The following is a 57,671-nucleotide window of genomic DNA, read 5'->3' as shown; positions in this document are numbered from 1 at the left end:
GATGGGGGCCACCCGAACCAGTGCGATGATCGCCCTGATCCTTGCTGGGGCTGCGTTCCTGTCTCTGTCCATGGGGTTCACGGGTCTGCCGCGGGGCCTGGCTGATCTGATCGCAGGGTGGGAGCTGACTCGGTTTGAGCTTTTGATGGTTCTGCTGGTCTTTTACATCATTCTGGGCTGTTTTCTTGACGGCATTTCCTCGGTTGTTTTGACCATGGCCGTGGTGGAACCGATGATCCGGGATGCAGGTATCGACCTCATTTGGTTCGGTATCTTTATCGTGGTTGTCGTTGAAATGGCGCAGATCACGCCGCCGATAGGCTTCAACCTGTTTGTGATGCAAGGCATGACGAACCATGAGATGAGCTATATCGCCCGCGCGGCAATTCCGATGTTTCTGATCATGGTGGTGATGGTCTTCGTCTTGATCTGGTTCCCGGAACTGGCCACATGGCTGCCGGAAAACCTTAGGCAAAGCCCGGGCGGGTAGGGGGCATTGAACCCACTTCATCTGGCGGCGCGTAACGGTCCTTATGTTCTTGTCGCAGGGCTGGCCGCCGGATTGCTGCTGCCCGCGCTGGCCGAGCCGATGCAGGCGGTCTTGCCGCCGCTTGTCGCACTGCTGCTGTTTCTGACGGTCCTTAGAATTGAGCCTTCTTTGTTGTTGGGGTCATTGGTCGATTTGCGCCAGGTGGCAAGTACAGTGATCGCGTTCCAGCTGGTTTTGCCGCTACTAGTTGTGACTATTGGCATAATCGGTCGGTGGACCGGCACGCCAGTCTTTCTGTCGCTGCTGGTCATGGCCGCGGCTCCGTCCATCTCGGGAAGTGCCAATATGTGCCTGATGATGGGACATCCGGCAGAACACGCCATGCGCCTGATGGTGATCGGGACCGCCGTATTGCCGTTGACCGTGTTTCCCATCTTCGTTCTGATACCCGAGTTGGGAGACTTTCAATCCGTTCTGATCGCCGTCTTGCGCCTGTTTTTGACAATTGCGGGGGCGACTGTTGCCGCCGTGTTGTTGCGCCTCGCGTTTCTGAGAAACCCGTCACATACTACCCTCAAAAATCTTGAAGGGTTGGCAACGATCACCCTCGCTGTCTTTGTGATCGGCTTGATGCCGTCCGTGACCGCGACTGCGCTTGTTGATCCCGGGCTTGCGGCCTTTTGGGTGGGGTTCGCATGCCTGGCCAATTTCGGCGCGCAACTGGTGATGTATTTTCTGACACGCAACCGAGTGGCTGCCGAAAAAGCCACCGCATTGTCCATTGTCGCCGGAAACCGGAATGTCGCGATTTTCCTGATTGCGTTACCACCCGAGGTGACATCGCCACTTTTGGTGTTCATCGGGGCCTATCAGATCCCGATGTACCTGACCCCCATTGTAATGCGCCGTTTTTACCAAGCTTCGGCCAAGTTGGGGTAAAACGGGCGCGGCAACATTCGCCGCGCCCCCTATTGTACTAGAAATGCACAGAACGGGCAGTACCGGGAACTTCCATCGGTGGTGCAAATTTGGTCAGGTCGATGCCTTCGACCGCAACCTTATATTCCTCCAGCGTCGGCGTACGACCCAGAATGGCTGACAGAACAACAACCGGGGTTGAACCCAGAAGGGATTCACCCTTCTTTGTCTCACTGTCCGCTACAACACGGCCTTGGAACAGACGGGTGGACGTGGCCAGAACGGTGTCGCCTTTGGCAGCTTTTTCCTGGTTGCCCATGCAAAGGTTACAGCCCGGGCGCTCAAGATAGAGGATATTCTCGTACTCGGTCCGTGCGGTTTGCTTGGGGAAGAGGTCATCGAATTCAAAGCCCGAATACTTCTGCAGAATTGCCCAATCACCTTCTTCTTTCAGCTCATCAACGATGTTGTAGGTCGGTGCGGCAACAACAAGCGGGGCTTTGAACTCGACTTTGCCATACTCGTCTTCGAGATTGCGCAACATCTGGGCCACGATCTTGATATCGCCCTTATGCACCATGCAGGAGCCCACAAAGCCCAGATCAACCTTCTTTTCAGCAGCGTAGTACGAGATCGGGCGGATCGTGTCGTGGGTATAGCGCTTAGACACGTCGGCATTGTTCACATCGGGGTCGGCGATCATCGGTTCGACGATCTGATCCAGATCCACAACGACTTCGGCAAAGTACTTGGCGTTGTCATCAGGGCGCAGGGCCAGTTTTTCACCCGAGCGAATTTCGGCGATACGTTTGTCGGCGATGTCGATCAGGCCCTGCAGCATTTGAACATCGTTGTCCATGCCTTTCTCGATCATGATCTTGATCCGCGACTTGGCGATTTCCAGCGATTCAATCAGCGTATCGTCGTTCGAGATACAGATCGACGCCTTGGCCTTCATCTCGGCCGTCCAGTCGGTGAAGGTAAAGGCCTGATCCGCCAGCAGCGTACCGATATGCACTTCGATGATGCGACCCTGGAATACATTGTCGCCGTGTTGCGCCAGCATCTGCGCCTGCGTCGCGTGCACCACGTCGCGGAAATCCATGTGCGGTGCCATTTCGCCCTTGAACGTCACCTTGACGGATTCCGGGATAGGCATTGTCGCCTCACCCGTGGCCAGCGCCAGCGCAACCGTGCCCGAGTCCGCACCAAAGGCTACGCCTTTGGACATCCGCGTGTGGCTGTCGCCGCCGATGATGATGGCCCAGTCATCCACCGTGATGTCGTTGAGCACCTTATGAATGACGTCTGTCATCGCGTGGTACACGCCTTTGGGATCACGCGCGGTGATCAGACCGAACTTGTGCATGAACGCCATCAGGCGCGGGGTGTTGGCCTGCGCCTTGAGGTCCCAGACCGAGGCAGTATGACAGCCAGATTGATAGGCACCATCGACACTGGGCGACAGGACGGTGGCGGCCATAGCCTCAAGCTCCTGACTGGTCATCAGACCGGTGGTGTCCTGAGAGCCCACGATATTGACTTTGGCGCGCACGTCTGAGCCGGCATGTAACACTTTGCCCGGGGTCGCTCCGCGCGCATTTGCATTAAAGATCTTTTCGACAGCCGTCAGCCCCTGACCTTCATGGCTGACTTCCTTCGCCGGGGCGAAGGCCGATTTCAGTTCGATGCCCAGCGTCTCACACGCAAATGTCTGCAGTTTCTTGCCAAAGACGATGGCATAAGAGCCGCCAGCTTTCATGAACTCCATCTTTTGCGGGGTGAATGAGCCGGCCATGTCGACCAATTCTTCACTGCCATCCGCGCTATAGAGCTTTTTCTTTTTCGTGTTGATGGTCAGCACGGTGCCGGTCTCAACCGAATAGCGCTGTTCCAAGATCGGGTTGCCAACGTTGTTGATGATAGCCTTACCATCCTCGTCCACTTTCTTGACCCAATTCTTCAGGTCGACACCGATACCGCCGGTCACGCCCACGGTTGTCAGAAAGATGGGCGAAATGCCGTTTGTGCCGGCCACGACAGGTGCAAAATTGACGAAAGGCACGTACGGGCTGGCTTGCTTGCCGGTCCAAAGCGCCACGTTGTTGACCCCCGACATCCGCGACGAACCAACGCCCATAGTGCCTTTTTCCGCAACCAGCATCACGCGCCTGTCGGGGTGCTGCAACTTCAACGCTTCAATCTCTTTTTGTGCGGCCTCGGAAATCAGGCATTTGCCATGCAGCTCGCGGTCGGAACGCGAATGCGCCTGATTGCCTGGCGACAGAAGGTCAGTGGAGATGTCACCCTCGGCTGCAATATATGTGACAACTTGGATTTCTTCGTCCACGTCGGGCAGCTTGGTAAAAAATTCGGCTTTGGAGTAGCTCTCAAGGAGATCCGCAGCGATCTTGTTGCCCGCCTCATAGGCAGCTTTCAGGCGGTCTGTGTCAGCCTCGTACAGGAATACCTGAGTTTTCAGAACCTCACCCGCCTGAACCGCTGTGTCCTGCTTGTCGCCCAATGCAACATCCAAAAGCACGTCAACCGACGGTCCGCCCTTCATGTGGGACAGAAGTTCGAACGCGAATTCCGGCGAGATTTCCTCAACAGTTACCTCGCCGACGATGATGGACTTCAGGAACGTTGCCTTCGCACCCGCAGCACTGGTTGTTCCGGGCAACGTGTTGTAAATCAGGTGGTGCAGCGAATCTGCGCGATGCGGATGACCAGTATCCTTGATTTGTTCGATGATTTCCTCGACCAGCGCACCATCGTCGATGGGTTTCGGGCTAAGTCCTTGTTCTTTGCGCGTTTCAATTTCATCCAAGTAGTCTGAATACTGGCTCATGGCTGTTTCCGCTTTGTGTGAATCTGCTGCTGTTGAGAGGCGTCGGGCAACCCGCTCGATCGCATTTGTATGCACCGGTATACAATTGCCGCCCAGGTTTCAAGGTACCGCTTTGGAAATTTACCGGTTTTGTTTAATCACTGTACCCAGTTCAATTTCTGAATGCCGGGCGAAACCTTCTTCAATACGATTATACCGAGATCCGGCAGTAGAATTCTTGAAAACCTCGAACCCAGTCTCACCGGCATGGAGGCCTGCTGATCAAGCCACTACCGGGCGTGGAAAGTCCTGAAGCTAGGCGATGAAGTCCGACCGATACCCCCAATGTAGGTGAGGACCTGCGTCAGCCATGCATTCGGACGCTGCGCGTCCGGCGAGCGGATGAGGACAACCCATACAGGTTTTGAACCAACGCAGCCGAAGGCCAAGTGCCGGGAGAACATCCGTAAACCAAACTTCCGTTTTGCCCTTACGACGCGCTATTTCAGGCTGAGCACACTTTGGATGCCGGTCGGCGTCCTAAAGTTATTGCTTGGAATCGTTCCGCTCGTCGATCCGGTTCGTTAAGATGATGTCCGAGGCAACAAGCAGGAAAAACCGATGCGCAACGCAATTTTCTTTCACCTGGCAGTATTTGTTCTGGGGATTTTTATGACCACTGAGGCTGCAAAAGCGGCCTCACTTGGACGATACGAGGTTTTTGGTGTCGAAGAGGGTGACATGCTGAAAATGCGTGCTGGGCCGGGAACAGGGTATATCGTTATCGTTGGGCTTCCAAATGGAACCGCCCTGCGAGTTCACAGTTGCGAACAAACTGGTGGCACTCGTTGGTGCCGTGTGTCGCTTGATCGCGCGCGTCAGCTCAAGGGATATGTGTCCTGGGCCTATTTGCGAAAATTATGATGTGACAATTCCGGGGGCCACCGTTCGTGCAGCGCCGAGAAAGGTCGATAAAATCCATCTTTGCTGTTGGGCTATTCGGCGACTGTTCTTCTTGGTCGCCGAAAGCAATACAGTTTCTAGATTAGTCGCGACCCTGCCGAAAAAACCAGCCTCCAGGGGATTATTGAGTATGACGCACGTAAACCTGTCTCCCAGAAAGGATCTTCTCTGATCAGACTTTCTGCGTCTTCTATTAAGTCCACATCGACCAGCCAAAGCCCATCGCGCCCTTGTCTTTCGGGATCTGACAACGGACCGGCCGCTTCAATCTTACTTGCGTGACGTTCAAGGAAACTTAGATGCTGCGCCATATGGTTTTTACGGATGTCAGGGTCGGCCTGCGGTGCATCTTCGAAGAGAATGATGAAATTCATAAGCTGTTCTCCTATTTGGAACACCATCATCTATGCACAGCATTTTCGCCGATTGAATTGGATAATCTGCCAGTCTAGTCTGCAGAAATGCAGAGCACAAACTGGGATGATCTCAGATATTTCCTGGCCCTGTTTCGCGGCGGCAAGCTAAAAGCCGCCGCACAGGCGACCGGGGTGAACGAAACAACAGTGGCACGCAGGGTCAAGGCGCTTGAATCTGATCTTGGCCTATCCCTGTTTCTAAGCAGCGCTGCGGGACGATATGAACCCACCGATGCTGCCTTGGACATTCTCAGCTACGTTGAAACCATGGAGTCCGCGAACCGGGCGCTGCAATTACGTGCAGACAGGACGGCAGATCACGTGTCAGGAGTCGTTCGGATCACCTCTGTGCCGATCATCATCAATCGCGTTCTCGTACCCCAAATTGACGTGATTGCCGGGTTGCACCCTCAATTGACGATCGAGCTGTTTCCAAGCTCGGACAATCTGGACCTTTCTAGGCGTGAGGCTGATCTGGCCCTGCGGTTTGCCCGCCCATACGAAGGTGGCTTTCGCATTAAAGCCCAGAAACTGGGTGAGCTGCAATTTGGCGTATATGTAGATCGAAAGATCTCAGCAGATGACGCGGAAAATCTCGGCTGGATCACCTATGATGATGCCAACGCCAGCTTGCCGCAGGCCAAATGGCTTGAGAAAACGATCTCTGCTTCAAGCACGCGGCGTGCCAATATCCGGGTGGCGGACGTCGAAACCGCACTGGAAGCGACGGCAAACGGTCTAGGGAAAACACTGCTGCCATCGTTAATCGCAGATGGCGACAAAAGGCTCCGCGCCCTCTTACTTGATGATCAGACAAATCCGGTCGCCCGCGATGTATGGCTGTTGTCACATGTCGACCAAACTGGGCGAGCGTCTATTTTGGCCGCAAAAAAGTGGTTGGTAGACATCAAATGGTCCGGTCTGGATTGAAAGCTCCGGAACCTTTCTACCATCCGCTTTGCGGCTAGTTCCAAGGTGGCATTGGATCGCGTCTCGGCTTTGGTGAAAGCTTTGGAATGCGACGCCGCGTACCTTATAGCCCCGAGCACCTTCATAAAGCTGCCAATGCGTTAGGGTTCGACTAATGCTCAGGTTCAGCGAACTTTGGATCACTGTCCTGAAAACAACAAAGGCGCCCTTGGGCGCCTTGTTTTATTGGTCGGAGTGAGAGGATTCGAACCTCCGACCCCTGCCTCCCGAAGACAGTGCTCTACCAGGCTGAGCTACACTCCGACCGTGGCGCGTGATCTATACTTGCATTTTTGGATGTGCAAGTGGGTTTCCGTGTCGTTTGTTCGAATTGCCTTCGTCGTTCCCGGGCATCGGATCAGGTCAGAACACCAGTTTGATACAGTCGGATTTTGGTGCCACCGTGGTCCACAATTGGCCCGGGGGGCAACAGCGGCAGGCGGGTGGATCGGGCCAGGCCTGCGTTGCTGGTCACGATACCGATACGCCAGCCCTTGAACTTGGTTTGCAGTACCTTGCCCAAGCTGCCGTAAACGGATCGCAGGCGTTTTTCATCCCCGATCCGGGCACCATAGGGTGGGTTGACAATAACAAGACCTGCGGCATCCGACGGGGGTTTTATGTCGCTGACCGAGCGCGCCTGAAAAATGGTGAAATCGGCAACGCCGGCCCGGTCAGCGTTTTTGGTCGAGGCCTCAATCGCTCCGCTATTGCGGTCTGAGCCATGAAAAACGACGTCCGGTTTGGCCAAAGGTTGTTGCTGGCGCATCGAGGACCAGGCGTTGGGGTCAAAACTTGGCAGATTTTCAAAGGCAAAGCTGCGAGAACGGCCAGGGCGCAGCCCCAGCGCGATTTCGGCGGCTTCAATAACAAAGGTACCTGAGCCGCACATCGGGTCCAGAACTGGCTCGGACCCATCAAATCCACACTCCCGGAGGAACATTGCCGCCATCGTTTCACGCATCGGGGCTTTGGCGACAGCCGGTTTGTGGCCGCGTTTGTGCAAAGGCTCGCCGGAACTGTCGATCGAAAATGTGCACAGGTCCTTTTCGATGCGCAGCAGGACGCGCACGGCCGCATTGGGCGAAACCGGTGCGCCCAGAGTTTCCGTAATTGCCACTTCGATACGTTGCCGGGCGGCCCCTGCATGGTAGATTCGGGATTTTCGACTTGTCGCTTCGACTTTGACGGGCACATCGGGGCGCAAAAATTCGGCCCAGGGAAATTTTCGGGCCCGTTTATCCAGTTGTGCCAAATGAACTGCGGGAAACCCGCCCAATCGCACCAAAACCTTGTTCGCACCGCGCAGACACAGGTTCGCGCGCCAGACCTCAGGCCAGCTTCCGCGACAGGTGACGCCGCCGGGTACCGGCTTTGTATCTGCGAATCCCTGCTCGACCGCTTCGGCATGCAGCGGGGCTTCAAGGCCGGGCGTTGCCACCAGAAAAATCTCAAAATCGTTGTTTGGTTCCATCCCGGGTGCTTACACCGGAAGTGTTGCGGGTGCGATATGCAATTTCAACAGGTTCAAAAGGCAGCCCTTCAAGTTAATTTGACAAAATATCGGCAATTTAGGCAGCAACGGGTTTGCGTTTGGCAACATCCCCGCGTAAAGGGACCGTGATCAAAACGAAGCTTGGAATGAAAACAGGTGCTATGCGCCTTTTTTGCTCTCAGGCTCCCACATACAGATCGTTTTGTGCCACTATGCAGTGGTGGGAACGATGTGTTGCAGGAAAGAGGCTTGGAAGACAGTAGCGACATGCAAACTTTCAAACTGAAAAAAGGGTTGGAGCTGCCGGTGCAAGGCGCGCCAGAGCAGACGATCCAACCGGGTCCTGAATTCAGGTCTGTCGGGGTTTTGGGGGCTGATTATCTGGGCCTGAAACCGCGCATGCTGGTTCAAGAGGGTGAAGAGGTTCAGCGGGGCACACCGTTGTTTTGCCACAAGGACGTGCCCGAGGCGATGATGGTCGCTCCGCTCAGCGGCAAGATCGTGGCCATCAACCGTGGTGCGCGTCGGGTGTTGCAGAGCGTCGTAATCGAAGTCTCGGACGTCAACGACACAGGTCTGGATTTCTCGGCTGTGGGCAACGCCGATACCGCCGAGGGCGTGACCGAACGTCTATGTGCGGCTGGCCTGTGGACTGCTTTTCGCACGCGGCCCTATTCCAAGATGCCCGCACCGGGTACCAAGCCCACGGCAATTTTCGTGACCGCGATGGATAGTGAGCCTCTGGCCGCTGATGCGGCGATCATTATCCAGGATGCAGGTGACGCCTTTGCTGTCGGCCTGAGCGCAGTTGCCAAGCTGACCGAGGGCAAGACGTATCTGTGCCAAAATGAGGGCGCAGCCCTGCCGGGCGCCGACGTTCCGGGTGTTGAAACCGCAGCATTTTCCGGACCGCACCCCGCAGGCCTGGCTGGAACCCACATCCACTTCCTTGAGCCGCTGGCCGGCGAAAAGCAGGTTTGGACAATCGGCTATCAGGATGTCATCGCGATTGGCCGCCTGATGCAAACGGGCCATCTGGATCCGAACATCGTGGTTGCCCTTTCAGGCCCCGGCGCGCGTCAACCCCGCCTGATCCGCACTGTCATGGGGGCATCGACCGATGATCTTACCCGTGACGAAATCAATGTGGACGGCACGGCCCGTGTGATCTCGGGCTCGATCCTGTCGGGCCGTCATGCAGAGGGGCCACAAGCCTACCTGGGCCGTTTCGCGCGTCAGATCAGCATCATCCGCGAAGACCATGATCAGCATACGTTGGGCTGGATTCTTCCGATGCCGTCGAAATACGCGGTTCAGCCGGTTCTTGGCTCGGCCTTTGCCAAGAAGCTGTTTGCATTCACGTCAAATCTGAATGGTGGACGCCGTGCGATGGTTCCGACCGGTACATTCGAACAGTTGATGCCGCAGGACTATTTGCCGACGCAATTGCTACGCGCTTTGCTGGTAATGGACACCGATACTGCACAGGCGCTAGGTGCGCTCGAGTTGGACGAAGAGGATCTTGGCCTTATCGGCTTTGCCTGTCCGGCGAAATATGAATATGGGCTGGCGCTGCGCGACTGCCTGACAAAGATTGAAAAGGAGGGCTGATCCGAATGGGTTTGCGCAACTTCTTTGACCGGATCGAGCCGAACTTTACCAAAGGCGGCAAGTACGAGAAGTATTTCCCCATCTACGAGATGGTCGAAAGCTTCATCTACACTCCGAAAACCGTAACCTCCGTTGCACCCCATGCGCGGTCCTACGTGGATATGAAGCGGATCATGACCTATGTCGTGATCGCCACGATCCCCTGTATCCTGTGGGGAATGTACAATACCGGCTTTCAGGCAAACTCGGCCATTGCCGCGCTTGGACCCGATTCAGCCACTGGCTGGCGGATCGCCATCCTGCAGATGTTCGGTATCTCGCTGAACCCCGCCAGCATCTTTGCCAATGTGATGCACGGGATGATGTATTTCCTGCCGATTTACATCGTCACTCTGGTTGCAGGCGGTATCTTCGAGGTCATCTTTGCGACTGTTCGCGGCCATGAAGTGAACGAGGGTTTCCTTGTAACTTCCATGCTTTACACGCTAATCTTGCCCGCATCTACGCCACTTTGGCAGGTTGCGTTGGGCATCATCTTCGGGGTGGTGATCGGTAAAGAAGTCTTTGGCGGCACTGGCAAGAACTTCCTGAACCCAGCACTTGTTGGTCGTGCGTTCCTGTACTTTGCCTACCCGGCGAACATGTCGGGTGACACGGTCTGGACGCCGGTTGATGGCTTTTCAGGCGCGACGGCGCTGTCAGTATCCGCATCGGAAGGATATCAGGCGTTGGCCACTGAGGGGCTGACATGGTGGAATGCGTTTCTGGGTCAGATGCAGGGCAGCTTTGGTGAGACATCAACGCTGGCCTGTATGATCGGCCTGGCATTCCTGCTGACGACCCGCATCGCCAATTTCCGACTGATTGTCGGCTGTCTGGCTGGGACCATAGGTCTGACGCTGCTGTTCAACCTCATTGGGTCGGATACCAACCCGATGTTCGCGATGCCATGGTACTGGCACGTCGTCGTCGGCGGTTACGCTTTCGGTCTGGCTTTCATGGTGACCGAGCCCGTTTCAGCCAGCCATACCAACATGGGCCGTTATATCTACGGTGCTCTGATCGGTATCATGGTTGTGTTGATCCGTGTGGTGAACCCCGCTTTCCCCGAAGGCATGATGCTGGCAATCCTGTTCGGTAACGTCTTTGCACCGCTGATCGACTACTTCGTCGTTCAGGCAAACATCAAACGGAGGGCGCGTCGCCATGTCTGATACGCAATCCCCAGAACCCAAGGGCGCGATTGCCAAGTTTCTGGCGGCCTCGCCGGACTCGGTCGGTAAAACGATCTTTATCGCCGTCGCCGTCTGTCTGGTGGCCTCGATGGTTGTGTCCGCCGCAGCCGTTAGCTTGCGCCCTGTGCAGGAAGCCAACGCGCTGAAGGACAAGCAGATCAACGTTCTGCAGGTTGCTGGTGTTTACGAACCCGGCACCGACGTGTCTGAGGCGTTCGCCGCATTCGAGCCGCACGTTGTTGAACTTTCGACAGGTGAGTTCGTCGACGACCGGTTCGATCCCGCAACATTCGACGATCTGGCCGCCGCAAGCGATCCAGAGCTGAGCGTCGCGCTGGACGATGACCCGGCTGGTATCGGTCGCAAGGCGTTGTACCGTGTTGTCTACCTGCTGCGCGACGAATCCGGCGAGTTGGACAAGGTGATCCTGCCGCTGCACGGCTATGGTCTTTGGTCGACGCTTTATGGCTTTATCGCGCTGGAAAACAACGGCAACGATATCTACGGCCTTCAATTCTATCAGCACGGCGAAACCCCCGGTCTTGGCGCCGAGGTGGACAATCCGCGTTGGAAAGCGTTGTGGAACGGCAAGAAGCTGCGGGACGATGCAGGTGATCTGCAGATCACAGTATCCAAGTCGCAACCTGCCGCTGGCCCCGACTTTTATGTAGATGCGCTGGCCGGTGCCACGCTGACCTCGGTTGGTGTTGATAACCTGGTGAAATTCTGGATGGGTGATGCGGGCTTCGCTCCGTTCCTGGCCAAACTGCAAGCAGGAGAGTTCTGATGTCCCAGACCAAGAGAGAGATGCTGGTCGACCCGCTTGTCGACAACAACCCGATCACACTGCAGGTGCTGGGTATCTGTTCGGCGCTGGCGGTGACCTCTTCGCTGCAGGTGTCCTTCGTGATGGCGCTGGCGGTTACCTTCGTGACCTCGTTCTCGTCCTTCTTCATCTCATGCCTGCGCAACCAGATCCCGGGTTCGATCCGGATCATCGTACAGATGGTGATCATCGCCTCGCTGGTGATCCTGGTGGATCAGGTTCTCAAGGCTTACGCCTTTGAGATTTCCAAAACCTTGTCGGTTTTTGTCGGCCTGATCATCACCAACTGTATCGTGATGGGCCGCGCCGAAGCATTTGCGATGAAGAACCCGCCCGTCGCGTCCTTCATTGACGGCTTGGGCAACGGAATGGGCTACGGTCTGATCCTGCTGCTTGTTGGCTTCATTCGCGAACTGTTCGGCAACGGATCGCTGTTTGGCGTTACCATTCTGGAAACCGTGAACAATGGTGGCTGGTACGTGCCCAACGGCATGCTGCTGCTGCCGCCGTCCGCGTTCTTTATCATCGGCTTGATCATCTGGGCCTTCCGCACATGGAAGCCGAACCAGGTCGAAGAGCGTGAATACAAAATTCAGCAGGTAGAGGCCCACTGATGGAAGGTCTGATTTCACTGGCCGTGAAGGCCATCTTTGTTGAAAACCTCGCGCTCAGCTTCTTCCTCGGGATGTGTACATTCATCGCCGTATCCAAGAAGATCTCGACCGCGCTGGGTCTGGGCATCTCGGTCATGGTCGTTCAGGCGATCACCGTTCCCACGAACAACCTGCTGCTCAGTTATCTGCTGAAGCCCGGTGCGTTGGCTTGGGCGGGTTTCCCTGATGTGGACCTGACCTTCCTTGGTCTGATCTCCTACATTGGCGTGATCGCGGCGATGGTGCAGATCCTTGAGATGGTTCTGGATAAGTACTTCCCGCCGCTCTACAACGCGCTGGGGATCTTCCTGCCGCTTATCACAGTGAACTGCGCCATTCTGGGGGGATCGCTGTTTATGGTCGAGCGTGACTATAGCTTTGCCGAAGCAGCCACTTATGGTGTGTCTTCGGGCTTTGGCTGGGCACTGGCGATCACCGCTATGGCGGGCGTTCGTGAAAAGCTGAAGTACTCGGATATTCCGGATGGCTTGCAGGGCCTTGGCATCACTTTCATCACCGCGGGACTGATGGCGATGGCCTTCATGTCTTTCTCGGGCGTGAAGCTGTAAGGAGGGACGAATGGAAACTTTTAGCCTAGGCGTCGTCCTTTTCACCCTGATCGTTGTCGCTTTGGTGGCCCTCATCATGGCCGCCCGTTCGAAACTGGTATCGACTGGCGATGTGAACATCACAATCAACGGCGAAAAAACCATTTCCGTTCCCGCAGGTGGCAAATTGCTGCAGACACTGGCGGCCGAAAAGCTGTTTGTGCCTTCTGCCTGCGGCGGTGGTGGCACCTGTGCGCAGTGCCGCGTGCGTGTTCATTCAGGTGGCGGTTCGATCCTGCCGACTGAAGAAAGCCATATCACCAAGCGCGAAGCGTCTTGCGGCGACCGCCTGTCCTGTCAGGTTGCGGTCAAGCAGGACATGAACATCGAAGTTCCCGAAGAGGTCTTTGGCGTTAAGAAATGGGAATGCACGGTTCGCTCGAACGAAAACGTGGCGACCTTCATCAAGGCGCTGACCCTGGATTTGCCCGAGGGCGAGGACGTGAATTTCCGCGCTGGCGGATACATCCAAATCGAAGCCCCTGCGCATGCGTTGAAATACACTGATTTCGACGTGGAAGAGGAATACCGCGAAGATTGGGACCGCTTCAATCTGTGGCAGTATGAATCGGTTGTGAACGAACCGATCGAGCGCGCGTATTCAATGGCCAACTACCCGGACGAAAAAGGCATGATCATGCTGAACGTCCGCGTTGCCTCGCCACCTCCCGGTTCCGAAGGTATACCAGCCGGTCAGATGTCGTCTTACATCTTCAACCTGAAACCGGGTGACAAGGTCACCATCTCGGGCCCGTTTGGCGAATTCTTTGCCCGCGACACCCAGAAAGAGATGGTCTTTATCGGCGGTGGCGCCGGTATGGCGCCCATGCGCAGCCACATCTTCGACCAGCTCAAGCGTCTGGAAAATCGCGACCGCAAAATCAGCTTCTGGTACGGCGCACGGTCTAAGAAAGAGATGTTCTTTGTCGAGGATTTCGACACTCTGGCCGAGGAATTCGACAATTTCGAATGGCATGTTGCCCTGTCGGATGCGCAGCCAGAGGACGATTGGAAAGGCTACACCGGCTTCATCCACAACGTTCTTTTCGAAGAGTATCTCAAGAACCACCCTGCGCCTGAGGACTGTGAGTTCTATATGTGTGGCCCACCAATCATGAACCAGTCGGTCATCAACATGCTGCTGGATTTGGGCGTGGACCGCGAAGACATCATGCTCGACGATTTCGGCGGGTAAGAAATAAAGAACCGGCGCTCATACGCGCCGGTTTTCTTTTGTGCTCAAAGGCGAAGGTCGCTGGCCTCTATCGGCAGGACCGACTTGACGTCGAAGACCACGCTTGTGTCTTTTCCGAACGCTCTGATTTGCGCGGGCTCTACATCCAAAAACTCTCGATGTGCGACGGCCAAAACGACGCCGTCATAGGCGTGTTCCTTAGGGGTGTCGACCAGGGAAATGCCATACTCGACCTGTGCTTCGGAGGCATCGGCGTGCGGGTCATGCACATCTACCTCAATACCGTAATCCTTCAGCTCGTTTATGATGTCGGAGACCTTTGTGTTGCGCAGATCCGGGCAGTTTTCCTTGAATGTCAGCCCCATGACCAACACGCGCGCCGATCCCACGTCAATCCCGACGCGGGTCATCCGCTTTACCAGTTGCGACACGACATAGCCGCCCATGCTGTCGTTCAGGCGTCGCCCGGCCAGAATGATCTGTGGATGATGGCCGACCGCTTCTGCCTTGTGTGTCAGGTAATAGGGGTCTACGCCGATGCAGTGACCGCCGACCAGGCCAGGACGGAAGGGCAAAAAATTCCACTTGGTGCCGGCTGCGCGCAAAACGGCATCGGTATCAATGCCCAGGCGTCCAAAAATCATCGCCAATTCATTGACCAGCGCGATGTTCAGGTCGCGTTGAGTGTTTTCGATAACTTTCGCGGCTTCGGCTACGCGGATGCTTTCCGCTTTGTGTGTACCTGCTGCGATAATCCGGCCATAAAGCGCATCTACCAAATCGGCAACTTCGTGTGTCGAGCCCGAGGTGACCTTGCAAATGTCCGAGATGCGATGGGCCTTATCACCGGGATTGATCCGTTCCGGGCTGTATCCGACAAAGAAATCCCTGTTGAATTTAAGACCGGAGACCCGTTCGAGCACTGGCACACAGTCTTCCTCGGTCGCGCCGGGATAGACCGTGGACTCGTAGATCACCAGGTCACCTTTTTTCAGAATGTGTCCGACCGTCTCGGACGCACTCAGCAAGGGCGACAAATCCGGTTGTTTGCCCGCCGTGATTGGCGTTGGAACCGTAACGATAAAGGTATCACATCCCGCCAGATCGGAAGTTTCCGAAGTAAAGGTCAAACCTGTCGCAGCGCCCAGATCATTGGGGTCAACTTCCTGAGTGCTATCCTGCCCCGCGCGCAACGCGTCAATGCGTTTGGCATTGATATCAAACCCAATGACCGGGCCCACCCCGGCAAACGCCACTGCCAGTGGCAGGCCGACATAACCCAGGCCAATGACGGCAATTTTGCGGGAATTGGGGTCTGTTTCGAGCATGCGGCACTCAGTTCATTTTTCGTGATATTCGCGGAACCATTCCACGAACTGGGCAATCCCGACCTTGAAATCGGTTTGTGGGCGATACCCGGTTAATCGCTGCAACAGATCGGTATCGGCCCAAGTGGCCGGGACATCGCCCATCTGTATTGGCATATAGTTTCTGATTGCTTTCTTGCCGACAGCTTCTTCGATCGCCTCGACGAAATCCAACAGGCGCACTTTGTCGCCATTTCCGATATTGACCACGCGCCAGGGCGCTACGGGCGAAAGGCTGTCGCCTTCTTCGATGTCATCTGCGCTGTCGGGGCGCACGGGCGGGCTGTCAATCAACAGCCGGATTCCGCGGACAAGATCATCCACATTGGTAAAATCGCGATACATGTCGCCATGATTGTAGATATCGATCGGACGGTCATCCAGAATTGCATCCACAAACTTGTAAAGCGCCAAGTCCGGCCGCCCCCAAGTGCCATAAACGGTAAAAAACCGAAACATAGTTGTGGGCAGGTTCCAAAGATGCGCGTAGGAATGGCCCATGGCCTCGTTGGCCTTTTTGGTAGCTGAATAGATGGTCAGAGGCGTGTCGGCCTTTTCGACCTCGGTGAAGGGCATTACCTCATTCGCGCCATAGACCGACGAGGTGGACGCCATCAACAGGTGTTCAACCTTATGTTCGCGGGCAACCTCCATCACGTTGAATGTGCCCACAATATTCGAGTCGATATAGCTGCGCGGATCCTCCAGGCTGTAACGCACGCCTGCCTGACCAGCCAGGTGCACAATCACGTCAGGCTTAAAGTCATCTCCAACCTGTTTGAGTTTTTCGTGATTTTCCAGCAAGTCCTCGGTGACGGAAAACCCAGGGTTTTGCAGCAGCATCTGATGCCGGCGGTTTTTCAACGCGACATCGTAGTAATCGGTCATCCCGTCATAGCCGTGCACCCGGAATCCTTCCGAAAGCAACAGTTTTGCAAGATGGAACCCAATGAATCCCGCTGTACCCGTTACCAGAACGTGCTTCATTTACCCTCGACCTATAACCGAACAAATTTTGGCATCAAGGATACTGTCAGTCAGCCAAGGTCAAGGGATTTCTGCCGGAAGGATCAGCCTACGATCATTTGTTTCATGCGTAACGCTTCATACTCGAGCTCTTTCAGCCGGAAATGAACAACGTCACCGATTGTGACGACGCCGCGCAGTTTGCCGTCGCCAACAACGGGCATGTGGCGAAAACGTCCTTCGGTCATGGTTTTCAGGACATCATTCAACAAATCGTCTGGTGAACATGTCTTGACCTCGCGCGTCATCAGATCCTCGACTGATTGTGGCAAGGTCTGGCCGGGCGTGTCAGCCATGCGCCGGACGATGTCGCGTTCGGACAGAATACCCTGAAGGGTACCGTTCTGGTCGGTCACGACCACGGCACCAATCCGCTTTTCACTGAGGGTATTCACGACCGAATGGATTGTGTCGTTTGGGCGCACCGCAAATACAGCATCCCCTTTACCCGCAAGCAATTTTGCCACCGTCGTCTGCGAGTGCGACAGATTGGATTCAACCGATTGGCTATGCGTGCTTGTATCGGTCTTGTCGCCGCGGGTTGGGGGCTGATATGAGGTTGGGGCCATTGGCAATCTCCTCTTATTTTTGAGATGGCTTCCCTTACACCTTACCGCAGCAATGCGGTCTGTATAGGGTGCAAATGCCCAAACCGGGGAAAACTGCCGCTAAACAAGGATATCCGGCCTTTTGTCTGACTTGTACCTTACCCCGCCCGTCGCAGTGCTGATTTTCTTTGCCGTGGTCGTATGCGGGCATAACTTTAGAATGGCCTGGAAACAGCAGCCGGTTGGCTGGCAAAAAAAAGCCTGGTTGTTCGGTGTGCCGGCCGGCATTGGGCTACTTATGTTAGGCTTCCTGCCGCTAAAGCTGTGAAGTCGGTTTGACTCTGCATGGGGCCGCTGGCATATGCCGGGCACGGTTTTCCTCTGGAGGTCTCTCGATGCGCCTTTTGCCTGTTCTGGCTGTTGCAACACTTGTTTCCGGATGTCTCTTTGACAAAGAACCCGAGGTTGTGCGCCTGTCCGGTGAGACCATGGGTACCACATTCAACATCACCGCTATCGGCACGGATGTGGATGAGACTGCATTGGGCTCTGCCGTGGAAGAGACATTGGCAGACGTGAACGCCAAGATGTCCAACTGGGACCCCAACTCGGAGGTTTCGACATTTTCGGCGTCGTCCAGCACCGAACCCACCGAGGTTTCCGAAGAATTTGCGCTGGTTTTAGGTGCAGCAAATGACGTGCACGAAAAATCGGGCGGCACGTTCGACGTAACGCTTGGCCCGCTGATCGAACTGTGGGGCTTTGGTCCGCGCAAGCCAGAAGATCCGGTGCCATCAGATGCCGAGATACAGGCGGCGTTGGAAAGCGTTGGTCAGGAACGCTTGCTGATGTTGGACAGCGACAACGGAACTTTGGCCAAATCAGATGCTGGTGTGGGCATCAACCTGTCAGCAATCGCCAAAGGATATGGCATCGACGCGGTGGCTGCGACTCTGCGCGACGCTGGGATCGAAAACTATATGGTCGAGATCGGCGGTGATTTGGTCACCATGGGCCAGAACGACAAGGGTGAGGCTTGGCGGATCGGGATCGAAAAGCCCGAAGCAGGGGCCCAAAACCTGCAGTTGGTAGTTGAGCTGGACAACCTCGGTATGGCGACCTCTGGCGACTACAAGAATTTCTTTGAACAGGACGGCGTGCGGTATTCGCATATCATCGATCCAACAACAGGTCGTCCGATCACGCATCGCACGACCTCGGTCACGGTTCTGGCCGAAAATGCGATGATGGCTGATGCCTGGGCGACAGCGATGTTAGCGCTGGGTCAGGATAAGGGCCTGGAGCTGGCAGAAGAACATAAACTTGCCGTGTATTTTATCTCGCGGGATGTGACAGGCGGCGACGATGCCTATATTACGGTTCACAGCACTGCGTTCAAAGACGCACTGGGCACCAACTGACAGGTAGGAACCGGGATGAGCACCTTTATCATAGCGTTTTTTCTGCTTTTGATCATCGTGGTTGGCATGTCGCTGGGCGTCATGCTGATGGGCAAGACGATCAAAGGCAGCTGTGGTGGTCTGAACGCAATCTCGGGCGCGGACAAATGTGTGGTCTGCAAAAAGGATGTCGATCCCAATTCGCCCTTGCGTGATCAGTTGCAATGCAAACGTGCCAAAAAGATGCTTGAGCAGATGGAGCGTCAGGCCTGAACGCAGATTGCGCTTCGCTATAGTGATGGTAATGGCTAAATAGACCCCTGAGGCATCTTGCGGGAGAGCGCGGGTTTGGCCAAAGGCAAAAACATCCTATTTATCATGTTCGATCAGCTGCGCTGGGATTATCTTAGCTGTTACGGGCATCCGCATTTGCACGCCCCGAACATTGACCGGCTGGCTGCTGACGGAGTCCGCTTTGATCGGGCCTACATCCAGTCCCCGATTTGCGGCAGTTCGCGCATGTCGACTTATACCGGCCGCTACGTGCATTCACACGGCGCCTCATGGAATGGCATTCCGCTGAAAGTTGGTGAAATCACGATGGGGGATCACCTGCGCAACGCAAGCATGGACTGCTGGTTGGTCGGCGAGACCCATATGCGCGCAGATGCGGAAGGAATGGAGCGGCTGGGGTTGGAGCCTGACAGTCTGATCGGCGCGCGTGTCGCGGAATGCGGGTTTGATGTATATGAACGCGATGACGGTATGCTGCCTGAAGGACCCGACGGATTTTATGATCCGGATGGCGCACAGGAATACAATAAGCATCTGGCTGCTAAAGGGTATGAGAGTGACAACCCCTGGCACGACTTTGCCAATTCGGGGCTGGATGAGGACGGCAATGTCCTGTTCGGCTGGTTTTTAAAGAACTCAACCGAGGCGGCCAACATAGCGGAAAAGGACAGCGAAACCCCTTATCTGACCGGACGTGGCATCGAATTCATGGACACCCATGATGGCCCGTGGTGCTGTCATCTGAGCTTTATCAAGCCGCATTGGCCATACATCGTGCCGGAACCTTATGCCTCGATATACGGGCCGGAACATGTTCTGCCGGTCGTGCGCTCCGACACGGAACGTCAGAATGCGCATCCGGTGCTCAAGGCATTCATGAATACTAAAGTCGGGCAGACATTCTCGCGGCAGGATGTACGTGATGCGGTGATCCCGGCCTATATGGAGCTGATCAAGCAAGCCGATGACCAGATGGGGCGGCTGTTTGACTGGATGGGGAAAACTGGCCGGATGGAGGACACGATGATCGTGCTGACCTCCGATCACGGCGATTTTCTGGGCGATCACTGGATGGGCGAGAAAACGTTCTTTCAGGACGCATCAACCAAGGTGCCACTGATTATCTATGACGCGTCACCCGAAGCAGACGGAACGCGTGGCACTGTCAGCGATGCACTGGTTGAATCCATCGACCTTGCTCCGACATTTGTGGATGTGGCGGGCGGTGAGATCGCAGGGCATATTCTTGAGGGGCACTCCTTGCTTCCGATCCTGCATGGGCAGCTGAACGAAACACCCCGCCACGCGGTGATTTGTGAGTACGATTACTCTGCATCACCAATTGCAGACATGTTAAATGCCTCTGTCCGGGACGCAGTCATGTTCATGGCAGCCAACAAAAGGTGGAAGCTGATCCACTGCGAAGGCGGTCATCGGTCTATCCTGTTTGATCTGGGGAACAGTGCCGATCACGCCGGTATTGTTGCCACAATGTACGACCACCTGTTCGTTTGGACACGCCGCCAGTCGCAGCGCACGACCCGGTCGGAACAGCAGTTGATTGAGATGCGGAGCAAAAGCCGGGGCAGGGGGATCGTGGTCGGGGTCTATGATGAAAACGATGCGCCGCTGGACCTGACCGTCAAGTATCGCGGTCGCACGGCGCGTCCGTATACGGATTTGATAAACAAGGATTGAGCGGACTGAGTATTAAATCTGCACATCCGCGCACAAAATAAGGTTCAATTGCCCGAGGGCAGGCGATACAAGACCGACCAGAGCAGAAATCCGGAGAGCCGCAATGACCGCCCCCAAACCCGTCGTCCTGTGCATTCTTGATGGTTGGGGCCTGTCCGAAGACACACGGTCTAACGCGCCGTACCTTGCAAATACTCCGACCTTTGATGCGATCATGACCAATGGGCCGCACGCGACCATTATTACACATGGCCCGGATGCTGGCTTGCCCAGCGGCCAGATGGGCAATTCCGAGGTAGGTCACACAAATATCGGGGCGGGCCGCGTTGTTGCGATGGATCTGGGGCAGATTGACCTGGCGATTGAAGACGGCAGCTTTTTCGACAATGCCGCATTGCAGACCTTCATCGCAAAGGTGAAGACAGCAGGTGGAACGGCGCATCTGATGGGTTTGGTCTCGGACGGTGGTGTCCACGGTCATTTGAACCACATCGTCGCTGCCGCCAAGGCGATCACCGATGCGGGCGTTCCGGTGGCGTTGCACGCCATGACGGACGGGCGCGACGTCGCTCCGAAATCGGCATTTACTTACCTGTCTGAGCTTGAAGATCGTTTGCCCGATGGCGCGCGCATCGTCACGGTCTGTGGTCGGTATTTTGCAATGGATCGGGACAATCGCTGGGAACGCGTCAGCGAGGCTTATGATGCGATGGTCAAAGGCCAGGGTCGGGCTGCCACAACCGCGCATGGCGCTGTGGATCACGCATATAACCAGTCTGAAACCGATGAGTTCATCGCTCCCACTGTTCTGGAAGGTTACGACGGCATTCAGGATGGTGACGGGGTTTTCTGTTTGAATTTCCGAGCGGACCGCGCCCGTGAAATCTTGCGCGCGATTGGCGAACCGGGCTTTTCGGACTTCGATACCGGCCCGCGCCCGCAGCTTTCCGCCCTGTTGGGAATGGTCGAATATTCCGACGGTCACAATGCCTATATGACAACCGTGTTCCCCAAGCGGAAAATCGTGAACACTCTGGGTGAGTGGGTTGCCAAGAAGGGGATGCGCCAGTTCCGTCTGGCCGAGACCGAAAAATACCCCCATGTCACATTCTTCCTCAATGGCGGCAAGGAAACGCCCGAGGAAGGCGAAGACCGGTTTATGCCGAAATCGCCCAAAGTGGCCACCTACGACCTGCAGCCCGAGATGTCTTCGGCCGAAGTGACGGCGAAGTTTGTCGAGGCGATCGAGGCAGGCTATGACCTGATCATCACCAATTATGCCAACCCCGACATGGTTGGTCACACGGGCGATCTGCAAGCCGCAATCAAGGCATGTGAGGCCGTCGATCAGGGCTTGTCGCAGGTTGTCGCGGCGCTGAACAAGGTCGGTGGCGCGATGATCGTCACTGCGGATCACGGCAATTGCGAGGTCATGGTTGACCCCGAAACCGGCGGGCCGCACACCGCGCATACTCTGAACCCGGTTCCCGTGGCGCTGGTCGGTGGGCCAAAAGGTGTCTCGCTGCGAAGCGGCCGCCTTTCCGATCTGGCCCCGACGCTGCTAGAACTGATGGGTCTTGAGCAACCGCCCGAGATGACGGGGAAGAGCCTGCTGTCATGAGGATGCGCGCGCTTATCTTTGCGATGTGTTTCGCGTCGCCTGCCAGCGCGCAGAATGATCCGTCCACGGCGGCCTTGAATGCGGCGCGCATGCTAGAACAGGCCTCGATCAACTTGACCGAAGCTGACGGTGCCCGCGACCGCGTGCGTGCCCTGACCGAAACTATCCAGGCTTATGAGGCCGGGCTTTCAGCGATGCGGGACGGGTTGCGCATGGCAGCGACCCGCGAGGTACAGCTGACAGCAGAATTGCGGTCGCGGGAACAGGAGGTCGCGCAGCTTCTGGGTGTATTGCAGACCATTGAGACCACGGCACCACCCGTTCTGATGCTGCACCCGTCCGGGCCCCTAGGTTCCGCACGGGCAGGCATGATGCTGTCCGAAGTTACTCCCGGACTGAACGCGCGCGCGCAGGCACTGGCCCATGATCTGCAAGAGGTCCAGACCCTTCGGAAGCTTCAGCAAAGTGCTGCAGACACTCTGGTCGAAGGGTTAACCGGTGTGCAAAACGCGCGCACCAGCCTCAGTGAAGCCATCGCTGACCGCACGGATTTGCCCCGTCGCTTTGTCGAAGATCCGGTTCGCACGGCCATCCTGATTTCATCAACCGAGACGTTGGACGGCTTTGCCAGTGGATTGTCCGAAATCTCGGAAGGCGAAATTGCCGAAACAGATGCGGATGTCTCTGACCGCAAGGGGCGGATTGAATTGCCGACCCAAGGCGTAGTTTTGCACCGCGCGGATGAGACTGACGCGGCTGGTGTGACGCGCCCCGGTGTGGTTCTGGCCACCCGTCCTCGGGCAATTGTTACAGCGCCGACTGCGGCAACGATCCGGTATCGTGGACCATTGCTGGAGCTCGGGAACGTCATGATCCTCGAGCCGCAACCGGGCTTGTTGTTCGTGTTCGCCGGGTTGCAAGACGTTTACGGAGACATGGGCGAGGTGATCCCCGAAGGCACTCCGGTGGGTTTAATGCCGGGTGAATCGCCCGAAATCGGCGCAATTTTGTCAACAAGCAGTGATGGCACTGGAACTGGCCGGTCAGAAACGCTCTATATAGAGGTAAGACAGAATAATAGCCCCGTGGACCCGGAATCATGGTTTCGGACCGACAAGGATGGATAAACGAGTATGAAGAAATTTCTGATGGCCGGTCTGGCCGGAACCGTGGCAGGTGTAATCGCAACTACACAAATTGCTGGTCCTTTGCTGGCGCAAGAGGCTGACCGGAAGGCCAGCGTGTACGAGCAACTGGATCTGTTCGGGGATATTTTTGAACGTATCCGCGCCCAGTATGTCGAAGACGTGGAGCCGGAAGAGCTGATCGAAGCGGCCATCGACGGTATGCTCACGTCGCTTGATCCGCATTCCAGCTACCTTTCGCCAGATGATGCTGAGCAGATGCGTGTGCAGACACGTGGCGAATTCGGAGGATTAGGCATCGAGGTCACGCAGGAAGAAGGCTATGTCAAAGTTGTCTCGCCGATCGACGATACCCCGGCAGATGAGGCGGGGATCGAAGCGGGTGATTTCATCACTCATGTCGATGGGGAAAGCATCCTTGGCCTGACATTGGACAAGGCCGTGGATCTGATGCGTGGCCCGGTTGGGTCGGAAATCGTGATCACGGTCGTCCGTGAGGGCGAGCAAGAGCCGTTTGATATCACCATCATCCGGGACACCATCAAGCTAACAGCCGTGCGTGCCCGAACCGAAGGCACCAGCGTTGTTCTGCGTGTCACCACATTCAACGACCAGACTTTCCCGAACCTACAGGAAGGCCTGAATGAACAGATCGAAGAAGCTGGTGGTCTGGACAAGGTCAATGGCTTTGTCCTTGACCTGCGGAACAATCCTGGCGGGCTGCTGACCCAGGCGATCAAAGTTTCGGACGCGTTCCTGAACGAAGGCGAGATCGTGTCCACCCGTGGTCGTGACCCAAGCGACGGTGAGCGTTTCAATGCAACAGCGGGTGATCTGGCCGAAGGTAAACCAATCGTTGTCCTGATTAATGGCGGGTCCGCCTCTGCATCGGAAATCGTGGCCGGCGCGCTGCAAGACCACCGTCGCGCGATCGTTGTCGGCACCAAGAGCTTTGGCAAAGGATCGGTGCAAACGGTCATGCCGCTGCGTGGCGATGGTGCAATGCGTCTGACGACCTCGCGCTATTACACGCCCTCGGGCCGGTCAATTCAGGCACTTGGCGTCAGCCCCGACATCATCGTTGAACAACCGCGCCCTGCGCCGGATGCCGAGGAAGAGGAAGCCAACGCCCGCACGCGGTCCGAAGCTGACCTGCGCGGCAGCCTGAACAATGACAGCCTCAGCGAAGATGAAATTCGTCAGATCGAAGAAGACCGCGCCAAAGCCGAAGCCACGGCTGAATTGCGGGAAGAGGATTATCAGCTGGCTTACGCCATCGACATCCTCAAAGGTTTGTCGGCGTTCAATCCCAACGGACCGTCTCAGTAAGACAAACAGGGCCGCCGATACAGGCGGCCCTTTCTGCAAAGGCCAGGATCAGCCCTCAACCTTGTGCAGTTTTTCTTCGTCAAGCATCATCGCCAGAACAATGCCTACCGAGACCGAGATGGCCGCAAAAACAAAGGCCATGTTCATACCTGCATCGAATGCGGCAGCGACGGCGGATTTGACCTTTTCGGCTTCTGCCGAGCTTAGCTTTTCCATGATAGCGCGGGCTGTACCGGTCGTAAGCGTTCCACCGTTGATCGCCTTTTGATCGGTTACAGACATGTTGATCCCATCCGTAACCAACTGTTTGCTGAGGTTGGACAGGCTGACGACATACATTATTGCCGTCGCGAAGGCGACGGATATGGCGCCGTATACCAGATGGGTCATAAAGCTCAGCCCGCCGACAAGTCCGGCGCGTTCAGGTTTGACGGCGCACACGGCTGCAGTGCCTGATGGCCCAACCGTCAACGTTGCGCCCAGCCCGATCATCGCCATGCCGGGCAAAATCTGAAAATATCCCAGCCCTGCCGGCAAGATGATAATACTGAGAGCGCCGGTCGTTGCGATCAAATACCCCCAGAACAGCAGGCGCTTTGGCCCGAAATCATTATAAAGGGTGCCCGAAACAATCGAGCCAACGGCCAGCAGGAGTGTTAGCGGGGCAAGCCCAATCGCCGACTCAAACACGGACCAACCAAGGACCTTTTGCATGTATTGAGGGAAGTATAGCAGCCCGACAAAGGCCGCCGATACGTTGAACATGTTCAGTCCCAGCGTGATCCGAAACTCGCGGTTCTGCATCATTTGCGGTAGTAAAAGAGGCTCTTTCACGCGCTTCTCGACTTGCGGGAAAAAGAAGAACAGCGCGGCGCTGACGAAGAACAACATCAGCAGCGGGACAGACGTCCAGCCCCAGTCCGCACCGATGTCCAGCCCGTAAAGCAGCAAAAGAACGGCAAACGAAAGAATACCTATTCCGGCGAAATCGATATGTTCGCCCTGTTTGTGTTGAGTTTCACGCTCCATAAGGATCAGGGCCGTAACCATCGAAATGGTCGAAAACAACACGTTTGCAAGAAAGAACAAGCGCCAGTCGCCAAAGCTGACTGCGGCGCCGCTGATGAGAGGACCAAAGACATTGCCGCTGGTCACACCGGCGAGGATCATACCCATGATCATGGCGCGGTGTTCGGGGCGCGAGACTTTGGTGGCGCCAAAAGCAAGCGTGCAAGGCCAGACGCAACCCGAACCAATCCCTTGCAAAGCACGCGCGGCGATCAGGAAGTCGAGGCTGGGAGAGACAAAGCACATGACGGACGCAAATAGAAAGATTGCCAGCCCGATGATCATCATCTTGCGATGCCCGAACATGTCCCCCATGCGCCCCCCGGCGACCATGGTCATGGCAAAAAACAAGGCGTAGATGTTCAGAACCCACTGGGTGCTGGTAATATCAGCGTCAAAGCTGTTTTCGATGGCTGGGACAAGAATAAGAGCGCCGGTAAAGTCGATACCGATCCCGAACCCTGTCACCATCAGAGCGATGACCTTGACGATACTGCTGCGGTCCATTTTCGCACCCGGGTTGCTTCGGATGACATTTATGATGCACGGATTTCGCCTGAAAGATAGACAAAGCCTTGGAAACGAAGAAAACCCGGATCAGTCCGAAGGGGCCTGAGACCGTCTAAATGCCCGTTTCAACAAGTCCAGTTCCGCCCGCAACAAAGCGATTTCGGTCCGCAAATCATCCGCGGCTGATGCACCCGCAATGATTGTGAATTCACCGATCTTCTGTGATGTGTTTGCATCGGCTATTACAAAGCAATGAACCCCGTCGGCAATCGCCGTTGATGGCACCGGCACACTCAGTTCCCAACCACCATCGGTGGCGGTCATGAACACACCCTCCAGCGCCTGGCCCATATAACGGACTTCGACGTGCGGTTCAGTGTCGGCCTGCAGGTACCCGCGCCAGATGCCGTTTTCGAACAGGGTTGGGGTCAAGGTTGGTTGTGTCATGGCCAATGCTCTCACATGTCGGCGCGGTGGTGGCGGCAAAGGGTCAGGTCCCGCAGAACTATGCGGTTCATAGCCGGATTGGTCAGAACCAGATCCAGCCAGATCTTGTCTATACGCCGTTCGTTCAGCGGCAAATTGGCAAGATCGAAATCCAGAACATTCGAACTTGTCGACAAATCTATAGACCGTGGAACGGAATCAGTGTTTGGGCCGTGCCGAATATTCAATCGCGCGGTCACGTCCAGCGGACGTTCTGTTTCAATCTGGGCATCGACCCGCATCAGGTGCTGCCGCGTCAATCCTTGCACTGCCTCAGGCGGCAAATCCAGCGACACAGAAAGGAATGACCCCGCAAAGCCAAACACTTCGACGCCAAGCCCAAAAGCGGCCAGGTCCTTTTCGTCCATGTTTCGTGCCTGTCGCACACTGATCTCGGATAGAGCGCAGTCATGGAATATCTTTACCTGTTGATCCAACTCGACCTTACGCGGGATTGAGGCGAGACCAGGTCGGGGCAAGGGACCCCGCCACAAATCAGGTCGCCAGCACCAATCAGTACCCAGCGGCTTGGGGAATTGCTTTGATCCAATCAGGGGCAGCGTTAGTCTTTCGTTTGCTTCCCGTAGCAAACGGTCCAATTGCGCACGCAGTTTGCGCGCCTCGTCGCGCTGTTGACGCAATTGGGGGTTCGTGGCCCCGGCCGCGTCTTGAACGGCCCGTTGCCAACGCGCAATAGTTTTGCGGTGTAGATATCGATCGAGAAGTTTGCCCATGATCCCATCGTCTGAACTTGACCTTCTTTAGTCAAAGACAACGGCGAGGATAAGGCCGAATTGGTGAAATCCGCATAAAACTATCCGACACTAACGTTGTTGTGACTGGGCGGTTTTGGTTGTGTCTGCTAAGGCCCCGATCGCCGTTCTTGCAATCATCTGGGACTGTGCGTACCGTCCGGCACCTGATTGCTTTGGATTATCCGAAAAACCGCGTACTAAATTCTTTGAGGCAAGGCCGGGGCATGGAACCCACACTATTTTCGTTCATCTGGAAACACTCGAAAAAGCAGCAGCTTGTGCTGTTGTTTCTGACGGTGTTGTCGTTTCCGTTTCTCTACGCCTCGCTTGAGCTGCCAAAACAGATCATCAACGACGCAATTGGTGCGCCCAACGATAGCGTTACACTTTTTGGGTTCACCTTCACGCAGGTCCAATATCTGCTTATCCTCTGTTTTGCATTTTTGGCCACTGTAATCGCCAGCGGCTTGATGAAGATGCGCATCAACACGATGAAGGGCATATTGGCCGAGCGTATGCTGCGCCGGCTTCGGTTCACGCTGATTCACCGCGCGATGCGATTCCCGAAATCGTATTTTGCCACCACCAGCCAAGGTGAACTTGTTTCAATGATCACCTCTGAGGCCGAACCGATGGGCGGCCTGATGGGTGATGCGATTGCCCAGCCGGTGTTCCAGTTTGGTCAAATGATGACCATTGTCACTTTTCTGTTCATGCAAAGCGTTTGGTTCGGTCTGGCCAGCATCGCGTTGATTCCGTTGCAGGCATGGCTGATCCCCAAACTGCAGCGCCAGATCAACCTGCTGAACAAGGAACGTATTCAGCAGGTCCGCCACCTCAGCTCGGAAATTGGCGAAAGCGCGGCGGGCATCAGCGATTTGCGGGCCAATGGCGGCTGGCGCTATCGGTTGGCACAATTCAGCCATCGGTTGGGAACCTTGTTCGAGATCCGGTTCAAGATCTACAACAAGAAGTTCTTTATGAAGTTCCTCAACAATCTGATTACTCAGATGACGCCGTTCCTGTTCTATTCGGTCGGTGGCTATCTGGCGATCACGGGTGAGGTGACAGTGGGCGCGTTGGTCGCGGCGCTTGGGGCATACAAGGACCTTAGTGGCCCATGGAAAGACTTGCTGACCTATTACAACCAGGTTCAAGATATGTCTTTGCGCTGGGAAATCGTGATTGAACGTTTTGCCCCGGACAACATGATCCCTGAAGAGCTGTTTGTGGGTGAGCCAGAGTCCATTCCGCATCTCAGCGGCGATATCGAACTGCGCAATGTAACAGTGCGCGATGATGACGGGAAAACCATCCTTGAAGATATCGACCTGACCATCCCCAAGGGTGCCCGCGTTGCTATCCAGTCGTCAAGCGCCGCCGAGCGCGGCGCGTTGGCGCAACTACTGACACGAGAGCTTTTGCCGATACAAGGCAGCGTCACAATTGCGGGTCACGATCTGCTAAAACTCCATCAGACGGTAATTGCGGCGCGGATCGGCTATGCCTATTCGCGGCCCTATCTGTTTGACGGGACTTTGGGTGACAACCTCTTGATGCCGTTGCGAACCCATCCAAAACACGAAACCGACGCGAAGAAGGCCCCAAGCCGGTGGCAAATCGAAGCGGTGCGGGCCGGGAACCCTCCGGATTCCCTGTCGGATGAGTGGATCGATCCCGGCCTGGCAGGGTTGGAAGACATCGAGGATATCCGCAACTGGTGGTTCCAGCTGGTCGAGGCGATGGGCATCGACGAATTCATGTTCCGCCGGACATTACGTACCCAGTTCGATCCAGTGCAACATTCTGCCCTTGCACGTGATATCGTAAATCTGCGCGACACGGTCGCGCAGAGGTTGGAAGAAAAAGACCTGGCGCGGTATGTCTATCGGTTCGAACCGGACCGCTTCAACCCGGCTGTACCGCTGGGGGGCAACCTGCTGTTTGCCGCTCCGTCGCGTGATATCTCACCGGATATTCTGGCGGGCGATGATCGGTTCATGTGGATGCTGCGCCATAACGATCTGGATGATGACGCAATGAGCATTGCAAGCGCGGTGCTGGAAACACTGCACCAGACGTTTGGGCGGGACGGGGCAGATCACCCGCTGTTCCTTCGTCTGGGTATGGCCAAGGATATGTTCCACCGTTTGCTTGATATCGAGGATAGGCGCAAAGCCAAAGGGGATGAAGCAATCAGCGAGGGCGAGCGTGCCTTGTTGCTGACCGTTCCGTTCCTGCTGACCGCGGAACAGATCGGGCCTGATTTTCCGGACGAGTACAAAGAAAAGATCTTGGCCATCCGAAGGGGGCAAGCGGAACAGCTTCGTGCCTCGATGGATGGGATGTTCGTTCCGGTCACGCCGGATGCATATATTGAACGCATGACTGTCATGGAAAATGCCCTGTTCGGGCGGGTTTCTTTGATGGCAGGGGCACACACGGATGAAATCGAAGATGTCGTCGCCGAAGCCATGAACGAAGCTGGCCTGCGCCGCCGGGCGGCAGCCATTATCTATGACCTGCCCTCGGGTCTGGGTGGGAATAATCTGCCGACGGTATTTCAGGAACGCGCCGCATTCTCGCGCGCTGGAATCAAGCGTCCTGATGTGTTGATCCTGGACAAAGCTCTGGCCAGCCATGATTCCGAGAGCAGGCTGAGAACCCGGCTGAAACTGCGGGAATTGTTGCCGGATTCAATAATGGTCTTCATGGAGGATTACTTTGCCCATCCCGAAGCCTATGATCTGTTCGTCGAGATCAAGGATGGTCGAATTGACGGCGTCTCGCGGACCCGCCCAGAAGAAGAGGCCAGCTCAACGGATGACCTGAGCCGTAAGCTCAAGATTATCTCGTCGACCGAGCTGTTTTCCGGCATTGACGGTCGCAACCAGCGCCTTCTGGCGTTTTCGGCGCAATGGTACGATGCCGCAGCCGGGCAGATCATCTTCTCCGAAGGGCAAACTCCAGATGCCGCTTATCTGTGTATTTCGGGCGAAGCCGACCTGATCTGGAATGAAGGGAACGGAACCGCGCGTACGATCTCGGTCATCGAGCCGGGGCGTCTGATCGGAGACTTGTCGATTATCACAGGCGAAATTCGGCAATTTGATTTGGTTGCGGTCAAGAATTGTTCGTTCCTGCGCATTGGGGCCGAGGAATTGCGCGCGGTAATTGAAAGTGACGCAGGTGTTGCAATGCAGCTGCTGCAAACGGTTGCCGGCTATCTGACTACGATTTCCGAAAGGCTGAACGCCGCCAATGCAACCTCATTGATCTTCGATGATGACGAGCCGAACCGGGACACGGCCGACAATGCCTGACGCCCGCCCCGGCAGATACATGGCGCATGAACGACTGGTTGCACCTTCGCGCGCACGGCCAGAGCTTTGGCGCCTGCTTGTCGGGTTGACCATTGTTGGCGTGGTTGGCATCCTTCTGAACTTCCTACTTTTTGGATTGGTTGCGGGTCTTGGATCCGTCGAATGGGCCCAAGGTTTGCTGACCGGCGCATCCCCGGTTGCACTTTTGGTGCTGCTGGCAAGCTTTGGCTTCATTACATTGGGCGTGTCCATCGCTTCAAAACGCCTACAACATCGAACGCTGCGCTCAATCTGTGGTCCATGGCGCGAGGGCATTGGGCAATTTTGGAATGTTTTTAAGGCATTGCTGATCGTTGGGATCGTCGTGGCGATCTTGCCGCCATACGGCATGGGCGCAACGCTGACGCAGAATTTGGCACTGTCGACCTGGCTGTTGCTTCTGCCTTTCTCGCTTTTTGCAGTGCTGATTCAGACAAGCGCTGAAGAGGTGCTTTTTCGGGGATACATTCAGCAAAGTCTGGCAGCGCGATTCCGATCGCCGGTTATTTGGTTGGGCGTACCGTCGATTTTGTTCGCGGCAGGTCACTATGCCCCCGGCGCGGCCGGAGACAACGCGCTATTGGTTGCTGTGTGGTCCGGGATGTTCGGCCTGATGGCGGCGGATCTGACGGCACGGTCAGGGACGTTGGGGCCTGCTATCGCATTGCACCTGTTCAACAATATGGTCGCTCTGCTGTTTGTTTCCTTACCCGATGGCTTAAGTGGTCTGGCATTGTATCTGCTTCCTTACGACATGTTGGATACCGGGGCGCTGCGGCAATGGCTGTATGTGGATTTTGCTGTGATGATCGTCAGTTGGCTAACAGCGCGGGTTGCGCTCAGGCGTTGATTGCATTTCTTTCCGTAGCGTCTTATTTGACGTCAAAGCCGCACAAGCCAAGGTTCCGATATGAACTGGATTACAAACTACGTCCGCCCACGGATCAACTCGATCTTCTCGCGCCGAGAAGTGCCGGAGAATCTTTGGCACAAATGCGATGAATGCGGAACCATGCTGTTTCACCGTGAGTTGGCAGAAAACCAGAATGTCTGCACCCAGTGCGATCATCACATGGCGATCACTCCGCGCGAGCGGTTCGATCATCTGTTTGATGGTGGGATATTTACCGAGGTCGAGGTTCCCGCGCCCAAAGACGATCCGCTGCAATTCCGCGATCAGAAAAAGTACCCCGACCGGATGAAAGCCGCCCAAAAGAAAACAGGCGAGAAAGAAGCGATGTTGGTCGCCCTGGGTGAAATTGGCCGAACCCCGATTGTGGCAGCTGCGCAGGACTTTTCGTTCATGGGCGGATCCATGGGCATGTATGTCGGCAACGCGATCATCGCGGCCGCGCAAGAGGCGGTGAAGCTAAAGCGCCCGCTGATCCTGTTTTCGGCCGCTGGCGGCGCACGGATGCAGGAAGGTATCCTGAGCCTGATGCAGATGCCCCGCACAACCGTGGCAGTAGAAATGCTGAAAGAGGCAAATCTGCCCTACATCGTAGTGCTGACTCACCCAACAACGGGCGGTGTGACGGCTTCGTACGCGATGCTGGGTGATGTCCATATCTCAGAGCCCAATGCGCTGATTTGTTTTGCCGGTCCACGCGTGATCGAACAGACGATCCGGGAAAAGCTGCCCGAAGGGTTTCAGCGTGCCGAATACCTGTTGGATCACGGCATGTTGGACCGTGTGACCAAGCGGACCGAAATGCGCGATGAGTTGATCACCATCACGCGGATGTTGATGAACCAGCCTCCGGCGGTCAAAGGTGATCTGCCTGCGCCCGAATCCGAAGATGCAGTAGCAGAAGCCCCGGCTGAAGACGCGGAAGAAAAATGACCTCTCAGACATCGGACATCATTCTGGAGAGGATGATGGCGCTGCATCCCAAGATCATTGACCTGACCTTGGATCGTGTCTGGCGTCTGCTGACCACGCTGGACAATCCGCAAAACAAACTGCCGCCGGTGATCCACATCGCGGGAACCAACGGCAAGGGCTCGACCCAGGCCATGATCCGCGCGGGTCTGGAAGGGGCAGGGCTGACCGCCCATGCCTATACCTCGCCCCACCTGGCCCGGTTTCATGAGCGTATTCGTCTGGCGGGTGAACTGATTTCCGAACCGGATCTGACGGCGGTTCTGGACGAATGTTATGCCGCCAACGGTGGCGAGAACATCACGTATTTTGAGATCACGACCTGCGCGGCCCTGCTGGCTTTTGCCCGGTCCAAGGCCGACTACACGTTGCTTGAGGTCGGGTTGGGTGGCCGGTTGGATGCGACCAATGTCATTCACGACCCGGCGGTGACGGTCATCACGCCGGTTTCAATCGACCATGAGCAATTTCTGGGCGATACCTTGGGCAAGATCGCAGCGGAAAAGGCCGGCATCATCAAGCCCGGTGTTCCCTGCATCGTTGGCCCGCAAAAGGATGAGGCGCTGGAGGTCATTGAATACACTGCCGCGCGTCTGGGTGCACCTTTGTTGGTGCATGGCCAACACTGGCACGTCACCGAAGAAAACGGGCGGCTCGTCTATCAGGACGAAACTGGCCTGCGCGATCTACCGCTGCCAAATCTGTTGGGCGCACATCAGTATCAAAATGCCGGTGCTGCGCTAGCGGTCTTGCGTTATCTGGATCTTGGGGAAGACGCCTATGAGGCTGCGGTGACCAAGGCTGAATGGCCAGCCCGCATGCAGCGATTGAAAACCGGCCCTCTGGTCGAACAGGCCCCCGAGGCCGAGCTCTGGCTGGATGGCGGTCACAACGCGGCCGCAGGTTTGGCATTGGCCGATCTACTGGCGAAGCTGCCTGCACGTCCAACCCATATGATCTGTGGGATGTTGAACACAAAGGACGTCACCGGGTATCTGGCTCCGCTTGCCGCACAGGCGCAAAGCCTGACGGCAGTCTCTATCCCGGGTGAGGTCAATACGCTGAGCGCAGACGACACCGCTGAAGCCGCCTCTCGGGTTGGGCTAGCAGCGTCTACTGCCAATAGTGTGGCCGAAGCCCTGAGAAAAATTACTGAAGATGACCCGCAGGTGCGGGTTCTGATCTGTGGATCACTGTACCTGGCCGGTAATATTCTGCGCGAGAACGGCTGAAAAAGGCGCATCCGCACAGCTTCATCTGGCCAAAATATCCCGGGGGAGTCGCGCAAAGCACGGCGGGGGCAGCGCCCCTATTGCCCCCAATCCTGATCCTGCATCTCGCGCAGGCGCGACGCGGTGCGTTCAAACTCAAATGTGCCTTCACCTTCGACATACAGCATCTCGGGCTCTGCCGCAGCTGAACAGATCAAGCGGACTTTTCCCTCATACAGTGCATCGATCAACGTTACGAACCGTTTGGCTTCGTTAAAATTATTGCGCGACAGGCGCGGGATGTCCTCAAGGACCAGAACTTTGACCTCTTCCGCGATAGCAAGATAATCTGCCGGGCCCAGCATCCTTCCACAAAGGTCGTAAAAACTGGCCCGCGCCACGCCATTTCGAAAGGCGGGCAGTTCTACCGCACGACCGTTGACCTGCAGGATCAGCGGGTCCGCCGTCCCGCCGGCCAGGTCATTCCAGACGCTGCGAATGCTCGCGCGTGCTTCGGGGCCTATGGGTGTAAAGTAAACAGGTGCGCCTTCTAGCCGGTTTTGGCGGTAATCCGTGGGTGAGATCAGCTCCCACACCTCAAGCTGTTCTTTGATATGTGCAATGAAGGGCAAAAATAGCTGACGGTTTAGCCCGTCCTTGTACAGGTCATCCGGATGGCGGTTCGATGTCGTCACGACCACGGTGCCACCTTCATGCAGCAGATCGAACAGACGACCAACAATCATCGCGTCCGTGATATCGGTGATTTGCATTTCGTCAAATGCCAGTACGCGCGCGGACTTGATCACCGAGGCGGCCACCGGAGCCAACGCGTCTTCAACTCCATCCTTACGGGCCTTGTGCATGCCTGCGTGGATTTCCTGCATAAAGGCGTGAAAATGCACTCGGCGGGCGGGGATGTCTGCCAAAGAGTCGACGAACATGTCCATCAGCATGGATTTTCCGCGCCCGACTCCGCCCCACAGATATAAACCTTTGGGCGGCGGCGGGGCTTTTCGAAAGAACCCCCGTTTCACAGGTTCGGCCAATGCCGCCCGGATACGTTCGAAATGAGGAAGAACGGCCTCTTGCGCGTCGTCTCTGGTCAGGGTGCCGTCGGCCACCTGCGTGTCATAAAGCGATATCAAACCCGTCATGTTTTGAGGCATAGCGCCCGGTTTGCCCGTTGAAAAGCAGCCATTTCTCGGGCGCATCAATTTTGCTGATCCGTGACCGCAAAACTCCTGAATTGACGCACAACCTAAACGCGGTAACGTCTGGTTCTTGAACGCCCGAGGACCTAATGCCCCAACACACGCGCTTGCTGAACCCCATCCTGATCGTCGGATGTATCATCATCACCGTCAGTTTTGCCGGGCGCGCATCGTTTGGCGTGTTTCAGATCCCCATCGCAGATGAATTCGGCTGGCTGCGCTCGGACTTCTCGATGGCAATCGCAATTCAGAATTTGGCCTGGGGCATTGGGCAGCCGATTTTCGGGGCCATCGCCGAAAAGGTCGGCGACAAGCGCGCGATTATTCTAGGGGCTCTGACCTACGCGGCGGGTATGGTTCTGTCGGCCTGGTCCGTCACTCCGTTCGAGCACCAAATGTACGCATGGCTTGTGGGGTTCGGTATCGCGGGAACAGGATTTGGCGTGGTCCTTGCCGTGGTGGCGCGGGCATCGTCGGACGAAAACCGCTCCATGTCGCTTGCGATTATCACAGCTGCGGGCAGTTTCGGTCAGGTTCTGGGGGCGCCTACAGCCGAATGGATGCTGAGCTTTATGCCTTGGCAGCAGGTGTTCATTGTATTCGCTGCAGCGATCTTGGCACTGGTGCTGACACTGCCGTTCATGCGCGCCCCTCAGGCTGCCAGTAAAGCAGAGATCGAAGAAAGCATGAGTCAGATCCTGACCAGGGCTTTCCGCGATCCATCCTATACGCTGATCTTTCTGGGCTTTTTCAGCTGCGGTTATCAGCTTGGCTTCATCACCGCACATTTCCCCGCTTTCGTGACAGAGATGTGCGGACCCATACAACCCGGTGGCGTACTGCATTCGATTGGCATCACAACCACATCAGCACTGGGGGCCGTGTCAATTTCATTGATTGGCCTGGCAAATATTGCGGGTACACTGATGGCCGGTTGGGCAGGGAACCATTTCCCCAAAAAATACCTGCTGGCCGGAGTCTATACCGCGCGAACACTCGCCGCGGCGGCCTTCATCGTGTTCCCGATCACACCGCTGTCGGTCATCGTGTTTTCACTGGTCATGGGGTCGCTGTGGCTTGCCACGGTACCGCTGACCTCGGGGCTGGTCGCGCATCTCTACGGACTGCGCTACATGGGAACGCTGTATGGGATCATCTTTTTCAGCCACCAGGTCGGCAGTTTCTTGGGCGTCTGGTTGGGCGGGCGCATGTATGACCAGTACGGCGACTACACTATGGTCTGGTGGATCGGAGTCGCGATTGGGGCTTTCAGTGCCATCGTCCACCTTCCCATTCGCGAAAACCGCCCAACGCCCGTCACCGCCTGAGCTACAGCGCCTCTTCGACCGTCAGTAGACCTTCTTGCAGCAATCGGTCCGCCCAACCCTGTGGGCCGGTAAAGTGGTGCGTCTGCCATCCACGGGCGCGCGCCGTTTCGATATTTTCGAGTCGGTCGTCGGTGAACAAAAGCGCCTCGGGCGGTAGTCCACAATCCGCTTCGACCATTTCATAGATCGGAACATGCGGTTTGACGGTCTGCATCCGTCCCGACACGTATTGTTTGTCGAACTCGTTGAGGAACGGGTAAACCGTCGTCGCATAGTCGAAATTTTGCACCCCGAAATTGGTCAATGCAAAAACCGGCACGCCTTTGGCCCGCAAGGCCCGTTGCAGACGGATCGAGTGGGGGATCTCGGGCGCGGCAAGTTCGATCCACTTGTCGTGCCACATGCGGATTTCATCCCGCCATTCCGGGTATTTCTCGGCCCAATCATAGATTGTGTCAGTGAAGTGATGACCCTGGTCAACCAGGTCGTTCATCCCGTGCAGGTCAACTTCCGAGAACATGGCACGACGGCGCTCTTCCCCGATGACCTGGTCGTAATAGCGTTCGGGTTGCCATTCGATCAGAACATTCCCGATGTCAAAAACAACAGCTTTCACCGACATGTACGTACCTGTCTTCTTGTTCCTTAGTTGGTGCCACTGAACCAAGCGCGACGGGATTGTTCAAGGCACAACCGCAGCGCGCAGCGCTGCCCGGCCCAATTGTCAAAGACGCATCTATGATGCGGCGCTGGCAAGCGGGAGGATTAGCCCCGCTGCGCAGCCCTTAACTCACGTTCCAGGGCGTCCAAAAACCGGGATCGGTCAGCTTTGCCAAAGGGTTTTCCGCCGCCACCCGCGCCCAATGGGTTGGATGCGCGCAAGTCGGCCATCAAATCACGCATGGCCAGTTGCTGGCCGATATTGGCCGCGGTAAAGGCTTCACCGTTTGGACGGAGGACCCGAGCGCCGGCCTCAACACATTTTGCGGCCAGCGGGATATCCGAGGTTACCACTACGTCCCCTGCGCCGCATCGTTCGGCGATCCATTTGTCTGCCTCATCCGCACCCTCAGACACGATGACCACCTGCACCAATGGGTTTGCAGACGGCCGCAAGCCACCGTTTGACACCAGTGCCATCGGAACTTTGTGCCGGGTTGCAACCCGTTCAGCCTCGGCTTTCACGGGGCAGGCATCGCCATCGATATAGAGCGTCGTCACGCTTTCCCGGCCTTCTTCTCGGTCTTTTCAGCGGGTTTCTTGCGCACTTTGAACTCGTCCGGGATTGGCATCCGATTGAATGCATCCAAACCAGCGATCTTATAGGCCTCGGCAAGGGTTGGATAGTTGAACGTATTCTGCACGAAGTAATCCACCGTGCCCTTCAGATTCAGGACTGCCTGCGCGATATGGATCAACTCTGTCGCACCTTCGCCCACGATCTGCACGCCAAGCACCCGGCGGGTTTTCAGTGAAAACAGCATCTTCAGCATGCCGTGCTCCAACCCCATGATATGCCCACGCGAAGTCTCCCGGAACCGCGCCACGCCGACTTCGTATGGGATGCCGCGTTCTTGCAGTTCCTCTTCGGACATGCCGCAAGTTGAGATCTCGGGGACCGAATAAATGCCGTAAGGATACCAGGGACTTTCCGGCAGGGTAGGGGTTTCCAGCGCGTGACATGCAGCCACGCGGCCCTGTTGCAGCGAGGTTGAGGCCAATGATGGGTGCCCAATCACATCGCCAGTCGCGTAGATATGTGGCACTGCAGTTTGATACGTCTTGCGATCCACGTCGATCCGGTTGCGATGATCGGTTTCCAAGCCAACGGCCTGCAGGTTCAATGCCGATGTCGCCCCCATGCGCCCGGCGGCGAACAACAACATCTCAGCTCGCACGTGGCGGCCATTCTCGAGAGTCACTTCGACATGGCCCCCAGCGTCTTCTATCTTTTGAACGGCTGAGCCCAGACGTAGGTCCACGCCGTTTTCGCGGATCTGATGGGTAAAATCATGGATTAAGCGGGTATCAATAAAATCTAAGAAAGTTTCACGAGGTTCGATTAACGTCACCCGAACGTCCAATGCTGAGAACATGGTGGCGTATTCCACACCAATTACTCCGGCACCTATCACGACCAGCGAGCGCGGGATCTCTGCCATCTCAAGAAAGTCGTCACCGTCCACAACGGTCTTTCCGTTGAATGGCACATAATCCGGGCGATAGGTTTTTGTTCCGGTTGCTATCAGGAACTTGGCCGCCGTAAGTCTCGTGGTCTCACCGGCATCAGTGGCAACCTCAATCTCGTGAGGCCCAACGAATTTGGCCAACCCGTTCAGGGTCTCCACATGGTTGCGGTTGAATTGGTGTTCCAGCACGTCAACTTCATGATCCAGCGTCATATGCAGACGTGCCTTCAGGTCTTCGGCCCGGATCTGATCTTTGACGCGGTACGAGCGGCCATAGAAGCTGCGCTCGCGCCAGCCGGACAGGTTCAGTACCGTTTCACGCAGGGTCTTTGACGGGATCGTTCCGGTGTGGACGGACACGCCGCCAAACCGATCCTTGCGATCGATCACCAGAACACGCCGTTGCAGTTTGCCTGCCTGTATCGCGGCCGAACGACCCGAGGGGCCGGACCCGATGATGATCAGGTCATAGTCGTATTTGCTCATGCCTCAGTCTCCGTACAGCGCCTCGGCGTGGAATGTGATGTGATCTTCCATGAAGGTCGACACGAAGAAGTATGAGTGGTCATAGCCCGGCTGCAGACGGATTATTGCCTGCTGACGACGTTCGGAAATTGCCTGCGCCAAAGTTTCGGGGCGCAGCAAGTCGATGAATTGGTCACTGGCACCAGTGTCAATCAGGATAGGGCCGTCAAAGCCTTTTTCTTTCATCATGACCGAGGCATCGTGTTTGGCCCATGCCGTCTGATCATCGCCCAGGTAAGCGCTGAGTTGCTTGCGACCCCATTCCGCACCCGTCGGGTTTGAAATGGGTGCGAAAGCGGACACAGATCGGAAGCGCCCTGGTAGGTTCATAGCCAGTGTCAACGCTCCGTGCCCTCCCATCGAATGTCCGGTTATGGCCTGACGCTCCACGTCGATTGCGAAGTTTTCGGTCAGCAAAGCAGGCAATTCTTCGGCCACGTAATCCCACATATTGAAATGCGGCGCCCAAGGCTGCTGCGTGGCGTTCAGATAGAACCCGGCGCCCTGGCCCAGATCGTAATCATCGTGATCGGCAACACCCTCACCACGCGGCGAGGTGTCCGGGAAGACCACCGCTACGCCTTGTTCAGCCGCCCAGGCCTGCGCGCCTGCTTTGGTCATCGCGTTTTCATGGGTGCAGGTCAGGCCTGACAGATACCACAAAACCGGAACCGGGCCGTCTTTGGCCTCGGCCGGCAGGAATAAGCCAAAGGTCATGTCGCATTGGCAGGCAGTCGAGGCGTGGCGGTGGACGCCCTGAACGCCTCCGAAACATGCATTTTCCGAAAGGGTTTCCATTTGGTTTCGTCCTTACGTTGGGTTTGCGACATGGCTATCCTTACACGCTCGATACGTAAAGGCTGCGCGGCTTTGGTGTGCCATTTTTCACAAGGCTTAGATCAGGGCGTTCCGACCCAGGCGATGACCAATGGCACCGTCAGAATGCTGGCCGCTGTGGACAGTAGTATCGCAGCTGATGCACGGTGCGGGGCCACCCTGTAATGGGCGGCCAGCATATACACGTTACCCGCCACCGGCAGTGCCGCGGCGGCGATTGCGACAGAAGCAGGAAATGCAGCCACGGGCAAAATCCAAATCAACACAACGGCAACGCAGACAGGGTGAACGACAAGTTTGCAAAAGCTCAGCCAGCCTGCAATGTGAACGCGTTCGGCGGATTTGCTGGCCAGAGAAGCTCCGATAGCGAACAGGGCACCCGGGGTCGCGGCCCCGCCCAGAATTGTCAGGAAATCGTTCAATGGGACAGGAACAGGAATCTGCAACGCGGACCAGAGCATTCCCGCCGAGATCGAAACGATCATCGGATTCTTGATCAACCCGATCCCGATCAGTCGGAAGGTTGCAGGTTTCAACCGCCCGTCGCGCCCGCCATTTATCAAGATGACGATCAGGGATGAAAAAACCACCAGATCAACCGTCAGAACCAGCATAACCGGGCCAATCGCGGCTTCGGTAAACAGCAGCGCCAGCATGGGCAGGCCCAGAAAACCGACATTGCCGATGGCCGCGCATTGCGCCTCTACCGCTGCGGTCGGGATATCAAGCCGACGTATCCATGCGACAACCGTCGCCAAGACGTACACAGCGGCGGTTCCGATCAAGTATCCAACGACTAGCCTTGCATTGAAAATATCAGCAAAGGGCAGGGTGGCGGCAAAGCGAAACAGCATGGCCGACAGCGCAAAATAGAAAACGAATTTCGTCAGGTACGCCGTTGCTTCTTCAGAAAAAAATCGACTGCGCCCAGCCCAGTATCCCAAGCCGATGATCGCAAAAAAGGGCAGTGTGCGCAGAAAGATATCGACCATGTGCAAAGTGGTAGCACGTAACACACAGGCTGCAAGATATGACGGGCCAATTATAGGGCTTTGGGGACGCGCATTGTAAATTAACTTAACTGGTTAATCGAAAACCTAACGTCATCTGTGTTGCCAGATGCCTGCTAATTGTGCGATTTGTTGTATCTGAACTGAACGGTTTAAACATTTGTCACCCAATCGACCGAAGGAGAGTACATGACCGAAGCAGCCGTCATTCTGCGTACAGGCCGAAAATTTGATCAGGTCCTGCGCGGAGCCCGAGAGGTTTTCATGGCGGATGGTTTCGAAGGTGCAAGCGTCGACGATATAGCCCGTGCCGCCGGGGTCTCTAAGGCCACGCTATACAGCTATTTCCCCGACAAGCGGCTGCTTTTCATGGAGGTGGCGCAGGTCGAGTGTAGACGGATGGCGGAAAACGTCGTGGCGATGGTGGACGATTGCAAACCGGCACGCGAAGTTCTGACAATCGCTGCAACAGAGCTCACGAGTTTTTTGGTCTCGGACTTCTCGCAACAGATGTTCCGCATCTGCATCGCCGAGCGTGACCGGTTCCCGGAGCTGGGCCAAACATTTTATGAGGCCGGGCCGCAGAACGGTCAGCGCCAGATGGTCGAGTATCTGGAAAAGGCGGTCAACAAGGGAGAGTTGGCCATCGACAACCTGCAATTGGCAGCCGAACAGTTCAGTGAACTATGCAAGGTTCGGATTTGGACCCGCGCTGCCATTGGCGTTCAAAAGAGCTTTTCCAAAGCAGAGTTGGATGCAATTGCGACGCAGGCCGTTGATATGTTCATGGCGCGATACGGCGTCTAACCTGCAGCATTTAGTCACGAGAAAGACGTGAACGACCCGCACCCGGCAAGCCGGATGCGGGCAAAATAAGTTACTCGATAAAAGTCTTGGCGAGCCGGTCACTGATTGGTTGTGACAGGTAGCTGATTACTGCGCGCTCGCCGGTTTTCACAAACAGATCCGCGGGCATTCCTGGCAACAGATCCAGTGCGGCGACTTCGGTGGGTTGATCGGCATCCAGTTTCACCCGGGCTTTGTAATAAGGCTCGCCTGTGCGATCGTCCTCCAGCGCGTCGGCTGAGATGTCAAAAATCCGGCCGCTGGCTTCAGGCACATCGGTCTGCGTAAAGGCTGACAGGCGAATGCGCGTTGCCTGACCGATCTGCAACTTGTCGATGTCGGCGGTCTTGATACGTGCTTCGACGATCAGGGCTTGATTGGCGGGAACAATATCCATGATCGCCTCTCCGGGGCGAATGACGCCGCCGGTTGTAGATACAGCCAAATTAACGACCCGCCCGCTGGAAGGGGCCAGGACCTGTGTTCGTTTCAACCGTTCCGATGCCCCTGAATATTGTGACCGGATCAGATCAAGCTGGGCATCCACAACCGCAAGCTCTCCGGCGATCACCTCGTCGCGCAGCTTTTGTTGGCTGAGCAGGGACAGTTGCAACTCTTGCATCTGGTCCTGGGCCTGCGCGATCTGGGTGCGCAACGACGCATCGACACCGCCCAGACGTTCCATTTCGATCTGGCGCGCGCTGACCCGTGTGACGGCCACAAGCCCTTTGTCCAGCAAGGATTTCAGATTGGACAGCTCAACCTGCGTGATGTCCTTCTGGTTTTGGGTCGAGAGGCGTTGTTCGTTCAGGCCGGCGATCTGATTGCGCAGCCCCTGAATGCGTTGCGCGTTGATTTGAGCCTCGGTCCGGCGGGCGCGGGCTTCGGCGTCAAATAGTTGTTTCTGCGTCAGGTAAGGCGACAACCAATGCAGCCGCTGCATTCCATCGCTGAACCCGGCCAAAGCGGTTGGCTCGTCAAACCTGTCCGTGCCGTTAATCTGCGCCAGCAAGCGGGCGCGCCGGACCGACAACTCGCCCAATTGGCTGCCCAGAACACTCAGATCTACGTCGAAATCTGAGGTGTCAAGCCGTACGAGGGGCTGACCTGCCTGAACGAATTCACCATCCGTGACCAAGATCGAGTCAATGATGCCACCATCCAGATGTTCAACCGTCTTGCGGTCACCTTCCACCACAAACGAGGCCGGCGCGACCACCGCCCCATCCAGTTTCGAGGCGAAGGCCCAATAGATGCTGCCGCCGACGAAAGCCATCAGGGTAAACAACCCGAACAGGACATAGCGTTTGATGCCAGAGGCTTCGGTCGTGATGTCCAATACTTGCACATCGTGGGCGGTAAGCACATTCGGGGATTGTGGGCGTTTCATCAACTGGGTCATTGGGCAGCTCCGCTGATCTGAGTTGCATTGGCAGGGCGCACAGTGGGTTCGTGCGCCCCGGATTGGGTCGGTTTGTCCAGAACGTTCCGGCGATTGACCTTCAGGACGTCCTCTTTATCCCCGAACTGTGTTTGGGCGCCGTTTCGCAGGACCACTACTTTGTTGGCAGCCTGCAACGTTGCAGGACGATGGGTCATGACGATGGCAATTGCGCCGCGGGACTGCGCCGCCGTGATCGCATCGCGCAGGGCCTGTTCGCCTTCGGCATCAAGATCCGAATTCGGCTCGTCCAAAATCAACACAAACGGATCGCCATAAAGCGCCCGGGCTAGTGCCAGCCGCTGACGTTGACCACCGGACAAAAAGAACCCCCGACCGATGCGCGTTTCATATCCATCGGGAAGGGCGCTGATCATTTCGTGCACACCGGCTTCGCGTGCGGCACGCAGCACTTCGGCATCGTCTATGGCGACAGAGAAGCGCCCGATGTTTTCGCGGATCGTGCCGTCGAACAGCTCGATATCCTGTGGCAGATAACCGATCTGTTTGCCCAGATCCTCGTGGTTCCATTTGGACATCGGGCTGCCATCCAGCAAAACCTCGCCCCGTTGGGGGTGCCAGATACCGGCAATCATCTTGCCCAAGGTGGTCTTGCCCGAACCGCTATGCCCGATAACTGCCAACACATCTCCGGGCACAAGGCCGAAGTCGATCTGGCGGAGCGAGGCGTTGACGGCGCGCGGGGGGCCTGCCTGCGCAATCTTGACGTCCAGAGATTTGAACGCGCGCGGCAGGTGCAGATTGGGTGGGGCTTCGGCAAACTCTTCGGTCAGTTTAGTCAGCTTGGAGTAAGATCCGCGCGCGGCCAGAAAGCTGCGCCACTGACCGATCAATTGGTCAATTGGGGCCAGTGCGCGGGCCAGTACGATGGTTGCCGCGATCATGACGCCAGCGGTGGATTCTCCGGTGATGGCCAGTGACGCACCAAGTCCCAGAATGGCCGATTGCAATCCCATCCGAACGGTCTTGGACACGACAGAAAAGCTGGCAACCCGGTCAGCGGCGCGGGTCTTGTGCTGATGGGCTTCCGCCTGAAGCGAGGTCCAGCGTCGCAGCAAATCGGATTTCATGCCAAGCGCTTGAACAAGCTCGGCGTTTTTATCACTGATGCTGAACAAGGCATCTGAACGACCGCGCGCTTGAGAAGCCGACCGCATCGGTTCTCGGGCGCGCGAGTTGTTGATCAGAGCCATGATCGTCAGCATGACGGCCCCGGTCAAACCAAGCAGACCCAGATACGGGTGTAGGGCATAAAGGACCAACAGATAGAGCGGGATCCACGGCGCGTCGAACCACGCGGTCAGCGTGGTTCCCGAGATGAATTCGCGAAATCCGTTCACGTCTTCGACAAGGTTTTCGCCAGCGTCGGCTTCGCCATGGACACGGCGGCGCATCGCAGCGCCAAGAACTGGGGCACCAACGTTCAGCTCAAAGCGGGCGGCCAGACGTCCCAAAATGCGCATCCGCATCAGGTCAAGGCAGGCGACCACGACGAATACACCGGCCAACAATGCTGACAACGCGATCAAGGTGTCGACATTTTGACTGGTCAGGACGCGGTCGTAGACCTGCAACATGTAAAGCGGACCGGCGAGCATAAGAAGGTTCAGAAACAAGCTGAAGAAGGCAACTGCAACAAAGCCCTTGCGCAGCGACCCCCAGGCGGCTTTCACGGGATTGGTTTTCTGGGACATCAGGGAACCCTTTCCGGTTTGGCAAACGGGGCGACCTAGGCCGCCCCGCTGTTGATTGGTTAAACGATGAAGTCGTTCTCGGTCAGGTCCGCGGCGTCGACACCGGCCAGACGGATCGAGCCTGCGTCGCCGAAACTGATGACGGCGTCGTCACCATCCTGAACGGTACTCGGACCGCCGTCGAAGTCAGGGCCCAGATCTCCGATCTGAATTCTGTCGACGCCCGTTTCAAAGTCCGAGATTGTGTCGTCACCGAAGGTGCCCTGGAACAGGAAGGTGTCAGCGCCTTCGCCACCGATCAGGACGTCATTGCCGCCCTCACCGTTCAGCAGGTCATCGCCATCCGCGCCGTTCAGAACGTTCTCCAGATCGCTGCCGACAATCACATCACCATCGTCAGAGCCGATGACATTCTCGATCGAGACCAGCACGTCGGTTTCGATCTGATTGTCGATCACGTCCAGTCCGACAACTCCGGTGCCGCCTATTGCATCAACATCAAGCGTCGCGCCCGCGTCCACCAGCGTGTCCTGCACGACCGGGCCGTTTGCGCCCGCTGGTGCATTGTGCAGATGGATGGCTGATACGACACCGGGGATCGGCGTGTTCAGGTCGGCCTCGTTCAAGCCCACAACGCTCAGCTCGCTCGAGTAGGTGACTTCGCCCGTTGCCAGGTGCTGTGTGATGACAACGGTCGCGTTGCCGGTGGCTTCGCTATCCGATGTCGGCCCGGGTTCTTGCGATGCGTCCAGACCGCCGCTCAGCGAAACTGTGCGGATGCCGTTTTCGGTTACATCGCTGTCGACCAGCAATTGTCCGCGGATTTCCCCAGCAGGGAAGTCGGAGGTGTGAATGTTGTAGTACAGATTGCCCAGAACGGCCTCTTCTACAAACCAGCCTCCATCCGGGATATTCGCACCAAACTGGTCCGGAGCCACAATAGCCGCATCCACGATCGAGACGTTGAACCCGGTTTCGCGCGTGGCGGTGCCGTTGCCATTGGCGTCCAGACGGACCTCTACCGCAACATCCAGATCCGAGAAATCGGCTGTGTCGATGCCATCTCCTCCGTCGATGAAGTCATTGCCCAGACCGCCGGTCAGAACGTTGTCAGCGTCGCCTGCGATCAGAACGTCATCACCTGCGCCACCGCTGATGTCGCCGTTAGTAGTGCCCAGATCGACAAAAATGTCATTGCCGTTGCCCAGCAGGACATTGCCGTTGACCACACCTTCTTCGTCGTTGACGATGGTAACGTCACCAGCATCTGAAGCGTCGATCGCATTGACCGTGCCGCGAATTTCGCCTTCATTCAGGACGGCACCAAGAAGGTTCAAGCCGTCGTCAATACGAATGCCGGCTGCAGCATCCGATTGTTCGGAACCGGCAATCAGGCCTTCGTTGATAACAACTCCGGCAAAGGACGCATCATTTTGTCCGGTGAACAAACGCAGGCCGTCGCCGACCTGATTGCCCTCGGTTGCATCGCCGCGACCCTGCAAGACACCTTCGTTTACAATCGCTGCCGAGACGACATCGCCTGAAACGTCACCTGTTTGCAGCGAAACAGCCGAGCCGTTGTTGCCCTCGCCCGCGTCCACCAGACCAGTGTTGGTGAAGGTGTAGTTGTCTGCCGTGCTATCAGCGTAGACTGTGCCGTTGCGCTGATTGCCTGTACCTAAAATGGCACCCAGGTTCTGAACGGAAAGCCCGTTACCATCGATGTTCAGTGCCCGGCTGTCCGAGGAAACGGTGCCACTATTAACAAACGACCCGCCCGAATGGTCACCAGTGCCAAAGTAGACACCGTTTTGCACACCTTCGACGGCACCCGCGTTAAGCAATGTGCCCTGGAAGTTCACGCCATTGACAACTCGGATGCCGGCGACCGTGCCGTTGGCACCTTCAGAGAAAATCCCGCCAAAGTTGGAGATCGTCGCATCGGTAGTGCCGGTGTTGCCAACGTTGCCGATGCGAATGCCATCACCGGCAAGCGGCGTGGCGGCACCCGCGTTTCCGCGCCCGTAGATTACGCCCGTGTTTTCCAGTGTAAATGTGTTGGCACCATCTTCTGCACCACCGATTTCCACACCAAAGCCAGAACCCTGATTGCCGTCACCAGCGTCAATCAGCCCTGAGTTCTGTACCGAGAAGTCATCCGCGGTTCCTTCAGCATAAACCGTACCGTTGCGCTGATCTCCGGTGCCAAGGATGTTGCCTTGGTTGTCGACCTCAAGCCCCGTGCCATCAATGTTGAAGGCCCGGCTGTCCGAGGACACAACTCCTCCTGCTTCGTTGACGAAACGACCACCCGTATGATCCGCGTTGCCAAAGTAGACGCCGTTTTGGACACCCGAGATTGTGCCGGCGTTGGTAAATTCGCCCTGAAAGCTCACGCCATCCACAACGCGCGCACCGGCTACAGTGCCGTTGGCACCTTCCGAACGTACCTCGCCACGGTTGACAATGGTCCCTTCGGCGATGCCCTGATTTCCCGGGTTGCCAATGCGGATACCATCTCCGGCCAGGCCAGTGCCTGCTGCGCCGTTGCCCCGACCCTGGATCAGGCCATCGTTCTCCAACGAGAACGTGTTGGCACCGTCTGCGGTTCCACCGATTTCTGCTGCGAAACCCGAGCCCTGGTTGTGCTCACCCGCGTCGATTGTGCCATTGGCCAGATTGCGGACCGAAAAGTCATCTGCGGTGCCATCGGCATAAACGGTGCCGTTACGCTGGTCGTTGGTTCCCAGAATGTCGCCGCCATTGATCAGGTTGACACCTGAGCCGTCGATGTTCACCGCCCGGCTTCCGGATTGGATGGTGCCAAAGTTCAGCACGTCCAGATCATGTTCACCATTGCCGATGTAAAGACCATTGCGCGGGCCTTCGATCACGCCGGTCGACGTGTTCAGGATCTCGCCCTCGGCGTTTACCCCATCCGCGATGCGGATACCGGCGGCCGTGCCTTGGTTGCTTTCGGTCGAGATCAGGCCACTGTTCACGATCTCGGTTTCCAACGTGGCACCTTCGGCACCGTCGTCAATGCGAATGCCATCGCCGGCCAGCCCGGTATTGGCGGCCCCTTGGCCACGGCCTTGAATTGTCGCGCCAAAACCGTTGAAGATGTCGGTTTCCACGCGATCGCCGACCTCATCGCCGATCTGCAACGAGATGCCCGCGCCCTGGTTGCCTTCGCCCGCGTCAATCGTGCCACCCGTAAAGTTCGAGATCGAGATGTCTTCGGCAGTGCTGTTGGTGTAAATCGTGCCATTGCGCTGATCGCCGGAGCCGATGATGTCACCAAAGTTGCGCACATCAATGCCTTGGCCCTGAATGTCGACTGCGCGGCTGTCAGAGCTGATCACGCCGCCGCGGAAATTGTCCAGGCCGCCCGAGCTTTGAGCACCTGCAAACTGAACGCCGTTAAATTCACCCGCGATCTCACCAAAGTTGCGAACCTGTGCGCTGCCGGTGACCTGAACGCCGGTGGCCAATGCGTCGGGGCCGTTGTTCGCCTCGATCCGCCCAGAGCGGAAGTTGAACACATCAATATCCTGCCCCTGCGCTTGAACGGCGGCAACGGCGTTGTTGGTGATGATTCCACCAAAGTTCAGCAGACGCGAGAAGTCATTTGCCAGCACGAAAGCCGGGGTGTCATCTACAACGGTGCTTTGAAAGAAGTTGTTGAAAAGGGTTTGGCCGTCGCGGGTGGTCTCTTGCGCTATTGTAGACGTGGTCAAGAGACGAGCGCGCAGGCTTGTCAGAAGTTGGGACAGCATGGGGTACTCCGTCATAAATTGTTACGTTTGGCAGTCCGCCCTGTGTGTCGGGCATTCCACGTAGCAAAGGGGTAGATGGCACCCCGGGTCATCTGAAATTCATCCTGCAAATCGGGCGTATAACCAACGCAAATAATCACGGTTTCCGTGAGAATCCGGAAATCCCACATCAAATAAATCAACAGGTTACAATTTTTTTGCCGCGCGTGATGTTCTATTCGAATGCGCCGGTTAACAGTTTTGTCAGCGGAGTTGATCGGGATTTCATGCAGTTTTGCCCGCTTTAAGGTACATAAAGGGGTGGTTTCGAGCCGCTTTTGTATGACCGCAGAGAGATTGAGCGGATGAATTTCAGAGATTTGGAGTATGTGCTCGCCATTGCAAAACATGGCAAGTTCAGCCAGGCGGCGGTTGCGTGCAACGTTTCGCAACCTGCACTGTCGAACCAGATCAAGAAGATGGAACAGGAACTGGGTGTTGAACTGTTTCTTCGACTAAATAACGAAGTGCGCCCAACGGCATTTGGTCAAAGCATCCTCAAAATAGCTGAATCCATCCTGTCTGATGCACAACAGATCCGCGACACTGCCACCCAATACCGCGACCCCGAGGCCGTCACGTACCGGATTGGCATGACGCCAACGCTTGCACCCTACCTGACGCAGTACTTCTCAGGGTTGTTCAGCGATCTGTACCCGCGGATGCGTGTGACCATGATCGAGGACCTTCCGCAAAACATGTTGCAGATGGTGGAAGATCATCAATTGGACATGGCGCTGGTGGCCAAAGTCAACAACAGCGACGCTCTGGCTTTCACGTCAATTTGGGCCGAGCCGTTGTTTCTGGCCATGCGTGAAGGGCACCCACTTTGTATGCTTCCCTCTATTGCGCCAGAGGATGTGCCTCCGCATGACTTCATCCGGCTTCCTCACAGTTTTGGCTATGAACTTGAGGACCGTTTGCCCAAAGCTGATCCTGCGATCCGAGTCGCCAAGCGGTTTGATCTGAGCGCGCTGAGGTTTGAAACGATCTGCCGACACATTTGTCATTCTGATGATTGTACAATTGTGTCGGCCCTGGCTGCCGAGCAATTCAAGCGAGACAAGTGGCCCTTGTGCTTTGTTCCTTTTGAGGGGCCCGGCAACCTGCGTAACCTTGGTGCTGCGACCCGCCCGGGATGTCCTAGAACTCAAGTTTTGAACCGTGTGGGTGCATATATTCAAGATCAACCCCCGGTTGGTGTTGCGCCGACCTTGACGCCGTAATCACTCGTCAATCTTTGCAATCATCAATGAAACCGAGATGTGTAGTCTCTCGGCTTTGCGAGGTGCATTGGTTCACACATTCCTTCAACTCTCAAAGTGAGTTGACAATGGATTTTGTATTTTGGATACATTGAGCACAGATTTCGCGGCGATGAGAGTCGTCAGAAATTGCTTGGTCAACAAAAGCAACGCGAAAGCCGATTGAAAATTTTCTGGGAGACAATCATGAAACTCAAATTTTTGGCTGCAACAGCGGCTATTGCCCTGTCCAGCGCAGCCGCGCAGGCCAACACGCTGGTTTATTGTTCAGAAGGCTCACCCGAGGGGTTCGATCCCGCACTGTTTACAGCCGGAACCACATTTGATGCCTCATCGCACCCGATCTACAACCGCCTGCTGGAATTCGAAACCGGCACAACCAACGTTATCCCCGGTCTGGCCGAAAGCGTCGAAGCCAGTGATGATGGCCTGGAGTACACATTCAAGCTGCGTCAGGGTGTGAAGTTCCATTCGAATGACGAGTTCACGCCGACCCGCGATTTCAACGCGGATGACGTGATCTTCTCGTTCATGCGCCAAAAGGATGACAGCCATCCCTATAATCAGGTGTCAGGCGGTACGTGGGAATACTTCAAGGGTATGGGTATGCCCGATCTGGTCGAGTCCATTGAAAAGGTCGACGACTACACCGTCAAATTTACTCTGACCAAGCCTGAGGCGCCGTTTGTTGCCAATATGGCGATGGATTTCGCTTCGATCCTGTCTGCAGAATATGCAGATGCGATGATGGAAGCTGGAACACCTGAAAAGCTAAACACCGCACCCATTGGTACCGGCCCGTTCTCGTTTTTGGCGTATCAGAAAGACGCCGTGATCCGCTATGCCCAGAATGCCGACTACTGGAAGGATCCGGCGGATGTTGAAAATCTGATCTTTGCGATCACTCCGGACGCATCCGTGCGCTATCAGAAGCTGAAGGCGGGCGAATGTCACATCATGCCGTATCCGAACCCGGCGGACATTCAGGCGATGCAGGATGATGCCGACATCAACATGTTGGAGCAGGAAGGCCTCAACGTTGGCTACCTGGCCTATAACACCACAATGGCGCCCTTCGACAACCCGAACGTCCGCAAGGCGTTGAACATGGCAATCGACAAGAACGCGATCATCGACGTGGTGTTCCAGGGCTCGGGCCAGGTTGCAAAGAACCCGATCCCGCCGACCATGTGGGGCTATAACGACGCGATCACCGACGATGCCTATGATCCAGAAGCGGCCAAGGCAATGCTGGAAGCCGAAGGTGTTTCCGACCTGTCGATGAAGGTATGGGCAATGCCGGTACAGCGTCCGTACAACCCGAATGCGCGCCGTATGGCTGAACTGATCCAGGCGGATTTCGCGAAGGTTGGCGTGGACGTCGAGATCGTGTCTTACGAATGGGGTGAGTACCTGTCGCGTTCGAAAGATCTGGACCGTGATGGTGCCGTTCTTCTGGGTTGGACCGGTGACAATGGCGACCCAGACAACTTCCTGGCGGTTCTGCTGGGCTGTGACGGTCGTGAAGCGTCGAACCGGGCACAATGGTGCCATGAGCCGTTCGAAGATCTGATCCTGAAGGCCAAACAGTCTACTGATCAGGCGGAACGCACCAAGCTGTATGAAGATGCCCAGGTCATCTTCAAAGAGCAGGCCCCGTGGGCAACCATTGCGCACTCGGTCGTTTACATGCCGATGAGCAATAAGGTTCAGGGCTATAAAGTGCACCCGCTGGGCGGACACATCTTCTACGGTGTGAGCGTCGAATAAACCACCACTCAACGACCGGAGCCGCCCAATTGGCGGCTCCGGTTTTCTTTATTGGGAGGTCGGCGCGAATGCCGGATTTGTCCGAGTACCAACAACTGGCAAAGGACATGTCAGTAGATGCCGTGGCACTGGTGCCCGGTCCGAATTTTACCCGCGCTTTGGTAAAACCCTTCATGAGCAACGAGCGACCCTTTGTGGTCGTGATCCCGGCCGAAGGCGTACCGGCAGCGATTGTGCCGAACCTAGAACTGGGCTCTTGGGCGCTGGTCGGGTTTGACGGCGCTGTCTTCGACTGGCGCGATCAGACGGGCTATGACGATGCCTTCGCGGCACTGGCTAAACATATGCCGCTGCGATCTCTCGCGGTCGAGGGGCAGGTGATGCGCGTCTTTGTCTCTAAGGCCTTTACCCGTGCATTGCCCGAGCTGCGAATCGTGGACGCGGAACGAGAGATATCCGGTCTGCGCATCATCAAGACAGACGATGACATTGCAGCGCTGCAAGCGGCGATCGATATCTCGGAGCGAGCGCTGGAGCGGGTCATTGCGGATGTTCGCGTTGGCCAAACAGAAGTACAAGTTGAACAAGCATTGATCCAGGCGCTGTTCGCAGAAGGGGCTGCGTCGCTGGCATTTTCGCCCATCGTGACGGCCGGAGGAAACTCGGCTCAACCGCATGGTAAAGCACGCGCGGATTATCAGATCAAAGCAGGCGACGCGCTGCTGTTCGATTTCGGCGCACGCAAACATGGGTTTGCCGCCGACATCACACGCACCTTTTTTGTCGCCGAAGCCTCGGATGAGGGCAGGGCGGTCTACGACACCGTTCTGCGGGCCAACCTGGTCGGGTTCGAAGCTTGCCGGCCTGGCGTCACTGCCCACGATATCGACGACGCGGTGACCAGCGTGCTCGAGGCCTCGCCCTATGCAGATCGTATCCGCACCAAGACCGGTCATGGGCTGGGCCGCGATGTGCACGAAGCGCCCTACATCATGCGTGGCAACGGCCAGATCATGCGCGCGGGCATGGTTTGGACAAACGAGCCGGGCCTCTATGATCTGGACAATTTCGGCGTTCGGATCGAAGATGACGTATTGGTGACCAACGACGGTTGCCGGTCGCTGACCAGCTTTCCCAAAGAACTAACAATCATAGGCCGCTGATGTTTGGCTATTTTCTTACCCGCCTCGGCATGTTCATTCCGACATTTCTGGGCGTAACACTGATCTCGTTCATGTTCATTCGGGTGCTTCCAGGCGATCCGATCATCGTCATGGCCGGTGAACGCGGAATGTCCGAAGAACGTTATCAAGAAATGGTCGAGAAGTTGGGCTTCGACAAACCGGTGCTAGAGCAATACTGGGACTACCTGGTTGGCGTGTTACATGGTGATCTGGGCGAAAGCTTTGTCACCAAGAAGCCGGTTTGGGACGAATTCTTTGCCCTGTTTCCCGCCACGCTGGAACTGTCGATCTGTGCCATGATCTTTGCAGTGGCTTTGGGGCTTCCTGCGGGCGTTATTGCCGCTGTGAACCGGGGCAAATTCTTCGACCGGGCGCTGATGTCGTCCGCGCTGATCGGGTATTCCATGCCGATCTTCTGGTGGGCGCTGTTGTTGATCATCGTGTTTTCCGGCAACCTTGGTTGGACGCCTGTCTCAGGCCGGATCGACCTGCTGTACTACTTTCCAAGCGTCACGGGCTTCATGTTGATCGACAGTCTGCTGTCCGGGCAGGAGGGGGCGTTTGGATCGGCTGTACGCCATTTGATCCTGCCGACCATCGTTTTGGGCACGATCCCTTTGGCCGTGATTGCACGCCAGACCCGTTCGGCCATGTTGGAAGTGTTGGGTGAGGATTACATCCGCACGGCCCGCGCCAAGGGCCTCGCCCCCGCGCGGATCAATGGGCTGCATGCGCTGCGTAATGCGCTGATCCCGGTGATTACAGTGATCGGCCTGTCGGTCGGCACTTTGCTGGCCGGAGCGATCCTGACCGAGACAATCTTTAGCTGGCCTGGCATCGGCAAGTGGATGGTCGACAGCATTTTCCGCCGCGACTACCCGGTGGTGCAGGGCGGCCTGCTGATGATCGCCGTGATCGTCATGCTGGTGAACCTGCTGGTCGATGTCCTTTACGGCGTCATCAACCCCAAAATCCGGAGGCGATGATGGCTGAATTGTCCGCGACCCCACCAAAAACCGAAGACCGCCCCAGTGCCCTGCGAGAGTTCTGGTTCTATTTCAGCGAAAACCGCGGTGCGGTGATGGGCCTTTGGGTCTTTGCAGCTTTTGTTTTCTGTGCGGCCTTTGCGCCTTTGTTGGCCCCCTACGACCCGACTGAACAGTTCCGCAATCACATTCTGCAACCGCCTGCGTGGCAAGAAGGCGGCAGTTGGGCCTTCCCGTTGGGCACCGATCCGCTGGGTCGGGATATGCTGTCGCGGCTGATCATGGGCTCACGTTATTCCTTCTTTGTCGGCATCGTGGTGGTGTGTGTGGCCGTGACGGGCGGGGTGATTGTCGGCCTGCTGTCGGGTTTCGCGCCCAAATGGGTCGATACGATGATCATGCGGGTGATGGATATCATCCTGTCCTTCCCCTCGCTACTGCTTGCGCTGGTTCTGGTTGCCATCCTTGGCCCCTCGTTGACGAACGCGATGATCGCCATCGCCATTGTGTTTCAACCGCATTACGTGCGTTTGACCCGGGCATCTGTGTTGGCAGAGCGGCAAAAGGACTATGTGACCTCTGCCCGCGTCGCCGGTGCCAGCAAGGCCCGGCTCATGTTCAAGACCGTGCTGCCGAATTGTCTGGCTCCGATCATCGTTCAGGCGGCACTGTCGTTTTCAACCGCCATTCTGGATGCGGCAGCCCTTGGCTTTCTGGGCATGGGCGCGCAACCGCCCACGCCGGAATGGGGCACCATGCTGGCCGAAGCGCGTGAATTTATTCTGCGCGCGTGGTGGGTGGTGACGTTCCCCGGTCTGGCCATCCTGGTCACGGTGCTGGCCATCAACCTGATGGGCGACGGTCTGCGCGACGCGCTGGACCCTAAGCTAAAGCGGAGCTGAAGACATGAGCCTGTTGGATATCCGAAACCTCACTGTCGAATTCGCAACCGCCTCGGGTCAGTTCCGCGCTGTGGATGGTGTTGACCTGTCGGTCGACAAGGGTGAGTTGATGGCCATCGTCGGCGAAAGCGGCTCGGGCAAATCGGTGTCGATGCTGGCATTGATGGGTCTGCTACCCTGGACGGCCACGATTACGGCCGACCAACTAAGCTTTGAAGGCATTGATCTGACCAAAATCTCGGCCCGTGACCGGCGCAAGATCATCGGCAAGGACATTGCTATGATTTTTCAGGAACCGATGTCTTCGCTGAATCCTTGCTTTACGGTCGGCTTCCAGATCAAGGAAGCCTTGCGCATCCACCTGGGCCTGAACCGAAAGGACCGCCACCAACGCGCCATAGAGCTGTTTGATCAGGTCGGCATCCCCGCACCGGAAAGCCGCCTGAACACGTTTCCGCACCAGATGTCCGGCGGCATGAACCAGAGGGTGATGATAGCGATGGCCATCGCCTGCAAACCCAAGCTGTTGATTGCGGACGAGCCGACGACTGCGCTGGACGTGACAATTCAGGCGCAAATCCTTGATCTGTTGGTTCGCCTACGGGACGAACAGGGCATGGGTTTGGTCCTTATCACTCATGATATGGGCGTTGTCGCCGAGACCGCCGAGCGGGTGCAGGTCCAATATGCTGGCCAAAAGGTCGAGGAGCAGGCAGTCAAAGACCTGTTCCGCACCCCGCGTCACCCCTACACAACTGCGTTGCTTAACGCGCTTCCGGAACGGGCGACGTCGAAGATGCTGCCTACTATTCCCGGCGTCGTTCCAGGGCAGTTTGACCGGCCAAAAGGGTGTCTGTTCAGCCCCAGATGCCAATATGCTGATGATCTGTGCCGATCGTTGCCCCCAACTCCGCACAGTGCGGAGTTCGGCAAGGCGCGTTGCCATTACGTTGAAAAGATAACAACCGGAGAGCTGGCATGACCGCCCCCATCGTTCAGGCCAGTGAATTGGCCAGGTTTTATACCGTAAAAGGCGGGTTGTTGTCGAAGGCCGCAACGGTAAAGGCCTTGTCTGGCGTGGACTTCGAACTGCGGCCGGGCAAAACGTTGGCGATCGTAGGAGAGTCCGGTTGTGGGAAGTCCACCCTCGCAAGGGTGGTGACGATGATCGAAGAACCGACCTCGGGTAGTCTGACCATCGATGGCGTTGAAATATCTCCGTCGAAATGGGCCCAAATGCGTGAAACTGTGCAGATTGTGTTTCAGGATCCCTACGGCTCGCTCAACCCGCGCCAACGGATCGGTCAAATCCTGCAAGAGCCATTGATAATTAACCGCCGCGAGATGTCCGCAGCCGACCGCGAGGCGCGCGCTCGTGAAATGATCGACCTCGTGGGTTTGCGCCCCGAACATTACGACCGCTACCCACACATGTTTTCGGGCGGGCAGCGGCAGCGGATTGCGATTGCCCGCGCCTTGATGCTGAACCCCAAGGTGCTGGTGTTGGATGAGCCGGTTTCAGCACTGGACGTCTCAATCCAGTCGCAAATTCTGAACCTGCTGGTCGAATTGCAGGAACGTCTGAACCTTGCCTATCTGTTCATTTCGCATGATTTGTCGGTGGTAAAGCACTTTGCCGACGACGTAATTGTCATGTATTTGGGCCGCGCGGTTGAAAAAGCTCCGAAAGAAAAGCTGTTTGCTGCCCCTCGCCATCCTTATTCCAAGGCTCTTTTGTCGACGACGCCTCGCGCAGATCCCGACGCGCGAAAGGATCGGATCAAACTGGAAGGCGAGCTTCCGTCCCCGATGAACATCCCCAAAGGCTGTGCCTTTGCACAACGGTGCTGGCTTGCAACCGAAGAATGCCGCGCCGCGCCGCCAGAACTGAGCGGGACAGACCACAAAGTGGCGTGCCTGCATCCACTGGGGTAGGGATGGGGGACCTTCAGCCGGATTCGCCTTTCCGTGTCTTGATAACCATCGCCAGCAACTGATCCTTGGTCCGTTGAATATGCTTGGTCAGCAGTTCACCTGCGGGATCAACCTGACGTTTGCGTGCCAGCGACAAAAGCTGTCGGTGATCTTGCTTGGCGGGCTCGCGCTGTTCCATGACGCTTAGATGCATACGGACATAGCGGTCCGATTGCAGATTGACCCGTTGAAGAATCTCATTGGTCAGCCCACGATCAGCAGCCGCATAAAGGGCTTTGTGGTATTCATAATTCAGGCTGCCCCACCGCCCGACATTATAAGCTTCGTAAGACCTTTCCATGTCATCGAGCAGCTTCTCGCACCTGGCGAAATCAGCTTCCGTCATCTGCGGAATGGACCTTTTAAACAGGTCGACCTCCAAAAGAACCCGAAGGTCGAAAATCTCGCCAATTTCCGAAAGCGAATGCGAAGTCACCGATGCACCACGGTTGTTAGTCAGCTGCACAAGGCCTTCGGCATCCAGCCGTTTCAGAGCTTCGCGGATCGGCATGCGCGAAACATCATAATCCTCGGCAAGGGCCTCTTGCCGGATGGTTTCACCTTCGGCCATCTCTCCGCTTAGGATACGTTCCCGCAGATCATTTGTGATGACTTCCGGAAGACTTTGACGTGCGATCGCGCGGGTTCTGGGCATAAGAGTGGTCTCGGTCGGTGTAAGTTGTATCCAAAATACAAAATGAGCGTTCGATTTCCAAGGGTCTTACATCTATTGATAACTTAAAGTTGCTCGAGCGT

48 protein-coding genes and 1 tRNA gene (1 of these 49 running past the window's edge) are annotated in these 57,671 nt (G+C 56.4%); 29 read left to right on the top strand and 20 right to left on the bottom strand.

Annotation, left to right across the window (positions count from 1 at the left end):
- Together AC2FD9_RS11810 and AC2FD9_RS11805 are read left to right on the top strand one after the other, a co-directional pair.
- Positions 1–490, top strand: the end of a protein-coding gene (locus AC2FD9_RS11810) for a TRAP transporter large permease (protein WP_282119406.1). It extends 824 nt beyond the left edge of the window; the window shows 490 of its 1,314 coding nt (coding positions 825–1,314); its start codon lies off the left edge, out of view; it ends in the stop codon at positions 488–490.
- Positions 491–496: 6 nt separating this feature from the next.
- Complete coding sequence (locus AC2FD9_RS11805; RefSeq protein WP_496836998.1) at positions 497–1,429, top strand: hypothetical protein; 933 nt, start codon at positions 497–499, stop codon at positions 1,427–1,429.
- A gap of 37 nt (positions 1,430–1,466) precedes the next feature.
- Here the strand turns inward: AC2FD9_RS11805 and AC2FD9_RS11800 are convergent, their stop codons facing one another.
- Positions 1,467–4,259 (bottom strand): bifunctional aconitate hydratase 2/2-methylisocitrate dehydratase, encoded by a 2,793-nt coding sequence (locus tag AC2FD9_RS11800; protein ID WP_496836996.1) that lies wholly within the window; start codon positions 4,257–4,259, stop codon positions 1,467–1,469.
- A gap of 651 nt (positions 4,260–4,910) precedes the next feature.
- On the opposite strand from AC2FD9_RS11800, the gene AC2FD9_RS11795 reads away from it, so the two are divergent.
- Positions 4,911–5,162, top strand: a complete 252-nt coding sequence (locus AC2FD9_RS11795; protein ID WP_282152170.1) for an SH3 domain-containing protein — start codon at positions 4,911–4,913, stop codon at positions 5,160–5,162.
- Positions 5,163–5,278: 116 nt separating this feature from the next.
- Here the strand turns inward: AC2FD9_RS11795 and AC2FD9_RS11790 are convergent, their stop codons facing one another.
- A complete protein-coding gene (locus AC2FD9_RS11790; RefSeq protein ID WP_282169515.1) occupies positions 5,279–5,575 on the bottom strand; it encodes a YciI family protein in 297 nt (98 codons plus the stop codon).
- An 87-nt stretch (positions 5,576–5,662) separates the two neighbouring features.
- Here AC2FD9_RS11790 and AC2FD9_RS11785 point away from each other — a divergent pair, with 87 nt between their 5' ends.
- Positions 5,663–6,547: a LysR family transcriptional regulator gene (locus AC2FD9_RS11785; RefSeq protein ID WP_496836995.1), complete on the top strand. Its 885-nt coding sequence runs from the start codon at positions 5,663–5,665 to the stop codon at positions 6,545–6,547.
- Between the two features lie 226 nt (positions 6,548–6,773).
- Here AC2FD9_RS11785 and AC2FD9_RS11780 read toward each other — a convergent pair.
- Positions 6,774–6,850: transfer RNA gene (locus tag AC2FD9_RS11780), tRNA-Pro, on the bottom strand.
- 94 nt (positions 6,851–6,944) lie between these two features.
- On the bottom strand, positions 6,945–8,060 hold the full coding sequence (locus AC2FD9_RS11775) for a THUMP domain-containing class I SAM-dependent RNA methyltransferase (protein WP_496836993.1): 1,116 nt from the start codon (positions 8,058–8,060) through the stop codon (positions 6,945–6,947).
- A gap of 288 nt (positions 8,061–8,348) precedes the next feature.
- Between AC2FD9_RS11775 and AC2FD9_RS11770 the strand changes: the two genes are divergently transcribed.
- From AC2FD9_RS11770 to nqrF, 6 genes are read left to right on the top strand one after another with little or no spacing between them, the layout of a single operon-like run.
- Positions 8,349–9,692: a Na(+)-translocating NADH-quinone reductase subunit A gene (locus AC2FD9_RS11770; protein ID WP_058277239.1), complete on the top strand. Its 1,344-nt coding sequence runs from the start codon at positions 8,349–8,351 to the stop codon at positions 9,690–9,692.
- A 5-nt stretch (positions 9,693–9,697) separates the two neighbouring features.
- Complete coding sequence (locus tag AC2FD9_RS11765) at positions 9,698–10,906, top strand: NADH:ubiquinone reductase (Na(+)-transporting) subunit B (RefSeq protein ID WP_109311030.1); 1,209 nt, start codon at positions 9,698–9,700, stop codon at positions 10,904–10,906.
- A complete protein-coding gene (locus tag AC2FD9_RS11760; protein ID WP_496734630.1) occupies positions 10,899–11,714 on the top strand; it encodes a Na(+)-translocating NADH-quinone reductase subunit C in 816 nt (271 codons plus the stop codon). Before AC2FD9_RS11765 ends, AC2FD9_RS11760 begins: the two co-directional genes overlap by 8 nt.
- Positions 11,714–12,367 carry an NADH:ubiquinone reductase (Na(+)-transporting) subunit D gene (locus AC2FD9_RS11755; RefSeq protein ID WP_058272101.1) on the top strand — a complete coding sequence of 218 codons (654 nt, stop codon included), beginning with the start codon at positions 11,714–11,716 and terminating at the stop codon, positions 12,365–12,367. The genes AC2FD9_RS11760 and AC2FD9_RS11755 overlap by 1 nt, the downstream gene beginning before the upstream one ends.
- Entirely contained in the window at positions 12,367–12,975 is a 609-nt protein-coding gene (nqrE, locus tag AC2FD9_RS11750; protein WP_496734628.1) for an NADH:ubiquinone reductase (Na(+)-transporting) subunit E, read from the top strand. Before AC2FD9_RS11755 ends, nqrE begins: the two co-directional genes overlap by 1 nt.
- A gap of 10 nt (positions 12,976–12,985) precedes the next feature.
- Complete coding sequence (nqrF, locus tag AC2FD9_RS11745) at positions 12,986–14,209, top strand: NADH:ubiquinone reductase (Na(+)-transporting) subunit F (RefSeq protein WP_058277141.1); 1,224 nt, start codon at positions 12,986–12,988, stop codon at positions 14,207–14,209.
- Positions 14,210–14,253: 44 nt separating this feature from the next.
- Here nqrF and tviB read toward each other — a convergent pair whose 3' ends face one another.
- From tviB to AC2FD9_RS11730, 3 genes are all read right to left on the bottom strand, one after another.
- Positions 14,254–15,537, bottom strand: coding sequence for a Vi polysaccharide biosynthesis UDP-N-acetylglucosamine C-6 dehydrogenase TviB (gene tviB / locus AC2FD9_RS11740; RefSeq protein WP_496836989.1), 1,284 nt, complete (start codon positions 15,535–15,537; stop codon positions 14,254–14,256).
- 12 nt (positions 15,538–15,549) lie between these two features.
- On the bottom strand, positions 15,550–16,563 hold the full coding sequence (locus AC2FD9_RS11735; protein WP_496697829.1) for an NAD-dependent epimerase/dehydratase family protein: 1,014 nt from the start codon (positions 16,561–16,563) through the stop codon (positions 15,550–15,552).
- Between the two features lie 83 nt (positions 16,564–16,646).
- On the bottom strand, positions 16,647–17,171 hold the full coding sequence (locus AC2FD9_RS11730; protein WP_058277144.1) for a CBS domain-containing protein: 525 nt from the start codon (positions 17,169–17,171) through the stop codon (positions 16,647–16,649).
- A gap of 374 nt (positions 17,172–17,545) precedes the next feature.
- Between AC2FD9_RS11730 and AC2FD9_RS11725 the strand changes: the two genes are divergently transcribed.
- From AC2FD9_RS11725 to AC2FD9_RS11700, 6 genes are all read left to right on the top strand, one after another.
- The gene (locus AC2FD9_RS11725) at positions 17,546–18,571 is read left to right on the top strand and encodes an FAD:protein FMN transferase (RefSeq protein ID WP_496836987.1); all 1,026 of its coding nucleotides are present in this window, start codon (positions 17,546–17,548) and stop codon (positions 18,569–18,571) included.
- Between the two features lie 15 nt (positions 18,572–18,586).
- Positions 18,587–18,823, top strand: a complete 237-nt coding sequence (nqrM, locus tag AC2FD9_RS11720; protein WP_058272093.1) for a (Na+)-NQR maturation NqrM — start codon at positions 18,587–18,589, stop codon at positions 18,821–18,823.
- A 75-nt stretch (positions 18,824–18,898) separates the two neighbouring features.
- Positions 18,899–20,542, top strand: coding sequence for a sulfatase-like hydrolase/transferase (locus tag AC2FD9_RS11715; RefSeq protein WP_496836985.1), 1,644 nt, complete (start codon positions 18,899–18,901; stop codon positions 20,540–20,542).
- Between the two features lie 103 nt (positions 20,543–20,645).
- A complete protein-coding gene (gene gpmI, locus AC2FD9_RS11710) occupies positions 20,646–22,163 on the top strand; it encodes a 2,3-bisphosphoglycerate-independent phosphoglycerate mutase (protein WP_496836983.1) in 1,518 nt (505 codons plus the stop codon).
- The gene (locus AC2FD9_RS11705; RefSeq protein WP_496836981.1) at positions 22,160–23,290 is read left to right on the top strand and encodes a murein hydrolase activator EnvC family protein; all 1,131 of its coding nucleotides are present in this window, start codon (positions 22,160–22,162) and stop codon (positions 23,288–23,290) included. Before gpmI ends, AC2FD9_RS11705 begins: the two co-directional genes overlap by 4 nt.
- 6 nt (positions 23,291–23,296) lie before the next feature.
- On the top strand, positions 23,297–24,637 hold the full coding sequence (locus tag AC2FD9_RS11700) for a S41 family peptidase (RefSeq protein ID WP_058277149.1): 1,341 nt from the start codon (positions 23,297–23,299) through the stop codon (positions 24,635–24,637).
- A 48-nt stretch (positions 24,638–24,685) separates the two neighbouring features.
- Here the strand turns inward: AC2FD9_RS11700 and AC2FD9_RS11695 are convergent, their stop codons facing one another.
- The 3 genes from AC2FD9_RS11695 to AC2FD9_RS11685 all read right to left on the bottom strand — a co-directional run bounded on the left by AC2FD9_RS11695 (position 24,686) and on the right by AC2FD9_RS11685 (position 27,435).
- Complete coding sequence (locus tag AC2FD9_RS11695; RefSeq protein WP_496836979.1) at positions 24,686–26,212, bottom strand: MFS transporter; 1,527 nt, start codon at positions 26,210–26,212, stop codon at positions 24,686–24,688.
- Positions 26,213–26,302: 90 nt separating this feature from the next.
- Positions 26,303–26,662 carry a hypothetical protein gene (locus tag AC2FD9_RS11690; RefSeq protein ID WP_496836978.1) on the bottom strand — a complete coding sequence of 120 codons (360 nt, stop codon included), beginning with the start codon at positions 26,660–26,662 and terminating at the stop codon, positions 26,303–26,305.
- Between the two features lie 11 nt (positions 26,663–26,673).
- Positions 26,674–27,435, bottom strand: a complete 762-nt coding sequence (locus AC2FD9_RS11685; RefSeq protein WP_282169506.1) for a DUF6478 family protein — start codon at positions 27,433–27,435, stop codon at positions 26,674–26,676.
- Positions 27,436–27,680: 245 nt separating this feature from the next.
- Here AC2FD9_RS11685 and AC2FD9_RS11680 point away from each other — a divergent pair, with 245 nt between their 5' ends.
- The 4 genes from AC2FD9_RS11680 to AC2FD9_RS11665 are packed head-to-tail and all read left to right on the top strand — an operon-like array spanning position 27,681 to position 33,932.
- On the top strand, positions 27,681–30,779 hold the full coding sequence (locus AC2FD9_RS11680) for an ABC transporter transmembrane domain-containing protein (RefSeq protein ID WP_496836977.1): 3,099 nt from the start codon (positions 27,681–27,683) through the stop codon (positions 30,777–30,779).
- Positions 30,772–31,668, top strand: a complete 897-nt coding sequence (locus AC2FD9_RS11675; RefSeq protein WP_496836976.1) for a CPBP family intramembrane glutamic endopeptidase — start codon at positions 30,772–30,774, stop codon at positions 31,666–31,668. Before AC2FD9_RS11680 ends, AC2FD9_RS11675 begins: the two co-directional genes overlap by 8 nt.
- 60 nt (positions 31,669–31,728) lie before the next feature.
- Entirely contained in the window at positions 31,729–32,661 is a 933-nt protein-coding gene (gene accD / locus AC2FD9_RS11670; RefSeq protein WP_058272084.1) for an acetyl-CoA carboxylase, carboxyltransferase subunit beta, read from the top strand.
- Positions 32,658–33,932 (top strand): bifunctional folylpolyglutamate synthase/dihydrofolate synthase, encoded by a 1,275-nt coding sequence (locus tag AC2FD9_RS11665; protein WP_496836974.1) that lies wholly within the window; start codon positions 32,658–32,660, stop codon positions 33,930–33,932. The genes accD and AC2FD9_RS11665 overlap by 4 nt, the downstream gene beginning before the upstream one ends.
- A gap of 77 nt (positions 33,933–34,009) precedes the next feature.
- On the opposite strand, the gene zapE is transcribed toward AC2FD9_RS11665, so the two are convergent.
- Positions 34,010–35,068: a cell division protein ZapE gene (zapE, locus tag AC2FD9_RS11660; protein ID WP_282169502.1), complete on the bottom strand. Its 1,059-nt coding sequence runs from the start codon at positions 35,066–35,068 to the stop codon at positions 34,010–34,012.
- Between the two features lie 146 nt (positions 35,069–35,214).
- On the opposite strand from zapE, the gene AC2FD9_RS11655 reads away from it, so the two are divergent.
- Positions 35,215–36,453, top strand: coding sequence for an MFS transporter (locus AC2FD9_RS11655; RefSeq protein WP_496836972.1), 1,239 nt, complete (start codon positions 35,215–35,217; stop codon positions 36,451–36,453).
- A 1-nt stretch (position 36,454) separates the two neighbouring features.
- On the opposite strand, the gene AC2FD9_RS11650 is transcribed toward AC2FD9_RS11655, so the two are convergent.
- From AC2FD9_RS11650 to AC2FD9_RS11630, 5 genes are all read right to left on the bottom strand, one after another.
- Positions 36,455–37,075: an HAD family hydrolase gene (locus tag AC2FD9_RS11650; RefSeq protein ID WP_108859718.1), complete on the bottom strand. Its 621-nt coding sequence runs from the start codon at positions 37,073–37,075 to the stop codon at positions 36,455–36,457.
- 143 nt (positions 37,076–37,218) lie between these two features.
- On the bottom strand, positions 37,219–37,674 hold the full coding sequence (locus AC2FD9_RS11645; protein ID WP_058272080.1) for a YaiI/YqxD family protein: 456 nt from the start codon (positions 37,672–37,674) through the stop codon (positions 37,219–37,221).
- The gene (gene sthA, locus AC2FD9_RS11640; protein ID WP_496836970.1) at positions 37,671–39,128 is read right to left on the bottom strand and encodes a Si-specific NAD(P)(+) transhydrogenase; all 1,458 of its coding nucleotides are present in this window, start codon (positions 39,126–39,128) and stop codon (positions 37,671–37,673) included. Before sthA ends, AC2FD9_RS11645 begins: the two co-directional genes overlap by 4 nt.
- Positions 39,129–39,131: 3 nt before the next feature.
- Positions 39,132–39,965 (bottom strand): S-formylglutathione hydrolase, encoded by an 834-nt coding sequence (fghA, locus tag AC2FD9_RS11635; protein WP_496836968.1) that lies wholly within the window; start codon positions 39,963–39,965, stop codon positions 39,132–39,134.
- Positions 39,966–40,066: 101 nt separating this feature from the next.
- Positions 40,067–40,996 carry an AEC family transporter gene (locus tag AC2FD9_RS11630; RefSeq protein ID WP_282169498.1) on the bottom strand — a complete coding sequence of 310 codons (930 nt, stop codon included), beginning with the start codon at positions 40,994–40,996 and terminating at the stop codon, positions 40,067–40,069.
- Between the two features lie 207 nt (positions 40,997–41,203).
- On the opposite strand from AC2FD9_RS11630, the gene AC2FD9_RS11625 reads away from it, so the two are divergent.
- The gene (locus tag AC2FD9_RS11625; RefSeq protein ID WP_282169497.1) at positions 41,204–41,821 is read left to right on the top strand and encodes a TetR/AcrR family transcriptional regulator; all 618 of its coding nucleotides are present in this window, start codon (positions 41,204–41,206) and stop codon (positions 41,819–41,821) included.
- Between the two features lie 70 nt (positions 41,822–41,891).
- On the opposite strand, the gene AC2FD9_RS11620 is transcribed toward AC2FD9_RS11625, so the two are convergent.
- Genes AC2FD9_RS11620 through AC2FD9_RS11610 form a run of 3 tightly spaced genes read right to left on the bottom strand, consistent with a single transcriptional unit; the run spans position 41,892 to position 48,795 of the window.
- A complete protein-coding gene (locus tag AC2FD9_RS11620; RefSeq protein ID WP_496836965.1) occupies positions 41,892–43,262 on the bottom strand; it encodes an HlyD family type I secretion periplasmic adaptor subunit in 1,371 nt (456 codons plus the stop codon).
- Entirely contained in the window at positions 43,259–45,016 is a 1,758-nt protein-coding gene (locus AC2FD9_RS11615; protein WP_496836963.1) for a type I secretion system permease/ATPase, read from the bottom strand. Before AC2FD9_RS11615 ends, AC2FD9_RS11620 begins: the two co-directional genes overlap by 4 nt.
- Positions 45,017–45,075: 59 nt before the next feature.
- Positions 45,076–48,795 (bottom strand): beta strand repeat-containing protein, encoded by a 3,720-nt coding sequence (locus AC2FD9_RS11610; protein ID WP_496836961.1) that lies wholly within the window; start codon positions 48,793–48,795, stop codon positions 45,076–45,078.
- Between the two features lie 344 nt (positions 48,796–49,139).
- On the opposite strand from AC2FD9_RS11610, the gene AC2FD9_RS11605 reads away from it, so the two are divergent.
- The 7 genes from AC2FD9_RS11605 (at position 49,140) to AC2FD9_RS11575 (ending at position 56,876) form a co-directional block, all read left to right on the top strand.
- On the top strand, positions 49,140–50,060 hold the full coding sequence (locus tag AC2FD9_RS11605) for a LysR family transcriptional regulator (protein ID WP_496836959.1): 921 nt from the start codon (positions 49,140–49,142) through the stop codon (positions 50,058–50,060).
- 225 nt (positions 50,061–50,285) lie between these two features.
- Positions 50,286–51,869 (top strand): ABC transporter substrate-binding protein, encoded by a 1,584-nt coding sequence (locus tag AC2FD9_RS11600; RefSeq protein WP_282152074.1) that lies wholly within the window; start codon positions 50,286–50,288, stop codon positions 51,867–51,869.
- Between the two features lie 68 nt (positions 51,870–51,937).
- Positions 51,938–53,032: a M24 family metallopeptidase gene (locus AC2FD9_RS11595; RefSeq protein WP_496836957.1), complete on the top strand. Its 1,095-nt coding sequence runs from the start codon at positions 51,938–51,940 to the stop codon at positions 53,030–53,032.
- The gene (locus AC2FD9_RS11590) at positions 53,032–54,039 is read left to right on the top strand and encodes an ABC transporter permease subunit (protein ID WP_058277167.1); all 1,008 of its coding nucleotides are present in this window, start codon (positions 53,032–53,034) and stop codon (positions 54,037–54,039) included. The genes AC2FD9_RS11595 and AC2FD9_RS11590 overlap by 1 nt, the downstream gene beginning before the upstream one ends.
- Complete coding sequence (locus AC2FD9_RS11585) at positions 54,036–54,941, top strand: ABC transporter permease subunit (RefSeq protein WP_082649183.1); 906 nt, start codon at positions 54,036–54,038, stop codon at positions 54,939–54,941. Before AC2FD9_RS11590 ends, AC2FD9_RS11585 begins: the two co-directional genes overlap by 4 nt.
- A 4-nt stretch (positions 54,942–54,945) precedes the next feature.
- Complete coding sequence (locus AC2FD9_RS11580) at positions 54,946–55,923, top strand: ABC transporter ATP-binding protein (protein WP_058277169.1); 978 nt, start codon at positions 54,946–54,948, stop codon at positions 55,921–55,923.
- Positions 55,920–56,876, top strand: a complete 957-nt coding sequence (locus AC2FD9_RS11575) for an ABC transporter ATP-binding protein (RefSeq protein WP_282169490.1) — start codon at positions 55,920–55,922, stop codon at positions 56,874–56,876. Before AC2FD9_RS11580 ends, AC2FD9_RS11575 begins: the two co-directional genes overlap by 4 nt.
- Positions 56,877–56,889: 13 nt before the next feature.
- On the opposite strand, the gene AC2FD9_RS11570 is transcribed toward AC2FD9_RS11575, so the two are convergent.
- Entirely contained in the window at positions 56,890–57,570 is a 681-nt protein-coding gene (locus AC2FD9_RS11570; protein WP_496836955.1) for a GntR family transcriptional regulator, read from the bottom strand.
- Positions 57,571–57,671 lie beyond the last annotated feature (101 nt).

The sequence above is a fragment of the Ruegeria sp. YTSC230 genome (assembly GCF_059609665.1).
This window is presented reverse-complemented; position numbering and strand designations above follow the sequence as displayed.

Bases quoted from the DNA above. Each gene is read 5' to 3' on its own strand.
- AC2FD9_RS11800 (WP_496836996.1), bottom strand. From the start codon at position 4,259: ATGAGCCAGTATTCAGACTACTTGGATGAAATTGAAACGCGCAAAGAA.
- AC2FD9_RS11795 (WP_282152170.1), top strand. From the start codon at position 4,911: ATGACCACTGAGGCTGCAAAAGCGGCCTCACTTGGACGATACGAGGTT.
- AC2FD9_RS11790 (WP_282169515.1), bottom strand. From the start codon at position 5,575: ATGAATTTCATCATTCTCTTCGAAGATGCACCGCAGGCCGACCCTGAC.
- AC2FD9_RS11785 (WP_496836995.1), top strand. From the start codon at position 5,663: ATGCAGAGCACAAACTGGGATGATCTCAGATATTTCCTGGCCCTGTTT.
- AC2FD9_RS11775 (WP_496836993.1), bottom strand. From the start codon at position 8,060: ATGGAACCAAACAACGATTTTGAGATTTTTCTGGTGGCAACGCCCGGC.
- AC2FD9_RS11770 (WP_058277239.1), top strand. From the start codon at position 8,349: ATGCAAACTTTCAAACTGAAAAAAGGGTTGGAGCTGCCGGTGCAAGGC.
- AC2FD9_RS11765 (WP_109311030.1), top strand. From the start codon at position 9,698: ATGGGTTTGCGCAACTTCTTTGACCGGATCGAGCCGAACTTTACCAAA.
- AC2FD9_RS11760 (WP_496734630.1), top strand. From the start codon at position 10,899: ATGTCTGATACGCAATCCCCAGAACCCAAGGGCGCGATTGCCAAGTTT.
- AC2FD9_RS11755 (WP_058272101.1), top strand. From the start codon at position 11,714: ATGTCCCAGACCAAGAGAGAGATGCTGGTCGACCCGCTTGTCGACAAC.
- nqrE (WP_496734628.1), top strand. From the start codon at position 12,367: ATGGAAGGTCTGATTTCACTGGCCGTGAAGGCCATCTTTGTTGAAAAC.
- nqrF (WP_058277141.1), top strand. From the start codon at position 12,986: ATGGAAACTTTTAGCCTAGGCGTCGTCCTTTTCACCCTGATCGTTGTC.
- tviB (WP_496836989.1), bottom strand. From the start codon at position 15,537: ATGCTCGAAACAGACCCCAATTCCCGCAAAATTGCCGTCATTGGCCTG.
- AC2FD9_RS11735 (WP_496697829.1), bottom strand. From the start codon at position 16,563: ATGAAGCACGTTCTGGTAACGGGTACAGCGGGATTCATTGGGTTCCAT.
- AC2FD9_RS11730 (WP_058277144.1), bottom strand. From the start codon at position 17,171: ATGGCCCCAACCTCATATCAGCCCCCAACCCGCGGCGACAAGACCGAT.
- AC2FD9_RS11725 (WP_496836987.1), top strand. From the start codon at position 17,546: ATGCGCCTTTTGCCTGTTCTGGCTGTTGCAACACTTGTTTCCGGATGT.
- nqrM (WP_058272093.1), top strand. From the start codon at position 18,587: ATGAGCACCTTTATCATAGCGTTTTTTCTGCTTTTGATCATCGTGGTT.
- gpmI (WP_496836983.1), top strand. From the start codon at position 20,646: ATGACCGCCCCCAAACCCGTCGTCCTGTGCATTCTTGATGGTTGGGGC.
- AC2FD9_RS11705 (WP_496836981.1), top strand. From the start codon at position 22,160: ATGAGGATGCGCGCGCTTATCTTTGCGATGTGTTTCGCGTCGCCTGCC.
- AC2FD9_RS11700 (WP_058277149.1), top strand. From the start codon at position 23,297: ATGAAGAAATTTCTGATGGCCGGTCTGGCCGGAACCGTGGCAGGTGTA.
- AC2FD9_RS11695 (WP_496836979.1), bottom strand. From the start codon at position 26,212: ATGGACCGCAGCAGTATCGTCAAGGTCATCGCTCTGATGGTGACAGGG.
- AC2FD9_RS11690 (WP_496836978.1), bottom strand. From the start codon at position 26,662: ATGACACAACCAACCTTGACCCCAACCCTGTTCGAAAACGGCATCTGG.
- AC2FD9_RS11685 (WP_282169506.1), bottom strand. From the start codon at position 27,435: ATGGGCAAACTTCTCGATCGATATCTACACCGCAAAACTATTGCGCGT.
- AC2FD9_RS11680 (WP_496836977.1), top strand. From the start codon at position 27,681: ATGGAACCCACACTATTTTCGTTCATCTGGAAACACTCGAAAAAGCAG.
- AC2FD9_RS11675 (WP_496836976.1), top strand. From the start codon at position 30,772: ATGCCTGACGCCCGCCCCGGCAGATACATGGCGCATGAACGACTGGTT.
- accD (WP_058272084.1), top strand. From the start codon at position 31,729: ATGAACTGGATTACAAACTACGTCCGCCCACGGATCAACTCGATCTTC.
- AC2FD9_RS11665 (WP_496836974.1), top strand. From the start codon at position 32,658: ATGACCTCTCAGACATCGGACATCATTCTGGAGAGGATGATGGCGCTG.
- zapE (WP_282169502.1), bottom strand. From the start codon at position 35,068: ATGACGGGTTTGATATCGCTTTATGACACGCAGGTGGCCGACGGCACC.
- AC2FD9_RS11655 (WP_496836972.1), top strand. From the start codon at position 35,215: ATGCCCCAACACACGCGCTTGCTGAACCCCATCCTGATCGTCGGATGT.
- AC2FD9_RS11650 (WP_108859718.1), bottom strand. From the start codon at position 37,075: ATGTCGGTGAAAGCTGTTGTTTTTGACATCGGGAATGTTCTGATCGAA.
- sthA (WP_496836970.1), bottom strand. From the start codon at position 39,128: ATGAGCAAATACGACTATGACCTGATCATCATCGGGTCCGGCCCCTCG.
- fghA (WP_496836968.1), bottom strand. From the start codon at position 39,965: ATGGAAACCCTTTCGGAAAATGCATGTTTCGGAGGCGTTCAGGGCGTC.
- AC2FD9_RS11630 (WP_282169498.1), bottom strand. From the start codon at position 40,996: ATGGTCGATATCTTTCTGCGCACACTGCCCTTTTTTGCGATCATCGGC.
- AC2FD9_RS11625 (WP_282169497.1), top strand. From the start codon at position 41,204: ATGACCGAAGCAGCCGTCATTCTGCGTACAGGCCGAAAATTTGATCAG.
- AC2FD9_RS11620 (WP_496836965.1), bottom strand. From the start codon at position 43,262: ATGACCCAGTTGATGAAACGCCCACAATCCCCGAATGTGCTTACCGCC.
- AC2FD9_RS11615 (WP_496836963.1), bottom strand. From the start codon at position 45,016: ATGTCCCAGAAAACCAATCCCGTGAAAGCCGCCTGGGGGTCGCTGCGC.
- AC2FD9_RS11610 (WP_496836961.1), bottom strand. From the start codon at position 48,795: ATGCTGTCCCAACTTCTGACAAGCCTGCGCGCTCGTCTCTTGACCACG.
- AC2FD9_RS11605 (WP_496836959.1), top strand. From the start codon at position 49,140: ATGAATTTCAGAGATTTGGAGTATGTGCTCGCCATTGCAAAACATGGC.
- AC2FD9_RS11600 (WP_282152074.1), top strand. From the start codon at position 50,286: ATGAAACTCAAATTTTTGGCTGCAACAGCGGCTATTGCCCTGTCCAGC.
- AC2FD9_RS11595 (WP_496836957.1), top strand. From the start codon at position 51,938: ATGCCGGATTTGTCCGAGTACCAACAACTGGCAAAGGACATGTCAGTA.
- AC2FD9_RS11590 (WP_058277167.1), top strand. From the start codon at position 53,032: ATGTTTGGCTATTTTCTTACCCGCCTCGGCATGTTCATTCCGACATTT.
- AC2FD9_RS11585 (WP_082649183.1), top strand. From the start codon at position 54,036: ATGATGGCTGAATTGTCCGCGACCCCACCAAAAACCGAAGACCGCCCC.
- AC2FD9_RS11580 (WP_058277169.1), top strand. From the start codon at position 54,946: ATGAGCCTGTTGGATATCCGAAACCTCACTGTCGAATTCGCAACCGCC.
- AC2FD9_RS11575 (WP_282169490.1), top strand. From the start codon at position 55,920: ATGACCGCCCCCATCGTTCAGGCCAGTGAATTGGCCAGGTTTTATACC.
- AC2FD9_RS11570 (WP_496836955.1), bottom strand. From the start codon at position 57,570: ATGCCCAGAACCCGCGCGATCGCACGTCAAAGTCTTCCGGAAGTCATC.